Origin of the sequence: Lentzea sp. NPDC051208, assembly GCF_040682435.1 — a bacterium.
Lineage (GTDB): Bacteria > Actinomycetota > Actinomycetes > Mycobacteriales > Pseudonocardiaceae > Lentzea > Lentzea kristufekii.
The window spans coordinates 320,148-377,010 of the sequence record NZ_JBFBAW010000008.1; the positions used below are offsets into that span (position 1 = coordinate 320,148).

The 56,863-nt window shown below is 71.1% G+C and carries 51 protein-coding genes; 19 read left to right on the forward strand and 32 right to left on the reverse strand.

Annotation, left to right across the window (positions count from 1 at the left end; all coding sequences use genetic code 11):
- Both AB0M48_RS21975 and AB0M48_RS21980 read right to left on the reverse strand, forming a co-directional pair.
- The coding region (locus AB0M48_RS21975; RefSeq protein WP_363844908.1) for an amino acid adenylation domain-containing protein at nt 1–4,590 on the reverse strand (4,590 nt) is incomplete at its 3' end.
- Between the two features lie 47 nt (nt 4,591–4,637).
- Nucleotides 4,638–5,615 (reverse strand): TauD/TfdA family dioxygenase, encoded by a 978-nt coding sequence (locus AB0M48_RS21980; protein WP_363844911.1) that lies wholly within the window; start codon nt 5,613–5,615, stop codon nt 4,638–4,640.
- 148 nt (nt 5,616–5,763) lie between these two features.
- On the opposite strand from AB0M48_RS21980, the gene panD reads away from it, so the two are divergent.
- The 5 genes from panD (at nt 5,764) to AB0M48_RS22005 (ending at nt 9,211) form a co-directional block, all read left to right on the forward strand.
- The gene (gene panD / locus AB0M48_RS21985; protein ID WP_363844914.1) at nt 5,764–6,189 is read left to right on the forward strand and encodes an aspartate 1-decarboxylase; all 426 of its coding nucleotides are present in this window, start codon (nt 5,764–5,766) and stop codon (nt 6,187–6,189) included.
- A 28-nt stretch (nt 6,190–6,217) separates the two neighbouring features.
- Complete coding sequence (gene sbnA / locus AB0M48_RS21990; RefSeq protein WP_363844917.1) at nt 6,218–7,189, forward strand: 2,3-diaminopropionate biosynthesis protein SbnA; 972 nt, start codon at nt 6,218–6,220, stop codon at nt 7,187–7,189.
- Nucleotides 7,183–8,166, forward strand: a complete 984-nt coding sequence (sbnB, locus tag AB0M48_RS21995; RefSeq protein ID WP_363844920.1) for a 2,3-diaminopropionate biosynthesis protein SbnB — start codon at nt 7,183–7,185, stop codon at nt 8,164–8,166. Before sbnA ends, sbnB begins: the two co-directional genes overlap by 7 nt.
- A gap of 194 nt (nt 8,167–8,360) precedes the next feature.
- Nucleotides 8,361–8,609 carry a hypothetical protein gene (locus tag AB0M48_RS22000; protein WP_363844923.1) on the forward strand — a complete coding sequence of 83 codons (249 nt, stop codon included), beginning with the start codon at nt 8,361–8,363 and terminating at the stop codon, nt 8,607–8,609.
- 503 nt (nt 8,610–9,112) lie between these two features.
- Entirely contained in the window at nt 9,113–9,211 is a 99-nt protein-coding gene (locus AB0M48_RS22005) for an IS3 family transposase (protein ID WP_363845190.1), read from the forward strand.
- Nucleotides 9,212–9,279: 68 nt separating this feature from the next.
- On the opposite strand, the gene AB0M48_RS22010 is transcribed toward AB0M48_RS22005, so the two are convergent.
- The 9 genes from AB0M48_RS22010 to AB0M48_RS22050 are packed head-to-tail and all read right to left on the reverse strand — an operon-like array spanning nt 9,280 to nt 23,263.
- Nucleotides 9,280–11,550 carry a lantibiotic dehydratase gene (locus AB0M48_RS22010; protein ID WP_363844926.1) on the reverse strand — a complete coding sequence of 757 codons (2,271 nt, stop codon included), beginning with the start codon at nt 11,548–11,550 and terminating at the stop codon, nt 9,280–9,282.
- Nucleotides 11,551–11,559: 9 nt separating this feature from the next.
- Nucleotides 11,560–11,820, reverse strand: coding sequence for an acyl carrier protein (locus AB0M48_RS22015; RefSeq protein ID WP_363844929.1), 261 nt, complete (start codon nt 11,818–11,820; stop codon nt 11,560–11,562).
- A complete protein-coding gene (locus AB0M48_RS22020; RefSeq protein ID WP_363844932.1) occupies nt 11,817–12,782 on the reverse strand; it encodes a threonine/serine dehydratase in 966 nt (321 codons plus the stop codon). Before AB0M48_RS22020 ends, AB0M48_RS22015 begins: the two co-directional genes overlap by 4 nt.
- The gene (locus tag AB0M48_RS22025) at nt 12,779–14,254 is read right to left on the reverse strand and encodes an amino acid adenylation domain-containing protein (protein WP_363844935.1); all 1,476 of its coding nucleotides are present in this window, start codon (nt 14,252–14,254) and stop codon (nt 12,779–12,781) included. Before AB0M48_RS22025 ends, AB0M48_RS22020 begins: the two co-directional genes overlap by 4 nt.
- Complete coding sequence (locus AB0M48_RS22030) at nt 14,254–16,593, reverse strand: lantibiotic dehydratase (RefSeq protein ID WP_363844938.1); 2,340 nt, start codon at nt 16,591–16,593, stop codon at nt 14,254–14,256. Before AB0M48_RS22030 ends, AB0M48_RS22025 begins: the two co-directional genes overlap by 1 nt.
- 26 nt (nt 16,594–16,619) lie before the next feature.
- Nucleotides 16,620–17,837: an MFS transporter gene (locus tag AB0M48_RS22035; protein ID WP_363844941.1), complete on the reverse strand. Its 1,218-nt coding sequence runs from the start codon at nt 17,835–17,837 to the stop codon at nt 16,620–16,622.
- On the reverse strand, nt 17,834–18,760 hold the full coding sequence (locus AB0M48_RS22040) for an ornithine carbamoyltransferase (RefSeq protein WP_363844944.1): 927 nt from the start codon (nt 18,758–18,760) through the stop codon (nt 17,834–17,836). Before AB0M48_RS22040 ends, AB0M48_RS22035 begins: the two co-directional genes overlap by 4 nt.
- A 31-nt stretch (nt 18,761–18,791) precedes the next feature.
- Nucleotides 18,792–20,093: a diaminobutyrate--2-oxoglutarate transaminase gene (ectB, locus tag AB0M48_RS22045; protein WP_363844947.1), complete on the reverse strand. Its 1,302-nt coding sequence runs from the start codon at nt 20,091–20,093 to the stop codon at nt 18,792–18,794.
- A 17-nt stretch (nt 20,094–20,110) separates the two neighbouring features.
- Complete coding sequence (locus tag AB0M48_RS22050) at nt 20,111–23,263, reverse strand: amino acid adenylation domain-containing protein (RefSeq protein ID WP_363844950.1); 3,153 nt, start codon at nt 23,261–23,263, stop codon at nt 20,111–20,113.
- Between the two features lie 219 nt (nt 23,264–23,482).
- Here AB0M48_RS22050 and AB0M48_RS22055 point away from each other — a divergent pair, with 219 nt between their 5' ends.
- Nucleotides 23,483–23,686, forward strand: coding sequence for an MbtH family NRPS accessory protein (locus AB0M48_RS22055; RefSeq protein ID WP_363844952.1), 204 nt, complete (start codon nt 23,483–23,485; stop codon nt 23,684–23,686).
- Nucleotides 23,687–23,884: 198 nt separating this feature from the next.
- Here AB0M48_RS22055 and AB0M48_RS22060 read toward each other — a convergent pair whose 3' ends face one another.
- Nucleotides 23,885–24,478, reverse strand: coding sequence for a response regulator transcription factor (locus AB0M48_RS22060; RefSeq protein ID WP_363844955.1), 594 nt, complete (start codon nt 24,476–24,478; stop codon nt 23,885–23,887).
- Nucleotides 24,475–25,098, reverse strand: coding sequence for a LuxR C-terminal-related transcriptional regulator (locus AB0M48_RS22065; protein WP_363844958.1), 624 nt, complete (start codon nt 25,096–25,098; stop codon nt 24,475–24,477). The genes AB0M48_RS22060 and AB0M48_RS22065 overlap by 4 nt, the downstream gene beginning before the upstream one ends.
- Nucleotides 25,099–25,259: 161 nt before the next feature.
- On the opposite strand from AB0M48_RS22065, the gene AB0M48_RS22070 reads away from it, so the two are divergent.
- Nucleotides 25,260–25,661, forward strand: a complete 402-nt coding sequence (locus AB0M48_RS22070) for a hypothetical protein (RefSeq protein WP_363844961.1) — start codon at nt 25,260–25,262, stop codon at nt 25,659–25,661.
- Between the two features lie 558 nt (nt 25,662–26,219).
- Nucleotides 26,220–29,315, forward strand: coding sequence for a BTAD domain-containing putative transcriptional regulator (locus AB0M48_RS22075; RefSeq protein WP_363844964.1), 3,096 nt, complete (start codon nt 26,220–26,222; stop codon nt 29,313–29,315).
- Nucleotides 29,316–29,327: 12 nt separating this feature from the next.
- On the opposite strand, the gene AB0M48_RS22080 is transcribed toward AB0M48_RS22075, so the two are convergent.
- Nucleotides 29,328–29,513, reverse strand: coding sequence for a hypothetical protein (locus AB0M48_RS22080; RefSeq protein WP_363844967.1), 186 nt, complete (start codon nt 29,511–29,513; stop codon nt 29,328–29,330).
- Between the two features lie 180 nt (nt 29,514–29,693).
- Here AB0M48_RS22080 and AB0M48_RS22085 point away from each other — a divergent pair, with 180 nt between their 5' ends.
- Together AB0M48_RS22085 and AB0M48_RS22090 are read left to right on the forward strand one after the other, a co-directional pair.
- Nucleotides 29,694–30,380, forward strand: a complete 687-nt coding sequence (locus tag AB0M48_RS22085; RefSeq protein ID WP_363844970.1) for a hypothetical protein — start codon at nt 29,694–29,696, stop codon at nt 30,378–30,380.
- A gap of 525 nt (nt 30,381–30,905) precedes the next feature.
- Entirely contained in the window at nt 30,906–31,043 is a 138-nt protein-coding gene (locus AB0M48_RS22090; RefSeq protein WP_363844973.1) for a hypothetical protein, read from the forward strand.
- Here AB0M48_RS22090 and AB0M48_RS22095 read toward each other — a convergent pair.
- The 5 genes from AB0M48_RS22095 to AB0M48_RS22115 all read right to left on the reverse strand — a co-directional run bounded on the left by AB0M48_RS22095 (nt 31,037) and on the right by AB0M48_RS22115 (nt 35,431).
- Nucleotides 31,037–31,633, reverse strand: coding sequence for a TetR/AcrR family transcriptional regulator (locus AB0M48_RS22095; protein WP_363844976.1), 597 nt, complete (start codon nt 31,631–31,633; stop codon nt 31,037–31,039). The two genes, AB0M48_RS22090 and AB0M48_RS22095, sit on opposite strands and share 7 nt — an antisense overlap.
- 28 nt (nt 31,634–31,661) lie before the next feature.
- Nucleotides 31,662–32,708 (reverse strand): hypothetical protein, encoded by a 1,047-nt coding sequence (locus tag AB0M48_RS22100; protein ID WP_363844980.1) that lies wholly within the window; start codon nt 32,706–32,708, stop codon nt 31,662–31,664.
- Entirely contained in the window at nt 32,705–34,174 is a 1,470-nt protein-coding gene (locus tag AB0M48_RS22105) for an FAD-dependent monooxygenase (RefSeq protein ID WP_363844982.1), read from the reverse strand. Before AB0M48_RS22105 ends, AB0M48_RS22100 begins: the two co-directional genes overlap by 4 nt.
- Nucleotides 34,175–34,309: 135 nt before the next feature.
- Nucleotides 34,310–34,660, reverse strand: a complete 351-nt coding sequence (locus AB0M48_RS22110) for an immunity 22 family protein (RefSeq protein ID WP_363844985.1) — start codon at nt 34,658–34,660, stop codon at nt 34,310–34,312.
- Between the two features lie 105 nt (nt 34,661–34,765).
- On the reverse strand, nt 34,766–35,431 hold the full coding sequence (locus AB0M48_RS22115; RefSeq protein WP_363844988.1) for a TetR/AcrR family transcriptional regulator: 666 nt from the start codon (nt 35,429–35,431) through the stop codon (nt 34,766–34,768).
- Between the two features lie 88 nt (nt 35,432–35,519).
- Here AB0M48_RS22115 and AB0M48_RS22120 point away from each other — a divergent pair, with 88 nt between their 5' ends.
- Nucleotides 35,520–35,924, forward strand: a complete 405-nt coding sequence (locus AB0M48_RS22120; RefSeq protein ID WP_363844991.1) for a Dabb family protein — start codon at nt 35,520–35,522, stop codon at nt 35,922–35,924.
- Nucleotides 35,925–35,952: 28 nt separating this feature from the next.
- Nucleotides 35,953–36,855 carry an NAD-dependent epimerase/dehydratase family protein gene (locus AB0M48_RS22125; RefSeq protein ID WP_363844994.1) on the forward strand — a complete coding sequence of 301 codons (903 nt, stop codon included), beginning with the start codon at nt 35,953–35,955 and terminating at the stop codon, nt 36,853–36,855.
- Between the two features lie 116 nt (nt 36,856–36,971).
- Here AB0M48_RS22125 and AB0M48_RS22130 read toward each other — a convergent pair whose 3' ends face one another.
- Nucleotides 36,972–37,508, reverse strand: coding sequence for a DoxX family membrane protein (locus AB0M48_RS22130; RefSeq protein ID WP_363844997.1), 537 nt, complete (start codon nt 37,506–37,508; stop codon nt 36,972–36,974).
- 399 nt (nt 37,509–37,907) lie between these two features.
- Here AB0M48_RS22130 and AB0M48_RS22135 point away from each other — a divergent pair, with 399 nt between their 5' ends.
- Nucleotides 37,908–38,996, forward strand: coding sequence for a lytic polysaccharide monooxygenase (locus tag AB0M48_RS22135; protein WP_363845000.1), 1,089 nt, complete (start codon nt 37,908–37,910; stop codon nt 38,994–38,996).
- Nucleotides 38,997–39,098: 102 nt separating this feature from the next.
- Here the strand turns inward: AB0M48_RS22135 and AB0M48_RS22140 are convergent, their stop codons facing one another.
- The 4 genes from AB0M48_RS22140 to AB0M48_RS22155 form a co-directional block, all read right to left on the reverse strand.
- Complete coding sequence (locus tag AB0M48_RS22140) at nt 39,099–39,968, reverse strand: alpha/beta hydrolase (RefSeq protein ID WP_363845003.1); 870 nt, start codon at nt 39,966–39,968, stop codon at nt 39,099–39,101.
- A gap of 127 nt (nt 39,969–40,095) precedes the next feature.
- Nucleotides 40,096–41,406, reverse strand: coding sequence for an amidohydrolase family protein (locus AB0M48_RS22145; protein WP_363845006.1), 1,311 nt, complete (start codon nt 41,404–41,406; stop codon nt 40,096–40,098).
- Between the two features lie 167 nt (nt 41,407–41,573).
- Nucleotides 41,574–42,044, reverse strand: a complete 471-nt coding sequence (locus AB0M48_RS22150; protein ID WP_363845009.1) for a MarR family winged helix-turn-helix transcriptional regulator — start codon at nt 42,042–42,044, stop codon at nt 41,574–41,576.
- Between the two features lie 212 nt (nt 42,045–42,256).
- The gene (locus AB0M48_RS22155) at nt 42,257–43,330 is read right to left on the reverse strand and encodes a glycosyl hydrolase (RefSeq protein WP_363845011.1); all 1,074 of its coding nucleotides are present in this window, start codon (nt 43,328–43,330) and stop codon (nt 42,257–42,259) included.
- A 445-nt stretch (nt 43,331–43,775) separates the two neighbouring features.
- Between AB0M48_RS22155 and AB0M48_RS22160 the strand changes: the two genes are divergently transcribed.
- Together AB0M48_RS22160 and AB0M48_RS22165 are read left to right on the forward strand one after the other, a co-directional pair.
- Entirely contained in the window at nt 43,776–44,810 is a 1,035-nt protein-coding gene (locus AB0M48_RS22160) for a LacI family DNA-binding transcriptional regulator (protein ID WP_363845014.1), read from the forward strand.
- An 87-nt stretch (nt 44,811–44,897) separates the two neighbouring features.
- On the forward strand, nt 44,898–45,722 hold the full coding sequence (locus AB0M48_RS22165; protein ID WP_363845017.1) for a GAF domain-containing protein: 825 nt from the start codon (nt 44,898–44,900) through the stop codon (nt 45,720–45,722).
- A 64-nt stretch (nt 45,723–45,786) separates the two neighbouring features.
- Here AB0M48_RS22165 and AB0M48_RS22170 read toward each other — a convergent pair whose 3' ends face one another.
- Nucleotides 45,787–46,194, reverse strand: coding sequence for a PPOX class F420-dependent oxidoreductase (locus AB0M48_RS22170; RefSeq protein WP_363845020.1), 408 nt, complete (start codon nt 46,192–46,194; stop codon nt 45,787–45,789).
- Nucleotides 46,191–46,820, reverse strand: a complete 630-nt coding sequence (locus tag AB0M48_RS22175; protein ID WP_363845023.1) for a helix-turn-helix domain-containing protein — start codon at nt 46,818–46,820, stop codon at nt 46,191–46,193. The genes AB0M48_RS22170 and AB0M48_RS22175 overlap by 4 nt, the downstream gene beginning before the upstream one ends.
- Before the next feature lie 103 nt (nt 46,821–46,923).
- Here AB0M48_RS22175 and AB0M48_RS22180 point away from each other — a divergent pair, with 103 nt between their 5' ends.
- The gene (locus AB0M48_RS22180; RefSeq protein ID WP_363845026.1) at nt 46,924–48,096 is read left to right on the forward strand and encodes an epoxide hydrolase; all 1,173 of its coding nucleotides are present in this window, start codon (nt 46,924–46,926) and stop codon (nt 48,094–48,096) included.
- Between the two features lie 30 nt (nt 48,097–48,126).
- Here the strand turns inward: AB0M48_RS22180 and AB0M48_RS22185 are convergent, their stop codons facing one another.
- The gene (locus tag AB0M48_RS22185) at nt 48,127–49,140 is read right to left on the reverse strand and encodes a serine hydrolase domain-containing protein (RefSeq protein ID WP_363845029.1); all 1,014 of its coding nucleotides are present in this window, start codon (nt 49,138–49,140) and stop codon (nt 48,127–48,129) included.
- Between the two features lie 309 nt (nt 49,141–49,449).
- Between AB0M48_RS22185 and AB0M48_RS22190 the strand changes: the two genes are divergently transcribed.
- Together AB0M48_RS22190 and AB0M48_RS22195 are read left to right on the forward strand one after the other, a co-directional pair.
- On the forward strand, nt 49,450–50,565 hold the full coding sequence (locus tag AB0M48_RS22190; RefSeq protein WP_363845032.1) for a sensor histidine kinase: 1,116 nt from the start codon (nt 49,450–49,452) through the stop codon (nt 50,563–50,565).
- Between the two features lie 39 nt (nt 50,566–50,604).
- Entirely contained in the window at nt 50,605–51,279 is a 675-nt protein-coding gene (locus AB0M48_RS22195; protein ID WP_363845035.1) for a response regulator transcription factor, read from the forward strand.
- Between the two features lie 17 nt (nt 51,280–51,296).
- Here the strand turns inward: AB0M48_RS22195 and AB0M48_RS22200 are convergent, their stop codons facing one another.
- Genes AB0M48_RS22200 through AB0M48_RS22210 form a run of 3 tightly spaced genes read right to left on the reverse strand, consistent with a single transcriptional unit; the run spans nt 51,297 to nt 54,087 of the window.
- On the reverse strand, nt 51,297–52,412 hold the full coding sequence (locus AB0M48_RS22200) for an alkene reductase (protein ID WP_363845038.1): 1,116 nt from the start codon (nt 52,410–52,412) through the stop codon (nt 51,297–51,299).
- A 43-nt stretch (nt 52,413–52,455) separates the two neighbouring features.
- Nucleotides 52,456–53,058 (reverse strand): NADPH-dependent F420 reductase, encoded by a 603-nt coding sequence (locus AB0M48_RS22205; protein WP_363845041.1) that lies wholly within the window; start codon nt 53,056–53,058, stop codon nt 52,456–52,458.
- Between the two features lie 21 nt (nt 53,059–53,079).
- Nucleotides 53,080–54,087 carry a zinc-binding dehydrogenase gene (locus AB0M48_RS22210; RefSeq protein ID WP_363845044.1) on the reverse strand — a complete coding sequence of 336 codons (1,008 nt, stop codon included), beginning with the start codon at nt 54,085–54,087 and terminating at the stop codon, nt 53,080–53,082.
- A gap of 91 nt (nt 54,088–54,178) precedes the next feature.
- Between AB0M48_RS22210 and AB0M48_RS22215 the strand changes: the two genes are divergently transcribed.
- Nucleotides 54,179–54,787 carry a TetR family transcriptional regulator gene (locus tag AB0M48_RS22215; RefSeq protein ID WP_363845047.1) on the forward strand — a complete coding sequence of 203 codons (609 nt, stop codon included), beginning with the start codon at nt 54,179–54,181 and terminating at the stop codon, nt 54,785–54,787.
- An 18-nt stretch (nt 54,788–54,805) separates the two neighbouring features.
- Here the strand turns inward: AB0M48_RS22215 and AB0M48_RS22220 are convergent, their stop codons facing one another.
- Nucleotides 54,806–55,915: a Gfo/Idh/MocA family oxidoreductase gene (locus tag AB0M48_RS22220; protein WP_363845050.1), complete on the reverse strand. Its 1,110-nt coding sequence runs from the start codon at nt 55,913–55,915 to the stop codon at nt 54,806–54,808.
- Nucleotides 55,885–56,595, reverse strand: coding sequence for a ThuA domain-containing protein (locus AB0M48_RS22225; protein WP_363845053.1), 711 nt, complete (start codon nt 56,593–56,595; stop codon nt 55,885–55,887). Before AB0M48_RS22225 ends, AB0M48_RS22220 begins: the two co-directional genes overlap by 31 nt.
- Nucleotides 56,596–56,863: the final 268 nt, after the last annotated feature.

The window sequence follows — 56,863 nt, forward strand, 5'->3', positions numbered from 1 at the left end:
CTCTTTGTGTTCTACGCCCGCGGGGGGGGCGGGGCGGGGCGCCCCGCCGGGCCGCGGGCCCCCCGGCCTGGTCGCCCCCCGCTCGGGCCCCCCCGCCGCCCCCCCCCCCACGGCGACCTCGGGCAACCGGTCGGCCCAGGCGGCCAGCTCGGCGCGCTCGGCGACCGGGCTCAGCTCCAGTTCCGACAGCCGGGCTCCCGGCGCGGCGGTGATGCTCGCCAGCAGCGTCAGGTAGTGCTCGGCCATCCGCTCGATCGTGGCGCGGTCGAACAGGCCGGTGGCGTACTCCAGCCACACGCGCATGCTGCCGTCGCCGAGCTGCTTGACCGACAGCGTCAGGTCGAACTTGGCGACCGGCGCGCCGGTGGTGAACGGCTTCAGCTCCGCCTCGCCGAGCGTGGCGGGCACCTCGTCGAGGTGGGCCAGCTCGAACATGACCTGGAACAGCGGGTTGCGCGAGAGGTCGCGCTCGGTGCCGATCGCCTCGACCAGGTGCTCGAACGGAACGTCCTGGTTGGCGAACGCGGCCAGCGTGCTGCCCCGGACCTGGTCGAGCAAGTCGGTGAACAGCGGGTCGCCGCCGAGGTCGGCGCGCAGCACCAGGTTGTTGACGAAGAAGCCGAGGATCTCCTCGGTCTCCTCACGGGTGCGCCCGGCGACGGGGGTGCCGACGGCGACGTCCGTGCGGCCGGTGTAGCGGGCCAGCAGCACGTGGAAGGCGGTCAGCATCGTCATGAACGGGGTCGCGCCGTTGCGCGAGCCCAGCTCGGCGATCCCGGCGACCACCGCGTCCGGCACGTCGGCCATGACGGTGTCGCCGCGCGGGTCGCGCACGGCGGGCCGCGGCCGGTCGGTCGGCAGCTCCAGCGCGGTGAGCCCGCCGAGGCGGTCGCGCCAGTAGTCGAGCTGGTCGGTCAGGTCGAGTCCGCGCTGCCAGGCGCCGAAGTCGGCGTACTGGGCGGCGGGCGGGTCGGGCAGGGCGGCCGCGTCCCGGTAGGCGGTGCCGAGGTCGCGCAGGAAGATGCCCATGGACCAGGCGTCGAAGGCGATGTGGTGCAGGGTGACGGCGACGAGGTGGTCGGCGTGGCCGGCGCGGGCCACGGTCACCCGGATCGGGTGCTCGGTGGCCAGGTCGAACGGCACCGCGCTGGCCCGGTCGACCGCCGCGCGCGCCAGTTCCGGTGTGCCGGGGTCGACGAACTCGAAGGCGACTGGCCCGGCCGGGTCGATGATCTGCACGGGGTCGCTCTCGCCCACGTGGCGGGTGCGCAAGATCTCGTGCCGGGCGGCCACGAGGTCGACGGCCGTCTGGAAGCGGACCAGGTCGAACGGGCCGTGCAGGCGGAAGGCCAGCGGCACGATGTACTCGGCGCTGTCGGGCTCCAGCCGGTCGAGGAACCACATGCGCTCCTGTCCGAAGGACAGCCGCAGCGCGCCGTCGCGGTCGACGGTGGCGATCGGGATGTTCTTGGCGGCACCGGCCTGGTGGTCGATGAAGGCGGCCAGCTTCTCCACCGTCCGCTCGGCGAACAGCTCACCGACGCTCAGCTCCAGGTCGAACTCGCGGCGCAGCCTCAGCACCAGGCGGATCGCCAGCAGCGAGTGCCCGCCCAGGGCGAAGAAGTCATCGGAGACGCCGACCGACGCCACACCCAGCACTGCGCCCATGACGCGGGCGACGGCCTCCTCGGTCGGGGTGCGCGGTGTGATCAGGTCGCCGCCGGCCATCGGCTCCGGCCGGCCGGGCGGGGGCAGCGCGGCGCGGTCGACCTTGCCGCTGGCGCCCAGCGGCATCGCCTCCAGCGCGACGAAGAAGGCAGGGATCATCGGCGCGGGCAGCAGCTCGGCCAGGTGCGCGCGCAGCGCGTCGGCGCTCACGTCGGCGCCGGACACGGTGTAGGCGACCAGTTCCAGGTCGCCGGTGTCGGTGCGGTGGGCGGTGACGGTGGCGGCCTCGACCTCGGGGTGGGCGCGCAGCGCGGCCTCCACCTCGCCGGGCTCGACCCGCACGCCGCGGACCTTCACCTGGTGGTCGATGCGGCCCAGGAACTCCAGGTCGCCGTCGGCGCGGCGGCGGACGAGGTCGCCGGTGCGGTACCAGCGCCCGCCTGGGGTGGCCGAGTACGGGTTGGGGCCGAACCTGTCGGCGGTCAGGTCGCCGCGGCCGAGGTAGCCGCGGGCCACGCCGACGCCGGAGACGCACAGCTCGCCGGGCACGCCGATGGGGACGAGCCGGTCGTCGGCGTCCACGACGTAGGCGGCCAGGTTCGGCAGCGGCGCGCCGATCGGCGCGATCTCGGCGGACTCGGCGGCGGTGTGCGGCCAGAAGGTCGCGTCGATGGAGCACTCGGTGGGGCCGTAGGTGTTGACGATCTCCACCTGCACGGCGTCGAGCACCTTGGCGCACAGCGCGGTCGGCAGCGGCTCGCCCGCCGAGCAGAGCAGGCGCAGCGCGGTGCACTCGGCCAGCTTCGGCTCCTCGGCGACCATGCGCAGCACCGACGGCACCAGCTGCAGCACGGTGACCCCGTGCTCGGCGACCGCGGCGACCATGACGGCCGGGTCCTTGTGCGCGGTCGGCGGGGCCATCACGACCGCGCCGCCGGAGACCAGCGGCGCCGCGAACTCCCAGACGGAGGCGTCGAAGCCGATGGTCGTCTTCTGCAGCACGCGGTCGTCGGCGCCGAGGCCGTGCGCCTCCACGGCCCACAGCACGCGGTTGCGGATGCCCTCGTGCGTGATCACCACGCCCTTGGGCTTGCCGGTCGAGCCGGAGGTGTAGAGGACGTAGGCGGCGTTCGCACCCGAGAGCCCGGGGCGGTCCAGCGGAGCACCGGTGTCCCAGTTGCCGTCGACGGCGAGCACCGGGATGCCGGGGAGGAGGTCGCGCAGCGCCTCGTGGGTGAGCACGAGCGCGGGCAGCGCGTCGGCGGCGACGGCGGCGAGCCGCTCGGCCGGGTGGTCCGGCGGCAGCGGCACGTACACCCCGCCCGCGGTCCACACCGCCAGCAGGGCGGTGACGAGGTCCGCGCCGCGCTCCATGGCGACGCCCACCGGCACCTCCGGGCCCACGCCGCGCGAGCGCAGCGCCGCCGCCAGCCGCTCGACGCGGCCCATCAGCTCGGCGTAGGTGAGGCCGGCGCCCGCCTCGACGACGGCGACCGCGTCAGGGGTGGCGGCGGCCTGGGCGGCGACCAGCTCGGGGAGGGTGGCCGCCGGGCGCGGCGCCGCGGCGGTGTTCCAGGCGAGCAGCTGCTCGACCTCTGCCTCGGCCATGATCTCCAGCGCACCGATCGGGGTGGCCGGCGCGGCGGCCGCCTCGGCGAGCAACCGGGTGTAGTTGGCGGCCATGCGCTCGACGCGGGCGCGGTCGAACAGCGCGGCCGGGAAGTTCATCGTCCCGAACAGCGAGCCGTCGGGCCGCTCGGCGAAGTGCAGCGACAGGTCGAACGGCGAGGTCTGCCAGCTGCCCGGCCACCTCTCGACCTCGACGCCCGCAAGCGCCGGCATCGTGCGGCGCTGGTTGTGCAGGGCGAACGCCACCTGGAAGACCGGGTTGCGGGACAGATCGCGCTCGGGTGCCAGTGCGTTGACGACACGCTCGAACGGCACGTCCTGGTTGCCGAAGGCGTCGAGCGCGGTGTTGCGCACGCGGGCCAGCAGCTCACCGAAGGTGGGCTCGCCCGCCAGGTCGGTGCGCAGCACGACGGTGTTGAGGAACAGGCCGGCCAGCGACTCCAGCTCCACCTGCGCGCGCCCGGCGATGGAGACGCCGACCGCGACGTCCTCGGTGCGCGCGTAGCGGGAGAGCAGCAGCTGGTAGGCGGCCAGCAGCGTCATGAACAGGGTGGCGTCGTGGCGCCTGCCGACGGCGGTCACCGCGGCGGCCAGCTCGGTGGGCACGGTGAACTCGACGCTGTCGCCCGCGGGCTCCCACGTGGCCGGGCGCGGCCGGTCGGCGGGCAGCTCCAGCGGGGCCAGCCCGGCCAGCCGCTCCGACCAGTAGCGCTGCTGCCTGCGCAGCCCGCCGTCCGTTGACTCCCACCAGTCGCGCTGCCACTCGACGTAGTCGACGTACTGGATCTCCAGCTCCGGCAGCGGTGAGGGCTCGCCCGCGCGGAAGGCCGCGTACAGCGCGGACAGTTCGTCGGCCAGGACGCCGATGGACCAGCCGTCGAAGGCGATGTGGTGGACGGCGAACATCAGCACCGACTCGTCCGGTCCGCAGTGGGCGAGCGTGACCCGCCACGGCCAGGCTGCACGCAGGTCGATCGGGGTTGCCACGTCGGCGGCGCCCAGTTCGCGGACGCCCGCCTCGCCGTCGACCTCGACCACCACCAGCGGCGCGGGCCCCGGCGGGTCGACGAACTGCATCGGAACGCCGTCCACGGACTCGTAGCGCGTGCGCAGCACTTCGTGCCGCGCCCCGATCTCGGTGAGCGCGGACACCAGCGCGCCGGTGTCCACCGTTCCGCGCAGCCGGTACGCCCAGTGCATGAGGTACTCGGTGGCCCCCGACCTGAGCTGGTCGAGGAACCAGAGCTGCTCCTGCGCGAAGGACAGCGGGAACCCGCCACCACTGCTAGTCATTCGTGCCCTCCCAGGCCGGCTTTGCGCGTTGTGCTGTGGTCCGCGGCTCAGGACGCCGCGGGTTCGGCCGAGGACTCGGCCATCGCCACGGCGATGCGCCGCGGCCCGGTGAACGGCTCGCGCGCGTGGGCGGCGAGCATGTTGTCGACGATCAGGACGTCGTCGGTCTCCCAGTCGAAGCGCGTCCACGCCGCCCGGTAGCAGGAGCGCAGATGCGCCATCACTTCGTCGGGGATGACAGCACCGTCGCCGTAGTAGGTGTTGGTGGGCAGCTCGTCGTCGTCGAACATCTCGCGCAGCCCGGCGCACATGTCCTCACCCAGCGTGGTCACGTGCCAGAACGTCATGTGGTTGAACCAGACGCGCTCACCGGTCACCGGGTGGGTGTGCACGGCCTCGCGGCGGGCGCGGGTGCGCAGGCCGTCGCGGCCCACCCACTCGACCTGCACGCCCGCGCGCTCGCAGTAGGCAGCGACCTCGGCGCGGTCGGAGGAGCCGAACGCCTCCTGCCACGGCACCCCGAAACCGGGGGTGAAGTTGCGCACGACCATCCAGCCGCGGCGCTCGAACTCGGCGCGCACGGCGGGGTCGATGAGGTCGTAGACCTTGCGCACGTCGGCCAGCGGGGTCGCGCCCTGCGTCTCGGGCGCGATCATGCAGTGGAAGAACAGCACCAGCGGCCAGTGCTTCTGGTAGGAGTTCTCGTTGTGCAGGAAGATCTCCTCGCTCGGCGGGTAGTCCGTCGAGGTGTAGACCTGCCCTTTGATGGTGCTGCGCGGTGAGCTGCGCTCGGCGTAGGTCAGCGGCGCGCCGGACACCTCGCGCACGACGTCGGCGAAGCCGTCCACGCCGCCGATGTCGAAGCCGCGCAGCAGGACCGCGCCGTGCTCGCGCAGTCGCTGGCGCACGACGGGGCGCGCGTCGGAGAGGTAGGGGATCACGGGGGCGCCCGGCTCGTCGGCGGTGAGCACGAGGGGCAGCGTGCGGCCCGTGCTCCCCAGCGGGGCGGTGGTCGTCGCGGTCATGCGGTCAGCGTGGTCCGCCGCCGCCCCGCCGCACGAGAGAACAACCGGCACACCTGTGCTGCCGCCGTTGTTGCGTCTTCTTCTCTGCGGCCGGCGGCGGGCCGCGGGCAGGCTGACCCCGACCGCCGGAGCGACCAAGGAGGCACGGGTGTTTCGCACGATGCTCAAATCGAAGATCCACCGGGCGACGGTGACCCAGGCGGACCTGCACTACGTGGGCTCGCTCACCATCGACGAAGATCTCATGGAGGCTGCCGACCTGCTTCCCGGTGAGCAGATCGCCATCGTCGACATCGACAACGGCGCCCGCTTGGAGACCTACGTCATCCCCGGCCCCCGCGGCTCGGGTGTCATCGGGATCAACGGGGCCGCCGCCCGGCTCATCTCCCCCGGCGACCTGGTGATCATCATCAGCTACGTCGCGGTGGCCGAGGAGAGGGCGCACGACCTGGTGCCGTCGGTCGTGATGGTCGACCGCGACAACAAGCCGATCAAGCTGACCACCGACCCGGCGGAGCCGGTGCCGGGTACCAACGGTGTGCGCGGGGACCTCCTGGCGGCGGCTCGTGTCTAGCGAGAGGCCAGGCGGGGTGCTGGGCACCGTGGGCAGCACCCCCATCGTCGAGCTGGCCAAGCTGGACCCCGACGCCGGGTTCCGGGTGTACGCGAAGCTGGAGGCGCACAACCCGGGCGGCAGCATCAAGGACCGCTCGGCGCTGGAGATGCTGCTCGCGGCCATCCGCGACGGCGACGTGGTGCCCGGTCGCACGGTGGTCGTGGAGTCCAGCTCCGGCAACCTCGGCATCGGCATGGCGCAGGTGTGCGCATACCTGGGCGTGCGGTTCCGATGCGTGGTGGACCCGCGCACCAACGCCCAGAACATCGCGATCATGCGGGCGCTGGGTGCCGAGGTCGAGGTCGTCACCGAGACCGACGCGGCCACCGGCGAGTACCTGCCCGTGCGCAAGCGCCGGGTGCGCGAGCTGCTGACGATGCTGGACAGCGCCTACTGGCCCAACCAGTACGCCAACCCCGGCAACCCGCTGGCGCACCGCACCACGATGCGCGAGATCGCCGAAGCGGTGCCCGGCGGCGTGGACTACCTGTTCTGCGCCACCAGCTCGTGCGGCACCCTGCGCGGCTGCGCCGACTTCATCCGCGACCACCGCCTGCCCACGACCGTGGTCGCCGTGGACGCCGCGGGCAGCGCCATCTTCGCCCCGCCCACCGGCCCGCGCCTCATTCCCGGCCACGGCGCCGCCGAGCGGCCCGCGCTGCACCGCGACGGCATGGCCGACGCGGTGGTCATCGTCGACGACGTGGACTGCATCGCGGGCTGCCGCAGACTGGCCGCCCGCGAGGCGATCCTGGCGGGCGGCTCCTCCGGCGCCGTGGTCGCCGCCCTGGCGGCGATGCGCGAGCGCATTCCCGACTCCGCGTCGTGCGTGCTGATCCTGCCCGACCGCGGCGAGCGCTACCTGGACACGATCTACGACGACGAGTGGGTGGCCGAGCAGTTCGGCGACATCGCCCACCTGTGGAAGGAAACCGCCATGGAGGTGGCCCCATGCTGATCCTCGGCGCGGCCCAGGTCCGCCAGGTCCTCGACGGCGCGGAGCAGGACGTCCTCTCCGCGGTCCGCTCGGCCTACGTCCTGCACGCCGCTGGCCGGACCGTCGTGCCGCACTCGTCGTTCCTGCGCTTCCCCGACGACGACCGGAACCGGATCATCGCGCTGCCCGCGTACCTGGGCACCGAGTCGCCGGTCGCCGGGATCAAGTGGATCTCGTCGTTCCCGGGCAACGTGGCCAACGGGCTGGAGCGGGCCTCGGCGGCGTTGATCCTGAACTCGATGGAGACCGGGCACCCGACCGCCCTGCTGGAGTCGTCCACGATCTCGGCCCGCCGCACCGCGGCGAGCGCCGCCCTGGCGGCGGCGGCGCTGCCCGCCGGCGACACCGGCGTCGCGCTTGTGGGGTGCGGAGTCATCAATTTCGAGGTGCTGCGCTTCCTGCGGGAGACCGTCCCCTCGCTGGAGACCGTGACCCTGTTCGACCTCTCCCGCGAGCGTTCCGAGGCGTTCGGGAGGCGGGTGGAGGAGGAGCTGGGCGGGCTGAAGGTGGAGGTCGCCGGTTCCCTGAACGCCGCTCTGTCCTCCCACCGCCTCATCAGCTTCGCGACCGTCGCGGGTGTTCCGCACACGGCCGCCGAGGCGTGCGCCCCCGGAACGCTGATCCTGCACGTGTCGCTGCGGGACCTGACGGCCTCGGCGATCCTGCGGGCGGTCAACGTGGTGGATGACGCCGACCACGTGTGCCGGGCCTCGACGTCGCTGCACCTGGCGGAGCAGGAGGTGGGGCACCGAAACTTCATCGATGCGAGCATCGGGGAACTGCTGGGCGGCTCGGTGTCGTTGCAGCGGGCCGCCGACCGGCTGACGATCTTCTCGCCGTTCGGGCTCGGGGCGTTGGACCTGGCGGTGGCCGCGCTGGTGGCCGACCGCGCCCAGGCCATGGGCATCGGAACCTCGTTGCCGGACTTCCTGGGCTGAGTCGCGTGCGCTGTGGGCCGCCGGAACACTCCGGCGGCCCGTTCGCATGTGGACGGTGCGTTGGCGGAGCGGTTCCTCTCCCACCGAACTGCACCACGAAGTTCGTTGTCTGAGGGGCAGCGGGAGGCTGCTGTCGCGTTGTTCGTGGCCGGCCAGGCAAGCGGTCGTTCACATTCGAGTTCAAGCTCGAGATCGTGCGACGGCTGATCAGTGGTGCGGCGACCGCGCTCGAGCCGGCGCGCGAGCACGACCTGTCCTCACCGGAGCTGGTGAAGAACTGGGGCGGCCATTATCGGCGCGACGGCGAGGACGCGTTGTGGCCCAAGCCGAAAGACCGGCCGAGCCCGCCGACACATCCGGGCTCGGCGAGCTGGAACGGTTGCGGGCCGAGAACCTGGAGCTGTCCGCGAAGGTGGCGTTGCTGGAAGAACTACGGGCCTTGAAGGAGCAGGGGCGAGAGCGAAGACCAGTTCATCGCCACCCTCAAGGCCGACCATCCGCTGCCGGTGCTGCTCACAGGCCGCCGGGCTGGTCCGCTCGACGTTCTTCCACCACCAGGCCAGACTCACCCGGCCTGACCCGCACGCCGGGCTCAAGACCGCGATCACCGAGGCGTTCGAGGCCGCTCACGGCCGCTACGGGCACCGTCGGGATCCACCCGGTTCTGGCCCGTCAGGCCGGCAGGTGGCCAAGAAGACCGTGCAGTTCAGCGCCGACGCCCCGGACACACCGACGTGACCGAGCTCCGCATCGGCGATCGCAAGCTCCACCTGTCCCCGACCATCGACCTGTTCGACCGATCCGTGATCGCCTACGCCTGCGGCCCGTCCCCGATGCCGGAGCTGACCGACTCCTCACTGCTCGCCACGCTGCCCGCCGGGGCCGCACCGCTGAAGAACTGTTCCACCACACCAGGTTCCACACCATCGCCGAGTTCACCACGGCGCTGGACGACTACATCGACAGGTACGACACCACCCGCGTCTCGAACACGCTCAAAGGCCTGAGCCCGGTCCAATACCGAGCCCAGGCCCTCACGGCCTGACCTTCAGTCAGCCAGTCCAACTTCCGGGGACCAGTTTCAGCGCGGCAAACCCCTGGCTTGTCCCGGTTCTACGCCTCGTCGACCGCCACGAACCTCAGCTCCGCGGCGTAGGACTCCCCCGCGTCGTCGGTGAGCCAGGTCTGTTCCGGGGTCGGCAGCATCTCCGTCAGGGTGATGACGCCCTCGGGGTCCTTCTTCACCAGCCTGCGCAGGGCCTTCGCCAGGATGTTCACGTACACCGGGCTGTCGAAGTCCACGTAGAACGGGCGCGGTTCGGTCGGCAGGACCGCGAAGACGAAGCGCGGCATGGCGTGTTCGTCGCGCCAGGCTCGTCCGAGGACGAAGCGCTTCGCCTCGTCCTTCGCGTCGGCGAAGGACGCGCCCGCGGCTGGCAGGCGCCAGGTCTCCCGGGCGATGACCATCCGGTCCACCGTCACGCGCGGCGTGTGCGAGGCTTCCGGGAGGACTTCGAAGAGGTCCATCGCCAGGGTGGTCAGCACGTGGGAGAAGACGTCCACGGCGGCGAACTGCTCGCCGTCCGGCAGCAGGACCGCCAGGTCGCCGTCCACGTCGACCACCTCGACGTCCGCGCTGCGGACCGTGCGGGGCCGCGTCGGGTCGGCGGTGAAGTCGACCAGGGCGAGGTAGTAGTCCTCCTGGCGGACGAGGGTGTGCCGGATGCGGGCGGACAGGCGGGAGCGGTGTTCCTTCGGGAGCAGGGGCATCAGGCGGGCGGTGGGGTGGTCGCGGCTGGTCAGGTCCAGCAGCTCCGAGGGCCGGGGGTGCTGGTTGACGAACAGCGACGCGCCGATGGTGTTGCTGGCCAGGTGCAGTTCGCCGAGGACCAGCTCGAAGTTGCCCAGCGCCACCGCCTCCTGGCCGGCGGCGGCGATCATGACGTCCGGGCTGAGGTAGCGGGCCGTCGTCCACGCCTCGCCGGGTGGGCCGAAGTACGAGCGGACGCCGTCGGCGACGGCGGAGAGCGGGCGGTGGACGCGGTCGACGTCCGGTTCCGGCTGGAGGATGCGGTGCCAGCGGTCCTGGAACTCGCGGCGCAAGCCCGCGGCCTCCGCACCCGCGTGGCCGTGCAGGATCGGCATGCAGGCGAACCAGAACTCCGCCAGGTTCACCGGACCGCGCTCGGCCAGCGTGGCGAAGACGTCCCGGGCGCGGGCCATGACGGCGGCGGCCAGGCGGGAGACCAGCCAGCCCGCGCTGTCCAGCAGCGGCTCCAGCGGCGCCAGCGCGTCGAGCACGTCGTGGCCGAGCCGGGCGGTCGCCGCCCGGCGGGAGTCGGCGTAGACCAGCGCGCGGCACGGGGCGGTGCCCGAGGACTTCTCCCGGACGGCGGCTGTGTCGGTCAGCTCGACGAACCGCTGCTCCAGCGCGGTCAGCGCCCCGACGAGTTCGTCGGGGCCGCACGCGGCGGCCACGGCGTCGCGGCCGCGCTCCAGGTCGTCCAGGGCGGACAGGCCCCTGGCGCGCAGGTCGTCGTCGCCCACGGTCGAGAGCCAGGCGCGCAGTCCGCGCTCCGGGCGGGCGTCCGCGGGGACCTCCAGCCGCCAGACGACCCAGCGGCGCTTGACCAGCTCAGCCAGCGTGGCAGGGACGTCCAGCCCAGGCAGCGCGTCGGCGATGGCCCCCGCGGGGCGGACGCCGTCGCAGAGGTCCAGCACGGTCAGCTGTGCCGGGGTCGCCGGTTGCGGCGGCCTGCCGGGGACGATGACGGTGTCCCCGTCGCGGCGGATGAACGGCACGCGCCGGGGCGCGGTCCACGACGGGGCGGCCGGGTCGGCGGCGATGGTCGCGGCCAAGGTGTCGATCGCCCAGCTGGCGAAGTACACCTCGGTGCCCGCGAGCAGCCCCTCGCCCTGGTCGACGGCCAGCCCGTTCGACGACAGGTCCCAGCGGCCCCAGCCGACGGGGCCGAAGAAGCCGATCGTGTCGTTCTTCACGCAGAACCGCTGCCAGTAGTGCGCGACCAGCTCCTCGCGCTGGCGCGGCATGCTGCTGCGCCCCTTGTCCGGCGTCCAGGCGAGGAACGGCTTGATGCCGGAACTCAGCACGGGCCGGTTCTGCCAGGCGACCGCCTCGCGGAAGTCCGGCCGGGCGGCGATGCGCAGCAGCTCGTGCGCGGTGTCGGTGGCGGCCGCGGTGAACTGCGCGCTGAACTCGGCCCACTCGGGCGTCGAGGGCTCGTCCGGGTCGGCCTTGTCGGCCGCCTCGGCGAGACCGCCGGGCGCCAGCCGCAGCACCCCGGCGGCCGGGAACCCGGCGCCGCGCAGCGCGAACTGGTCCCACAGCCGCCAGCGCGTGCCCAGCTTCGGTGTCTGGTCCACGCCCGCTCCCTATGCTTGTGCGAAATCGGTGTCGACGACGTCCGCCAGGTCGGCGGGCGACGGGTAGGCGAAGACCAGCGCCACGGGCACCTCGACACCCAGCGCCTCCTCCAGCCGGGCGGTGATCTGGAAGGCGGTGAGCGAGTCGCCGCCCGCCTCGTAGAAGTCGCTGCCCGCGTCCAGGCCGGCGTCGCCGAGGGTCTCGCGGTAGATGTCGATCAGCAGGTCGACGGTGCTGATGTCCGTCGCGCGCTTCTCCGTGGTGGTCATGCGAACTCCTTCTCGGTGGGGACTCCGTGGACGGGCAGGTGGGTCCTGACCGCGACGGCCAGAGCCTCGGCTGTGTTGCCGCCGGAGACGATCGCCGCGGCGACGCCGCGCCAGCCGGTGCGCAGCGCGCCCGCCAGGGCGACCGCTCCGCTGGGCTCGGCGGCGATCCCGCGCCGGGCGAGCCGGTCCTGGGCGGCGACGATCTCGGCATCGGACACGGCGACGAGCTCGTCGACGCGGGCGCGGATGACGGGGTAGGTGAGCAGGCCGGGCTGCTGGCCACGCAGCCCGTCGGCGACGGTGAGGCTGGGTGGCAGGAGCACGGGACCGCCTTCGGCGAAGGACCGCGCGTACCGGTCGGCGTTCTCCGGTTCGACGCCGACGACGCGCACCGGCAGGTCGCGCACCGCGAGGCAGACGCCTGCCAGCAGACCGCCGCCGCCGGTCGGCACGAAGATCGTCGCGACGTCGGGGGCGTCGGCGAGGACTTCCCGGCCGACGGTGCCCTGACCGGCGATGATCAGCTCGTCGTCGGAGGACGGCACGAACACCGCGCCGGTCTCCTCGGCCAGCTTCCGCGCCGAGCGGTCGCGTTCGGCGACCCCGCCCGCGACGGTGATCGTGCGCCCGCCGAGGGCGTGGACGAGGTCGGACTTCGCCGTGCTGGCCCCGGCCGCCATGACGACGGTGACCGGCACGCCCAGCGGCGCGGCCATCGTGGCCAGCGCGATCCCGTGGTTGCCCGACGACCCGGTGACGATCGCGCGCGCCCCGAGCGCCAGCACGGCGTTGGCCGCGCCGCGCAGCTTGAACGAGCCGCCGAGCTGGCGGTGCTCACCCTTGAGCCACAGGCCGGGCAGGTCTGGGTCGGCGATCAGGGGTGTCCTGCGCACGTGGCCGGCGATGCGGTGCGCGGCGGCGCGCACGTCCGCGGGGCCCAGGCGGGTGATGGCGGCCGTCATGGTCCCTCGCTTCCGCTCAGGGCGCGGCGATCGGTCTTGCCGCTGCGTGTGCTGGGCAGTTCGGCGAGCCGGACGAACCGGCGTGGCATCAGGTGCGGGGGCAGCGACGCGGCCAGGTGGGCGCGCAACGCGCCGTCGGTGGCCCCGCCGAGGTCGCCCGCGACGTGCGCGACCAGGAACACCCGGCCCCGGTCGTCGTGCTCGGCGCTGACCACCGCCCCGAGCACGCCGGGGTGGGTGAGCAGCGCACCCTCCACCTCGGCCGGGTCGACCCGGTAGCCGCGGATCTTCACCTGGCGGTCGCCGCGTCCGAGGAAGTGCAGGCCGCCCGGCCCCCAGCGGGCGAGGTCGCCGGTGCGGTAGAGCCGCGCGCCCGGCGGACCGTGCGGGTCGGGGACGAACCGCTCCGCGGTGCGCCCCGGCAGCCCGTGGTATCCGCGGGCCACCCCGACCCCGCCGATGTAGACCTCGCCCACGTCCCCGTCGGGCACCGTTTCCAGGTCGTCGCCGAGCACCCGCACCACGACCCCGCCGACCGGTTCGCCGACGACATCGACCTCCGGTTCGGGGTCGGGCGGCACGCGGAAGCGCGTCGAGGTCATCGTGCACTCGGTGGGCCCGTACTGGTTGACCAGCTCACCGGGCACCAGCGCCCGCCCGCCGGAGGACAGGAACGGCCGCAGCGACTCGCCGCTGGAGACCACCAGCCGCATCCCGCCCAGCAGCGCGGCCGGATCGGGCTGCCCGGCCAGGAAGGACAGGAACGACGGCGTGGTGCTCAGGATCGTGTTCACCCCGTGCCGGGCGACGGCCGCGCCGAACTCGGCGGGCCGCAGCAGCGCAGACCGCGGCAGCAACACCAGGCGACCGCCTGCCAGCAGAGGCGCGAACGTGTCCCGGATCGAGGCGTCGTAGCCCATCGGCGCCATCTGCAGCGCCACCGTGTGCGGCCCGAGTCCGTAGTCGGCGGCGATGAACCGCAGGTAGGAGTCCAGACCGCGGTGCTCGACGAGCACGGGGCTCGGCTCGCCGGTCGACCCGGAGGTGTGGCTGACGTAGGCCAGGCCGTCCGGCCGCGGGGGCGCGAGGGCCCCTGGCCAGTCGCCGGTGTCGGTCACCAGCACCGGCGGTCCGGGCACGGGCAGGTCGATGTCCACGCCGTCGGCGGTGACGAGCAGGCTCGCTCCCCCACTGCGCACCAGCCCGGCCAGGCGGGCGGCGGGCTGGCTGGTGTCGAGGGTGAGGAAGGCTGCACCGGCCCTGGTGACCGCGGCGACCGCGACCACCGCGTCCACGCTGCGGTCGACGGCGACCGCGACCACCTTCTCCGGCCCGGCCCCGCGCGCGGCGAGCGCGCGGGCGAGGGTGTCGACGCGGGCGGCCAGCTCGCCGTAGCTGACCTCGCCGTCCGGTGTGGACAGCGCGATGGCGCCGGGTGGGTGCCCGGCGATGGTGTCGGCGTAGGTCCGCATCAGGACGCCTCCACCGGCGCGGATTCGACAGCGGTCTGGTCGACGGCGACGAACCTGAGCTCGCTGGTGTACTTCCGGCCCTCGTCGTCGGTCAGCCAGGCCTGCTCGGGGTTGGGCAGCATCTCCGAGAACGTGATCTTCGCGGCCGGGTCCTTGCGGGCCAGCCTGCGGACCGCCTTGGACAGGATGGTGACGTAGATCGGGTTGTCGAAGTCGACGTAGAACGGGCGCGGCTCGGCCGGCGAAACGGCGAAGACGTAGCGCGGCAGGTCCAGCGAGCGCTGCCAGTGCCGGGCCCGGACGAACCGCCTGGCCTCGGACTTCTCCTCGGTGAAGTCCAGTTCCGATGCGGTCACCCGCCAGGTCTCGCGCGCGACGACCATCCGGTCGATGGTGACGCGCGGCGAGTGCTCGGCGGCGGGCCGCAGCGTGAAGCGGTCCATCACCCGGTGGGTCATGGCGTTGGCGTAGGCGTCGAGGACGTCGAACTCCGCGCCGTCGGGCAGCACGGCGACCAGCTTCTCGCCGCGCTCGTGCACGGCCACGTCACCGCTGAGCACGGTGCGCGGGCGGTGCGGGTCGGTGGTGTGGTCGACCATCGCGACGTAGTAGTCCTCGGGGCGGTCCAGCGACGGCCTGCTGCGCGCCGACCACTTCAGCGGCAACTCCTTGGGCAGCATCGGCAGCAACCGCGGCGTCGGGAAGTCACGGGCGGTCTCCTCGGCGAGCAGGTGCCGCTCGGGGTGCTGGTGGACGAACAGCGAGGCGCCCATGGTGTTGAGCGCGCAGTGCATCTCGCCGAGCACCAGCTCGAACTCCCCGCGCGCCACGGCATCGGCGTCCTCCGCGAGGACCAGCAGGTCAGGGCTGAAGTACCGCGACAGCGACCAGCCCGCCCCCGGCTCGCCGAACTCCGCGCGCACCTGCTCGGCGATGTCGGCCGAGGAGATCCGCACCCGGGAGGGACCGGAGGGCACGTCCAGGATGCGGGCCCACTTCGCCCGCAGCTCGTCCTGGATGGCGTCCATGTCGGCGATGGAGGCGGCGTGCGGGGTGGGCAGGCACTCGAACCACAGCGACGCCAGGTCCACCGAGCCGTGCCGCGCCAGCACCTTGTCGTAGGCCTCGCGCACCCGCGCGCCGATGACCGCGCCGAAGCGGTTGGTCATCCAGCGGGCCGCGGTCAGGCACATCTGCAGCGGTGTCAGCTCGTCCAGCACGGCGCGGCCGAGGGTGGCGGTGGCCGCACGGGTGCAGTCGGAGTAAGCCAGAGCGCGGCAGGGCGCGGTGCGCTGGCCCTTGGCGCGCTGGGCCTCGGTGGCGGTGATGTCGGCGAACTCGTTCTCCAGCGCGGTGAGCGCGGCGATCAGCGCCGTGGCGTCCTGCCCGGCGGCGGCGACGGCGTCGCGGCCGCGTTCCAGCACGTCGAGCTTGGCCAGCGCGGCGGCCTTCACCGGCTCGTCGCCGACGCGCTCGACGATCGCCCGCAGCTCGCGCTCGGGGTAGGTGGCCGAGGGGACCTCCAGGCGCCAGTGCGCCCAGCGCTTCCGCACCAGGAACAGCACGATCTCGGTGACCTCGTCGACCCCGCGGCCGAGCGCAGCGGCGATGGCGGGCACCGGCCGGGTGCCGTCGCACAGCTCCAGCACGGCGCGCGCGTCGGCCGGGATGTCCTGGGCGGGCCTGCCGGGCACGGCGATCCGCTCGCCGTCGAAGCGGACGAAGGACACCCGGCGCGGCGGCACCCACGCCCGGAACGCCGGGTCGGCGTCGAGGACCTTGGCGAGCGCGTCGATGGCCCAGCTGGCGAAGTACACGTGCGAGCCGGACAGGAAGCCGGTCGAACCCGGGTCGATGGACAGCCCGTCCGCGGAGAGGTCCCAGCGGCCCCAGCCGACAGGGCCGAAGAAGCCGATCGTGTCGTTCTTCACGCAGAACCGCTGCCAGTAGTGCGCGACCAGCTCCTCGCGCTGGCGCGGCATGCTGCTGCGCGCCTTGTCCGGCGTCCACGCGAGGAAGGAGGCGATACCGGTGTCCAGGACGGCGCGGTTCTGCCAGGCGACGGCGGCCTGGAAGCGCGGCTGGGCCGCGATCCCCTGCAGCTGCACGGCGGTGCGCACGGCGGCGGCCTCGAACTCCTCGGCGAACTCGTCCCAGTCCGCGCCCGCGAGCGTGTCGTCCTCGCCGAACTTGTCGGCGGCCAGGGCGAGGCCGGGCGGGACGATGCGCAGCACGCCGTCGGCGGGGAAGCCGGGGCCGCGCAGGGCGAACTGCTCCCAGAGCCGCCACCCTCCGTCGGGCAGGAGCACGGGTTCCTTCTTCTCGGGTGTGTCAGGCATGGCGAGCACCTTCCGGATGCGGTGGGTCAGCCCGCGCGGGCGGCGACGGGAGCGGCGGGCGGCGGCGCCGCCTCGGGGGTGAGCAGGCGCAGGGCCAGCGCGACGTTGGCGGAGGCGAGGGTGGCCAGGGCGGCGATCAGCACGACGGTGGCGGTGATGCCGAGCCCGTCGGTGAGCAGACCGGCGGTCAGGAACCCGAGCGGGCCCGCGAGGCCGCTCAGCGTGATCACCGACTGCAGCACCTTCGGCCGGTAGTCGGCGGGCACGCGGGCGGTCAGGATCGCGAAGAACGGGGCGTTGGACACCGGCACGGCGGCCGAGGTGAGCGCGACGGCGGACATCAGCACCCACACGGGCACGTCCGGCACGAGCAGCCACAGCGGCAGGGCCATCACCGTCATCGCGACCAGCACGAGCTTTCTGGGCTCCACCTTGGTGGCCACCGCGACGGCCGTCAGCGAGCCGGCGAGCGCACCCGCGCCGGCCGCCGACAGCAGCAGCCCGCCGAGCCGGGCGTTCTCGTCGAAGCGCTCGAAGGCCAGCAGGGGCAGCGCGATCGCCAGCACTCGAAGGACGAACCCGTAGGTGATGGTGGAGAGCACGGCCTTGCGCAGGAACGCGTCGGCGGTGATGTGCTTGAGCCCGGCGAGCACCCCCGGCGGGCCGGAGCGGGACGCGGCGCCGTGCTTGCGCGGCACCAGCAGGAGCAGCAGCGCCGAGAACGCGAAGGTGCCCGTGTCCAGCCAGAGCACGGCGGGCGCCCCGAAGAAGGCGATCAGCGCGCCCGCGGTGGCGGGCCCGGCGAACGCGGCGACGTTGACCGCGCCCTCCAGGATGCTGTTGGCCCTGGCCATCCCACGCGGGTCGTCCCCGATCAGCTCGGTGGCGAGCACGCGCTGGGCGGCGTAGTAGGGCACCCCGAAAACGCCGAGCACCGCGACGATCGCCAGCAGCAGCGGGTAGCTGAGCAGGTCCATGCCGTGCAGCAGCGGCACCAGCGCGATCAGCGGGGCGCGCACGGCGTCGCTGACGAGCATCGTGCGATGTGCGCCGAAGCGCTGGATCACCTCGCCGCCGAGAAAGCCGAGCAGGGCGATCGGCAGCACCTGCACCGCGAACACCAGACCGGTCCTGGTGGCCGACCCCGAGGCCTCCAGCACCAGCCAGGGCAGGGCGAGCATCGTCATCTGCGTGCCGAACGCGGACACCGCGCCCGCGATCAGCAGCGCGCGCAACCCGGTCACCGCGGCCCTCCGGCGCACCACTCCAGCACCGCGCGGGCGGAGTGGTACTTGTTCTCGGCCTGCGCGAAGGCGGCGCTGGCCGGGCCGTCGAGGACCTCGGCGGTCACCTCCTCGCCGCGGTGGGCGGGCAGGTCGTGCAGGAACACCGCGCCGGGGCAGCGGTCCATCATCGCCTGGTCGACCTGGAACGGCGCGAACACCTCGCGCCAGTCCGGAGTGGGTTTGACGGTGCCGGTGGTCTGCCAGCGGGTCGTGTAGACGACGTCGACCTCCGGCAGGTCGTCCACGTCGTGGCGCTCCTCGACGGCGGAGTCGGCGCACTTGGCGTGGATCTGGGCGCGGTCCAGGTAGTCGGCCCGCAGGCCGTAGCCGGGGGGCGTGCGCAGGTGCAGCTCGGTGCCCGGAAAGCGGGTCAGGCCGAGCGCGAGCGCGGAGGCGGTGTTGTTGCCCTCTCCCACGTACAGCACGCGCAGGCCGTCGACCGAGCCGAAGATCCGGGTCAGCGTGGTGAGGTCGGTGAGCCCCTGCGTCGGATGCTCCTCGGCGCTCATCGCGTTGATGACGGCCATGCGCTCCTGGTTGGCGTAGGCGCGCAGCTCGGCCTCCGGCCCCGCGGTGCGGGCGACGAGCACGTCGAGCATCCCGGCCAGCACCTGCCCGGTGTCGTCCACGGTCTCGCCGGTGTTCTCCTGCAGGTCGCCGGGCCCGTAGGTGATGAGCTTGGCGCCCAGCCGCAGCGCGCCCGCCGAGAACGCGGTGCGGGTGCGGGTCGAGGTCTTGCGGAACAGGATGCCCACGACCAGTTCGTCCAGGGGGCGCACGTGGTCCAACCGACCCGCTGAGTAGTCCGCGCCGCGGTTGACGATCCAGCGCAGATCGTCGTCGCCCAGGTCGTCGAGCGAGATCAGGTGCCTGCGGTCCATCGCCGCCTCCTTGCGGTTCGCCGGGGGGTGCTCACGCCGACCGGAGGGCCGCGCGCAGGATGTCGATGCCGCGGTCGAGCCGGGCGATGTCGATGTTGACCGGGGGAAGAAGCTTGATGACCTCGTCGTCACGGCCGCACAGCTCCACGATCAGGCCGTGCTCGAAGGCGTGGCGCTGCACGCGGTCGGCGCGCTCGGCACCGCCCGCCGCGCCCAGGTCCAGGCCCAGCGCCATCCCGCGGCCGCGGGTCGTGATCTCCGGGTGGGTCTGGGCCAGCTCTGTGCCGAAGCGCTCCAGCCTGCGGACGGCCACGGCGAGGTCGGTGCGGAACTTGGTGCACTGCCAGAGCTCGATGGCCGCGGTGGCGGCGACGAACCCCAGCTGGTTGCCGCGGAAGGTGCCGGTGTGCTCACCGGGCTCCCACACGTCCAGGCCGCGCTTGAACAGCGTCAGCGATATCGGCAGGCCGATTCCGCCGAGGGACTTCGACAACGTCACGATGTCCGGGACGATCCCGGCGTGCTCGAAGCAGAAGAAGCGTCCGGTGCGCCCGCAGCCGGACTGGATCTCGTCCACGATCAGCAGCACGCCGTGCCTCTCGGTGACCTCGCGCAGCGAGCGCAGCCACTCCCGCGACGCCGGGTAGACCCCGCCCTCCATCTGCATCGGCTCGACGATCACCGCCGCGGGCTTCTCCACCCCGGACGACGGGTCGTTGAGGTAGCGCTCGATCAGGCCGACCGAGTCGAACGTGCCGGCGGGACCGTCCTCGAACGGGATGAAGGTGACCTCACCGGGGCCGACGCCGCCGGCGCGGCGGGCGCGCAGGCTGCCGGTGGCGGCCAGCGAGCCGCGCGACATGCCGTGGTAGGCGCCGGTGAAGGCGAAGATCCCGCGCCTGCCGGTGGCCTTGCGGGCCACCTTCAGCGCCGCCTCCACGGCGTCGGTGCCGGTCGGACCGCAGAACTGGACCTTGTAGTCGAGACCGCGCGGGCGTAGCACCACGTCGTTGAAGGTGTGCAGGAACTCCCGCTTGGCCGCGGTGTACATGTCCAGGCCGTGCATGATGCCGTCGGCGGCCAGGTACTCCTGCACCTTCGCCTTGATGGTGGCGTTGTTGTGGCCGTAGTTGAGACTGCCCGCCCCGCAGAAGAAGTCGATGTAGCGGCGGCCGTCCTCGGAGAACAGGTCGGCGCCGACCGCGCGGTGGAACACCGCGGGGAACTTGCGGCAGTAGCTGCGGACCTCGGACTCCAGGTCTTCGAAGACGGCGATGTCGATGGCGGACGCGCGGGGGATGACGGGCGCGACCGGGTCGGCGGCGAGGGTCATGATGGTCTCCTTGTGCCTCAGCGGGGGGTGGCGGCGGTCCGCCGCCTGCTGCGCAACACCGGCGCGGCGGTGGCCTCGGTGGTGCGGGGGAAGCTCGGCAGGGCGGCGGCGAGGGCGGCCACGCTGCTGTGGTCGAACAGGGCGCGCACCGGCACGTCCACCGAGAGCGCGGCACGCAGCCGCACCGCGACCCTGGTGGCCAGCAGGGAATGTCCGCCGACGTCGAAGAAGCTGTCGTGCACGCCGAACGCGTCGGTGTTCAGCACCTCGGCCCACACCCCGGCGACGACCTTCTCGTCGGGGGTGCTCGGCAGTGCCTTGACGACGGCGGCCGGGACCTGCGGCAGCGGCAGCGCGAGCCGGTCGACCTTGCCGTTGGCGGTCTTGGGCAGCTCGTCGAGGACGACGTAGGCGGCGGGGAGCATGTAGTCCGGCAGCGACGCCAGCAGGAACGGGCGCAGCTCCTCGCCGCCGGACGGGTCGCCCACCAGATAGGCGGTGAGCTGCAGGTCGCCGTCGGGGGCCGGGGTCGGGTGCACCACGGCCGCCCGCACGCCGGGGTGCTCCAGCAGCGCGGCCTCGATCTCGCCGGGCTCCATCCGGTGCCCGCGGATCTTCACCTGGTGGTCGGCGCGGCCCAGGATGGCCACCGCCGCGCCGGGGCCGCGCCTGCCGAGGTCGCCGGTGCGGTACATGCGCGCGCCGGGCTCGGGCGAGAACGGGTCGGGCAGGAACCGCTCGGCGGTGGCGCCCGGCCGGTTGTGGTAGCCGACGGCCGTGCCCGCGCCACCGAGGTAGATCTCCCCCACCTCGCCGTCGGCGACCGGTTCCAGGTCGGCGTCGAGGAGGAAGACGGTGGAGTTGTTCTTCGCCGCCCAGTCCAGCACGCGGCCCTCGGCGTCGACGCGGGCCGTGGTGGCCCAGACTGTGGTCTCGGTGGGGCCGTAGAGGTCCCACACCCGCGCGCCGTCGGCCGACAGCCTGCGCACCAGCTCCGGCGGCAGCTTCTCCCCGCCCGCCAGGACGGTCAGCGTGGAGGGCGGCGACCAGCCGGAGTCCAGCAGCATCCGCAGCGTGACCGGGGTGGCCTGCAGCAGGCGCGGGGTGTGCTCGGCGATGAGCGCGGCCAGCCGCTGCGGGTCGCGGGCCTGCTCGGCCGAGGCGATCACGACGTGCGCGCCGACCAGCAGCGGCAGGTACAGCTCCAGCACCGACGGGTCGAAGGAGGCGGTGGTCAGACCGACGACGGCGGTGCCCTGCTCCAGGCCGGGCCGGTCCACCATGGACACCAGGAACTCGGCGAGGCCGCGGTGGTCGATCATCACGCCCTTGGGCAGACCGGTCGACCCCGAGGTGTAGATGGTGTAGGCCAAGTCGTCAGGGGTGGGGCCGCCTTCCGGCGGGGTGGCCGGGTGCGCGGCGATGGCCTCGGCGTGGGCGTCGAGCAGCACGGGGACGGCCTCGCCGACCGAGAGCACGTCGGCCAGGGCGGTCTCGGTGACGAGAGCGGTCGCGCCGGTGTCGGCGAGGAAGAACTCCAGGCGGCGGGTCGGGTAGTCCGGGTCGAGCGGCACGTAGGCCGCACCCGCCTTCAGCACGCCGAGGAACGCGACCGGCAAGCGGTGGCCGCGGTCGAGGTGCACGCCGACCACCGAGCCCCTGCCGATGCCGAGACCGCGCAGGTGGTGGGCGAGCCGGTTGGCGGCGGCGTCGAGCTGGGCGTGGGTGAGCTCGCCGTCGTGCGAGCGCACGGCGGACAGGTCCGGGGTGCGGGCCGCCTGCTCAGCGATCAGCTCGACGACCGTGCCGGTGGGCGACGGCGCCGCGGTGTCGTTGCCACACGCCAGGAGCCGGGCGCGCTCACGGCCGGGCAGGGCCGGAATGACGGCGGTGTGGTCGGTCACCGGTGTGTCGGGCGCGGTGAGCAGGGCGCGCAGCAGGGCGGGGTAGTCCGCGCCGATGCGGTCGATGCTCTCGGCGTCGAACAGCGAGACGGCGTACTGCACGCGCCCGGCGAGTCCGCCGTCGACCGGGATCAGGTCCAGCACCAGGTCGAAGGGCAGGCCGGTGGGCGGCGACGGGCGCATCGTCACCTCCAGGCCGGGCAGGCCGACCTCGGCGACGCCGGCGGCCAGCAGCGAGAAGGTGACCTGGAACAGCGGGTTGCGGGAGAGGTCACGGGCCGGGGCCAGCTCGGTGACGACGCGGTCGAAGGGGATGTCGGCGTGCCGCAGGTCGGCGAGCACGCCCGCGCGCACCCGGCCGAGCAGCTCGGTGAAGCTCGGCTTGCCCGCGACGTCGGCCCGCAGCGCGATCGTGTTGACGAACAGGCCGATCAGTGCCTCGGTGGCGACCCGGTCACGGCCGGTCACCGGGGTGCCGACCGCGAAGTCGGTCTGGCCGCTGTAGCGGGCGAGCAGGGCCTGGAAGGCGGCCAGCAGCACCATGTAGCGGGTGGCCTTGTTGCGTCGGGCGAAGGCGTCGACCTCGGCGAGCAGATCGGCGGGGACCTGGAAGCGGCCGATGGCGCCCGCGCCGGTCCACTCGGCGGGACGCGGCTTGTCGGTGGGCAGGCGCAGCGGCGGCAGGTCCGCGAGCCTGCCGGTCCAGTGCGCCAGACCGGCGTCCATGCGCTCGCCTGCCAGGCGCTCGCCGTGCGAGCGGGCGTGCTCGGCGTAGCTGGTGGGCAGCGGAGCCAGGTCGGCCGGGCCGCGGCCGGTCAGCTCGCCGTAGTGGGCGGCCAGCTCGCGGGTGAGCACCGGCCAGGAGCCGAAGTCGAAGGCGATGTGGTGCACGACGACCACCAGCACGTGCTCGTCGTCGGCGATCTTGCCCAGCACGGCGCGAAGCGGGACGGCGGCGCCGACGTCGATGGGGCAGCTCGCCTCGGCGGCCACCCAGGCGTCTACTTCGGACTCCGTGCGGCCGGTCATGTCGACCACGTCGAACGGCACCGCCGACGCGGGCTCCAGCACGGCGACCGGGTCGCCGTCCTCGGCGGGGAACCGCGTGCGCAGCACCTCGTGCCGCCCGGCGACCGACCGCAGCGCCCCGGCCAGTGCCCCGACGTCCAGCGGGCCGCGCAGCCGCAGCGCCACGGGCAGCAGGTAGTCGGCCGATCCGGGGTGCAGCTGGTCGAGGAACCACAACCGTCGCTGGGCAAAGGACATCAAGCCACCGGGACCCACCGGACACCTCCTCCGAAACCGAGACCGGGCCACTGGGCGCCGGCTAGTGACACCACGCTGCCCGCCGGCGGGTGGGCGTCACCAGAGAAGGAGCGGCAGCCATCGACCGCGGCGGCTTCTGCCCTTTTCTCTCTGTGCCGGACCCTGGCCGGGGTCCACGATGGAGGATGTTCGCCCCACAGTTCAGGAGGAGCCGGATCGATGAGCGACGAGGGAACCTACCGCGTAGTCCGCAACGACGAGGAGCAGTACTCGATCTGGCGGGCAGGCCGCGAGCTGCCCCTGGGCTGGTACGCCGAGGGCACGACGGGAACCAGGCAGGAGTGCCTCGACCACATCGGTGCGGTGTGGACGGACATGCGCCCGTTGAGCCTGCGCAAGCAGATGGACGGCGCCGCGGTCTGACGTCGAAGACAGCTGTGCGGGGCGGCCACGAAGAGGACCGCCCCGCACAGTGCTGTGAGAGTGCTGTGGCACAGCCGCGCGACGAGCGGCGACGGTGCGGAACCGGGTGTGCGCCGACGCCGCGCAAGCCCTCGTCTGGGCAGGGACCTCCGCCGGACACCGCGGGTGGCGGTCGGGGCGTCCGGCGGGTCCGGGTGGTCAGATCAGACCGGTGCGGATGGCGGTGGCGACGGCGTGGGAGCGGTTGCGGGCTTGGAGCCTGCCCATCAGCTCGTAGATGACGTTCTTCACCGTGTGCTCCGAGCACCGCAGCATCCTGGCGATGTCGGCGTTGCCGTGGCCGTCGGCCATCAGCGCCAGGACGCTCGTCTGCCTGCGGGTCAGCACGGCCGGAGCGGGGTCGGCGGGCTCGGGGCCGTCCAGGAGGCGGACCAGGACCTCGTGCGGGACGCGGCCGTCGCCGGAGCGGGCGGCGTCGATGGCGGCGAGGAGGCGGGCCGGGGTGAGGTCGGCGGTGCGCAGCATCGCGCCCGCCCCCATCCGCAGGGCGCGGCGCACGCCGATCTGGCTGAATCGCTCGGCGACCACCAGGCCCGGCGTCGCGGTGCCGCAGGCGGCGATGGCGTCTTCCACCGTCTCCCCCACCGCCGCGACGACCGCGGCTCCTTCCGCGGGCCCGGACAACGGAACGCCAGCCAAGCGCAGAGCCGAGGTGACCTTGGCGCGTGTGCTCTCGTCTGCGGCGACGACCCGCACCGGTACCGCGGCGGGCGGGGCCAGCACGGCGGTCACAGCAGACCCGCCCTGAGCGCGTAGGCCACGGCGTGCGCGCGGTTGCGCAGCCGGAAGCGGCGGGTGATGTCGTGGACCACGGTGGTGACCGTGCGCGTCGAGTAGGACAGCGTCCTGGCGATCTCGCTGGTCTCGTGACCGTCGGCGACGAGGTTGAGCACAGCGCGCTCGCGGTCGCTGAGACCCGCCGCCGACCAGCCGCCCGCGGCGGCGAGGTCGCGGTCGCCGAGGAGACCGCCGTCGAGGAGGCGGTTGAGCATGTCCGGCGGCACGGTGCAGTCGCCGCCCGCGGCGGCGAGCACCGTGCGGGCGAGTCGGACCGGTGTCGCCTCCCTGCGACGCAGCAGCCCGCGCGCGCCCGCCGCGATGGCCCGTTGGGCGGCGCCGGGGTCGACGTCGGTGGCGACGATGACCACCTCGGGGCGGTGCGGCGCCGATCGGGTGGCGCGCACGGCCGCCAGCTCGTCAGCGCCGACGGAGTCCACCATCACCACGGTGACGACGGCGGGCTCGCCGGGCGTCACCACCGACAGGTCGGGGCAGGAGCGCAGAGCACTGGTCGCGCCCGCTTCCAGCATCGGGTCGTTCGCCACCACGGCGACGCACACGGGGTCCCCCATGTCGCCTCTCTTTCAGCAGTCGTCCGGTCTGCCGACACCGTCACCCGCGGCGCTTGGCAAGTGCTTTCGACGCGCTGTCGACGGCGCCTAAGCGCTCGGATAGTGGATTGGCAACGCCTAACTTCCAGGGTTCCAGTGCCTGATCAGGCCACGTTCGCCCGGTGAACGACCTTGTTTGGTCGAGGGTGTCGGTGTTGCGGTATCGCCAGGAGATGCCGCGGCGGATCATGCTCGCCCGCTCGGCGTGGCCGGTGCCGTCGAGAGTGACCTACCGCGACACCGTGAACCGGGCGTCGATCCGGTTCAACCGCGACGAGTTCGTTGGTGTGCAGGCGATCTCGACGTTGTCGGCCCCGGACCGCCCGCTCACCCACCCGCCGATCGCGCCTCGTGGTCAGGTGTGGACGCGGTTGTCGCAGCCGATCGCACCCCGTGCGGACGTGTGCGGGTCGTCCGCCGCCGGGGCCGCGGCACCCGAACGGGACCCTGGTGCCTGCCACCCCGCGTGCCTTCTTGTCCCAGTGGTCCGGGTCGCGGGGCCCTTCCGGTTCTCCCTCCGTTGAGACGACACACCTTCCGCACGCGGACACTCGTGACTGATGTCCTCGGCCACCCCCTCGGCGACGAGGAAGTCGGCCGGCTTGACCGGACTCCACGCCGGTCGGCTGCGGCCGTTCCCTCGAGACCACCACGCGCTCCACACTGGACCGGTTACGGCTGCTGCTCGTCGCATTCGCGGGCTTCCTCGGACGGGGCCTGCGTCTGGGCTGCACCCCCGCACCCGCACCCGGCGCAGCATCTGCTCCAACCCGTGCGGCAGTTCACGAGTGAGGCAACGGCACAGTGGAAGGCCGACTCGATCTCGAACTGCACGCGGCCGCGACATCGACGGCGTCGACCGCCGCGATCTGGCACAACCGCGCCACAGGCCGGCCCGTCACCGGATCCCTGATCGGCGCCGACCACTGACCAGTGAGGACTTGCCCCGGCCGGCCAGTGATTAATCAAAGATATGGACCGGCAGTTTGGCGGCACTTGTCCCTGCCCTCGCCTGCGTCACCTTCACGCTGTGGCCCGTTACGGCTGTTAGCCTCCGATCGCGCTGAAGCGGGGAGGTAGCAATGGAGTTGCGGCTGCTCGGCCCGACGGAGCTGGTGGTCGACGGGCGGACGATCGACCTGGGGGGACCTCGCCAGCGTCTCGTGCTGACCTTGTTGGCGCTCAACGCCAATCGGGTCACCTCCGTCGAGCACCTCCTGGACGCCGTCTGGGGCGACGCGCCTCCGTCGACCGCGCGCGGGCAGATCCAGATCTGCATCTCCGCGCTGCGCAAGCTCTTCGGCGAGTCCGGCTCGGCCACCATCCGCACCCAGCCGCCGGGCTACGTGCTCACGCTCGGTCCCGGCGAGCTGGACATCGATGTCTTCCACGCCCGTGTCGTTGTTGGGCACGAGCACGCGGCCGCCAACCAGCCCGCCGAGGCCGTCGCCGAGCTACGCGCCGCGCTCGCCCTGTGGCGCGGTCCCGCGCTGGCGGGCATCTCCGGCGCCGCTGCCCTGCGCGAGGCGACCCGGCTGCACGAGCGCCAGGCCGCTGTCCTCGAAGAGCGCATCCGCCTGGACCTCACCCTGGGCAGGCACCAGGAGTTGATCGGCGAACTGCGCGCGCTGGTCGCCGAGCAGCCTCTGCAGGAGCGGTTGCACGCTTTCCTCATGCTCGCCCTCTACCGCTGCGGGCGGCAGGCCGATGCGCTGGAGGCGGGCAGACGCGCCCGGACCCTGCTGGCCGAGGAGGTCGGGGTCGACCCCGGCCCCGAGCTGGCGCGCATGGAGCAGGCGATCCTCACCCGCGATCCGGCGCTCGACCTGCCCACCGACCGGGCGGCGGCGGACCGACCAGCCGAGACCCGCGCCGTGGCCCGGCCCGCGGAGGAGGCCGTCGCGGTGCCACGGCAGCTGCCGCCCAGCATCGCCGACTTCACCGGCCGCGGCGGTCAGCTGGCCGAGGTCAACGACGTCCTCTGCGGCGACCGCGACCCGTACGCCATGCCGATCGTGGCCGTCAGCGGGCCCGGCGGCGTCGGCAAGTCGAGCATGGTGATTCGCGCCGCCCACGAAATGGTCGGGGAGTACCCCGACGGCCAGCTCTACGCCGACCTGCGCACCAGCGACGTCGACGACGGCGCCTCCCGCCAGCTCGCCCGCTTCCTGCGGGCACTGGGCGTCCCCGGCACATCGGTGCCCGACGACCCGATCGAGCGCGCCGAGTTATATCGCAGCAAGCTCGCCAACCGGCGCGTGCTCGTCGTGCTGGACGACGTCTCCGACGAGGAGCAGGTGCTCCCGCTGCTGCCCGGCAGCCCGCACTGCGCTGTGATCACCACGAGCCGCACCCGGCTGACAGGCCTGCCCGGCGCGTACTGCATCGATGTGGAGACCCTCGACGCGGACCAGTCGATCGCGCTGCTCGGCCGGATCATCGGCGCGGACCGCGTCGCCGAGGAACCCGAGGCCGGCGACCGGCTGGTGCAGCTGTGCTCCGGTTTGCCGCTGGCGCTGCGGATCGCGGGCGCGCGGCTGGTGTCGCGGCCGCACTGGCGCATCGAGGACCTGGTGCGCAGGCTCGACGACGAGAACCACCGGCTGGACGAGTTCGTCCACAAAGGACTGGAGCTGCGCTCGACGATCGCGCTCACCTACCGCGGCCTACCCGAGCGCGCCCGGCGCCTGTTCCGGCTGTGCGCGGCGGTCGACGCCGCCGACTTCCCCGGCTGGGTCCCTGCCGCGCTGCTCGACACCAGCCTGCGCGCCGCGGAGGACGTGGTGGAGACCCTGGTCGACGCGCACGTGCTCGAAGTGCGGTCGGTGCCCGGCGAGCGCACCCGCCGCTACCGGTTTCACGACCTGGTCCGCGTGTTCGGCCAGGAGCGCCTCGCAGACGAGGAGCCGCAGGAGAGCCGCGACGCCGCGGTCGAGCGCTACCTCGGTGGCTGGCTCGCCCTCTCCGACGCCGCCCACCGCAAGGAGTACGGCGGCGACTTCACCGTCCTGCACGGCACCGCACCGCGCTGGCGGCCCCCCGACTCCGAACTGCCCGAGCCCATCGCCGAGCCGCTGGCGTGGTGGGAGCGCGAGCGCCGCGGCCTGGTCCCGGGGATCCGGCAGGCCGCGAACGCCGGGCTGGCCGACGTCTGCTGGGACCTGGCCCTCACCTCGGTGACCCTCTTCGAGACCCGCGGCTACTTCGACGACTGGGTGGAGACCGCGACCCTCGCCGCGCGGGTCACCAGCGGCGACCCGCGCGGACACGCCGCCGCGTGCTACAACCTCGGCACCCTCGCCCTCGCGCAGAAGCGGCTCGCCGAGGCCGACGAGCACTTCGCGGCCGCGCTCGCCGGGTTCATCGAATGTGGCGACGTGCACGGCCAAGCGCTCGTGCTGCGCAACTCCGCCTTCATCAGCCGGGTGCGCGGTGCATCGGGGACGGCCCGCGCGAAGTACTCCGACGCGCTGACCCGCATGCGCGAGGCCGGTGACCGCGCGGGCGAGGCACACGTGCTCTCAAGTCTGGCCAAGCTCAACATCGATGGCGGCGACACGGCGCGGGCGCGGGAGCTGCTGGACGAGGCGGTCGCGATCTGCCAGGACGCGGGCAGCCTCCGGGTGGAGGCCCAGGTCATCCACCGGCTCGCGGAGCTGCACCTCGGACTGGACGACATCGCCGCTGCGCGGCAGGCGCTGCACCGGACGCTGCGGATCGTGCGCGACCTGGGCGACAAGGTCGGGGAGGCTTACGCGCTGCACGCGCTGGGCACCGTCCGCCATCGCGAGGGCAGGCTGGACGCCGCGCACACCACGCTGTCGCACTCGCTGTCGCTGGCGATCGAGGTGGGCGACCAGTGGATCGAGGGGCAGGCGCTGTACGGCCTCGGCGAGGTCACCGTCGCCAGGGGCAACGACGAGGTCGGCGCCGAGCACCTGCAGGCCGCGGCCGCGTGCTTCGCCGAGCTGGGCTCGGTGCTGTGGCGGGCCAAGGCGCTGATCCTGCTGGCCGAGGCGCACCTTTCCGCCGAGCGCGATGCCGAGGCGGGAGCAGGCCTGGACATCGCGCTGGACCTGCTCGCCGGGATCGAGTCCGACGAGGCGGCCCGCTGGGCCGACCAGGCTGAGCGGGCTCGCGCCACCATCGTCACCGACCTCGACCTCGACCTCGTGTGAGCCACCGGCCCGTCAGCCCCAGTGCGAGTCGTTGAGGACGGTCACGGCCGGGGCGGAGCCCCAGTGCGAGTCGGCGAGCTTCGGAGCGCCCCAGTGGGCGTCATCGCCTGCCACGCCGATGAAGGCGACGCCCAAGGCCGCGAAGAGGGCGACAGCGGCGACGACGAGCTTGCTGACATGGGCGGCGGTCTTGGACATCTGGGCTCTCTCCCTGCTGTTCCTCCCGGCGTTCTTGCCGGAGTGGAGCCAGTTCACAGGCCCGTGCTCAACGCCGGACTTCGATACGGTTTGCCCGCGCGCTTAGCGCACCGATAGCGAACGCATGAGGGTCTCAGCCACGCTCCTGGGCGCACCACCACTGACTATGGGGGCACTACGATGCGAGGCGGCACCAGAACGCTCACCGACGACGACCTGTGGGCGCTCACCGAGCACGTCGACGTCTCCGTCGTGCTGCGCGCGGCGCTCGCCGAGCTACCCGCCCCCGGTACCGCCCAGGTCGCGGACAGGCACCCCGACGACGATTCCGTGCTGCTGTTGGCAGACCCGCTCACCGGCGGCAAGGCAGAACTGCCCGCCGCAGTGGTACGCGCGATCCGGCAGGCGGGCTGCGCCGCGGCCGCCGCCGCCGACCTGCTGCCGCCCGCGGTGATCACCGCCGGCGTGGTCGGCACGGCCCCGGACGTGTGGTGGCACGCCAGGGTGCTCTGTCAGGCGCTGCCCGCCATCACCCACATCGCCGTCACCGCGGCGAGCACGCCGCCCGCCCGCCTGGTCGACCACCTCGACCTCGCCGGCGTCGGGCTCGCCGTCGCCGCGGACGCACCGACGGCTGCCTTCGGCGCGAACCTGGTCGTGGCCGCAGGCCCGGCGGCGCTCACGACCAAGGGCATCACCGCGGGCGCGGTGCTGGTCGAGGCCGTCTCCGACGCCTACCCCCCGAGCTTGCGCACCCCGGTCGACGACCTCCAGCACCCCTTCCACCTGATCCCGCCCCCGGCGAGCTGCCACTCCCCCGGCCTGGACGCCATCCTCGGCGCCGCGCTGCTGGCCTCGCTGCCCTGACCCTGTGCGTGCCGAAACCTGCGTCCAAGCAGTCAAGCGGCATGGACACACTCGTGGATGACTCCTCCGAGCCGGTTTTGCCGGTCTACGGTGAGGCGTTCGATCTGATCGGGTTCGCAAGGGCGCTGCGGCGGCGAGCGATCGGTGCTCGTTGTGGCGCCGCTCGTATTCGCGCAGTGCGTGCCGTAGATGGGCGGTGGCGACACCGGACGACGCCGACGCGATCAACATGAAGGCCGACACCCCGCGGCCAGGATTCGTCGTGCGGCTGCCGATGGCCACGGCGTTCGCCGCGATCGGCGGGAAGTGAAAGCTCACCCTGCTCTACTGGCTCGCCCACGTGGAGTCCCACTTCGCCGGGCCGCGCCGGCGGGGCACCCCGATCACGCCCAAGGTGCTCGCCGAGCGATTACGCGTCGAAATCGTCCGGGTGTGGGGTGAGGCCCAGTTGCGACGAGTCCACGCCGAACGCGGCGATGGCCTGCTGCGGGCACGCCGAAACCATGACCGGCGAGTGGAAACGCCTTGCTCGACCGGCCGAAGCCGGAGGAATGGGTCGCGAAGGAGGACACGAACCTGCGCTGCCAGGTGCTCTCGCCGAGCACCCAAGGCGATCGCGAGGTGCGGGAGGCGCGGATCGCCCTCGAACGTGGCGGCTACTGAAGAGCGGGCCCGATCCACCGGCGGACCAGAGCCCGCAGCTGGTCGTCGGTGAGCGCCGGCGTCGAGGGATGCTGCAGGAACGACAGGAAGAGCCGCATCAGGATCTCGGCGAGCCCCTGGAGCTCGTCGTCGGTGGTGATCCCGGCACTGGCCCAGTCCACTGGCACGTCGCGGAGGATGCGCGCGCCGAGCGCGAAGGACTCAGGGGAGGTCACCGCGACGGTGAAGAAGTCGGATTCGCCTGCCTGCAGGAGCAGGCCCAGGTACGGCTCCCGCGGCACTTCCAGGACGCCGAACACCACGGACTCCACGGCCACCTCGGCCGGGCTGCTGAACGAGGCGAGGTGGCGTGCCATCCGCGCGGCGAAGTCCTCGACGCCTGCCAGCGCGACGGCGCTGAGGATGTCCGCGAGGCGTGGGAAGTAGCGGTAGACGGTCTGCCGCGTCACTCCCGCCTCGGCGGCGACCACGGACATGCTGGTCTTGGCGAGCCCGACGCGGTCCACGCAAGCCATCGCCGCCTTGACGATCCGGCGGCGTGCCTCGTCCTCGGTGCCGGGCGGGTTGCCCTGCCAGCCGTGGTACCCCATGCACACCATCATCCATGAGAGCGTTGGCTCAGACGGTGGAAGGTGCTTTCCGGTGCACGCGACGCAGTGCCACGAGCAACAGACCGGCTCCGATGAAGCAGGCGAGCGCGTAGAGCGCGCCTGTGATCGGTGGGCCGTCAGGAAGAGCGCTGATCCAGAACACCGCCATCCCGCCCAGGTAGACGGCCGGGTAGATCCGGACGAAGTCCGACAGCGGTTCGCCAGGCCCCGGCGACCTCAGCTGTGACACGACGATCCAGCCACCGGCCAGCCACACCAGGGCCAGTTCGACGCCGAGAACCCAGGCCTGGGCGGTGGCGTTGCCGCTGAAGAAGCTCGACGGAATGCCCGCGATCGCCATGGTCGGTGGAGTGAGGACGCCGGCGAGCAGAACGCGCGGCACCAACGACCGCCCGCGGTGCTCGCCGACCAGGCGCACGACCAGGTAAGTCATGGCCGCCAACGAAACGGACGCGAACAGCAGCATGCTCGTCATCGGCACCGCTGCCAGCGCGGGGTGGTTGACGATGCGGTTGTCCGGGTTCCAGGCCCACCACTTCAGCTGTGGTCCGATGTGGTCGAACACCTCGTAGAACACCTGGCAGGCGAAGGCGACGGCGACCGACCCCACGAGTGCGCCGCGGCGCCGGAAGATGCCGAGCGACCGCACCAGCTCGTAGGCGAGCTGACTGATCACCGGGTAGAACGCGATGATGTAGAGCGGCAACCTGTCCCACATGAACTGCACGGTGAACTGGTTGTGGGCGAAGATGAAACCGTAGATCTCGTTGAGTCCGAACCACTCCGGGAAGTACAGCGGTGGTTCGATCACCGCGAGGTACACCAGCGACGTCCACCACAGCGCCAGGTTGATCGGATCGCCGTGGCGGTAGCGGCGCAACGCGTGCACCAGAGCGAAAACGGCGCCGCCGATGATGAGCAGCTCGAGCAGCGGCATCGTCCAGTGCGCGAGATCCCACGGGAACCGCAGCGAGACCACGGGTGACACGTCGTGGCAGTCGAAGCCGAGGCCGCGGGCAACGGCTTCCGCCTCCGGCCCGCACACGGCGCTCATCGCGCGGCAACCGTTGCCGCGGCACCGTCCGGCGAGTAGTCCGTGGCCGGCGGCTCCGCCTGGGGATCGAACCCGAAGGGGATCCGCTGCCGTCCCAGCGCTGTCCGGATCCGGTAGCGCACGAGCGCCGCGAGCACCCTCGGGTTCCGCATCATCTCGCCCAGCGACTCGTCCATGTTGAACACCTTCGCGAAGTGCTCGTCGACCACCTCGTACTCACGCGCCGCACCGACGATGAGGCTGAAAGCCGGGCCGGACATGGCCGCGAGAACGCGACGCCACCACTCCGGCACCTTCTCGGTGCCCACCGCGCACTCGTAGCCCTGGTCCCTCGCCATGGCCAGCGACCAGGGCACGGAGAGCGATTTGCGTTGCGCCACGAGGAACTCGGCGTAGAACTCCGCGTCGAGGCGTTGCGCGCGAGACAGGTGCTCGCGCAGCAACAGTGCGGACATCGCCGCAGAACTGATTCCCTGTGCGTAGAAAGGGTTGAAAGCGCAGATCGAGTCGCCGACGAACACCAGACCAGGTGTGCTCAAGCGGTCGTAGCGCCGCCACTTGTTGCCCGTCGACCGGGTCAGGTGCACCTCCGAGGTGGGTGAACACCGGTCCATCGCGGCTGCGAACAACGGCGTGCGCACCCGGCGCGCCGACTCGACGAACGCCTCGGTGGTGCGGGGCATGTCGATGCCCCACGAGCCCATGCAGGCGATGACGCGGTTCCCCTCGATGGGAAAGAAGTTCACCAGGAACTCGTGCTCCGCGGGGTGCTCCCCCTTGTCCGGGGTGGGCATGATCACCAGGTGCTGCCACCACCACGACGCCGGTCGTTCGGCCGGTGAGGGCAGCTCGTACCAGCGCGAGGTGTAGGTGACCTTGGCGTCGAGCGTGCGCACCTCGGGCTCGGGCCATCCGGCGGCCACGAGCCAGCCGCTGACCGAAGACCCGCGCCCCATCGCGTCCACCACGAGGTCGGCTTCGAGGTGCTCCTCGCCGGCGGACGTGGACAGGCCGACCCCGGTGACCGCCCCGTCCCGCGTGGTGAGGCCGTGCACCGAGACACCCTCGCGAATGGTCGTGTTGGGCAGAGCTCGAACCGCGTCGCGCAACACGCGTTCGATCAGGATCCGCGACCCGTAGATCATCGTCATCGCCCCGCGCTTGCGCGCCGACCAGCCCTCCCCGTCGAGGTAGGCGGCGTCCAGAGACGGCATCAGGTGCAACCCGCCCGCGGCGATGAGCTCGTCCTCGAATCCGGGGAACAGCGCCCCGATCGCGCGCCGTCCCGAGTTCAGCAGGAAGTGCGGGTGCTTGCTCTGCGGCACGCCACGCCGGTGCTCCGCGGCGGCCGGGAGCTCGTCCCGTTCCAGCACCACCACCTGGTCGAAGTAGGGGGCGAGCGCCCCGGCGGCGCACAGACCAGCGGTGCTGCCACCCAGTACGACGGCGGTTCTGCCCAGCGTCACGCGGACCACCCCTCGCCATTCATACAATCAGGACTAGAATGTATGAATGACGGGGGGTGGCGTCAATCCGGCTTACGGGCTACGGCTCGTCCGCGACCTTGACCCCGGCGGTTCGCGACCCGCCGGGCGTACCACTCACAGCCGATAGCGGTATGCACCGAGGAAACCGAGCGGCGACGGTCCCGGCACCGGCACCGGCATCAGGTCCGCGTCGAGGTCGTACACCAGGTACACGCTGTTCGCGTCTGGGAATCGTGCGAAGAGCTCCGCGGACGCGGCCTGCGCGAAGGACTCGGCGTAGCTGTGCTCGGCGAGTGAGCACGGGCCCGCGGCGAACCACGCCGCCTCGGCCAGGTCGTCGTCGAACCAGTCGAGACCGTGATCACGAGTGAACGGACTCCAACCCGGTCCATCCGGCGGACAGCGGAAGCACACGTAGTCGTCGAGCGCGTCCTCATCGGACAGACGCCCTGCCCAGATCGACACGACACCCGGGGTACGTCGCATCACGTCAGCGCCCGGCCTCGAACCGACGTCCCGAAATCCGGCGCCACCAGGCGGTGATCATCGGGTTTCGACCACGGACTGGCGTCATCCCTGCATCTTCTCTCGCTGATCCTGGTCATTCGCCAATGCCTCGGTGCGCCAGCCGAGAAGAATCGCGTGCAGGGCCTGTTCGGCCAGGCGTCGGGCGCGATCGTTGCCGACGGTGCTGAGGTGGCCGAGAGAGGCGATGCCGTACAGCGTGCCCCAGAGCGTCTCGCAGGCCTCGTCGAGATCGGCCAGGACCACTTCGTGCCTGGCGGACCAGCTGCTGAGCAGCTCCTTGAGGGCGTCGATGGCCGGCTGTGCGACGCGCCGGCGCTCGTCCGCATCGATCGCCGGGGCGTTCATGACCTGGTAGAGGTGAGGGTGCTCGCCGGCGAACCGCACGTACTCCGACGCGATGCGCCTCATGCGCAGGTCCACATCGGCCTCCGGGGAGGCGTGGAGGACCTCGGCCAGCATCAGGCGGTGGCCGTACGCGACCAGCTCCAGGACGAGCGCTTCCTTGTTGGCGAAGTGCTGGTAGACGACGGGTGCGGAGTATTCGACATCGCCGGCGATGCGCCGGATGGTCAGAGCCGCAGGGCCTTCGGTCTCGAGCACGTGCAGCGCCGCCTCGATGATCCGCTCGTGGGTGTTCGCCCGCTCGCGGGCCCGCCTCGTGCTGATTGACATGGTCCGTCGCTTCGCCTCGATGGTGTCCTCGAACACTAGCCACCGCCCTTGACCACGCTGATCGGGTGCATCATGGTTAACAACGTTAGGAAATCTAACGTCGTTAGCAAGCGAGAGGTTGATCATGATTCATCACATCTGCCGCGTCACGATGAATGCCACCGCGACGCCGGACCAGGTCGAGGCGGCATTGGAGGGCTGGCGCAACCAGGGCAGGTCGAACCCCGCCATCAAGTCGTTCATCGTCGGACGCGACCACGGTGGCGACTACACCTACAGCGCGGTGTTCGTCGTGGAGGACCTCGACGGCCTCTTCGCCTACCTGACGCACCCGACCACCTACCGGACCGACCACCTGGGGCTGAACCTGGTGGACCGGATGGAGATCTTCGACGTCAGCGACGACGAGGACCCGGACCTCAACAGCAAGATCCAGGAGCTGCATCGGCGCCGCAACGAGCTCAACCCGCAGATCGCCGACATGCTCGCCGACGTGCCCAGCTACACCGGCTCCGGCGTGGATCACTGACCGAGACCCTGGAACGGAGAGAACCCTCATGGTCGAACACGTCGTCATCGGCGCCGGTTCCATCGGCAGCAACGTCGCTCGTCTGCTCGTCGAGCGCGGCCACAACGTCCGGATCATCACCCGCAGCGGTTCGGGCCCCGAGCACCCGTTGATCGACCGGGTCGCCGCGGACGCGTCCGATCCATCCGCCCTGACCGAACTCTCCCGCGGCGCCGGGGCGATCTACCACTGCGCCAACCCGCCCTCCTACACGGAGTGGGAACGCCTGCTGCCGCCCCTGCAGACAGCAGCCATCGCCGCCGCCAAGGCGAACGACGCCGTCCTCGCCCTGACCGGCAGCATGTACGCCTACGGCCCGCAGCCCGGTGGCCTGATGACCGAACGCACCCCGATGACCGCGGCCGGGCACAAAGGCAGGCTGCGCAAGCGAATGTGGGAACAGGCCCTCGCCGCGGGCATCCGCACGGTGGAGGTTCGCGGCTCCGATTACGTCGGCAAGGGCGCCAACGGCATCTACTCCCTGCTCATCGAGCCGGCCCTGGCGAAGGGCAAGGCGGCCTGGATCACCGGCCACCTGGACATGCCGCACACCTTCACGGTCAACACCGACATGGCACGGGCACTGGTCACGCTCGCGTCGGAGGAACGGGCGTGGGGCAGGGCCTGGCACGTGCCGTCCCCGCCTGCCATCACGATCCGCGAGCTCGCCGGTCGCTACGCCACCGCGGCGGGCCGATCACCGATCAAACTGATCCAGCTACCGCGCTTCGCAATGCGCGCGGCCGGACTGGTCGTGCCGATCGCCCGCGAGATGGCGGAGATGGACTACCAGTGGTACGCGCCGTTCCGCGTGGACGCGACGGAGACGGCCGACGCCTTCGGCCTGATGCCTACCGACCTCGACACCGCCGTCCGCGACGAGGTCAGCTGAAACTTCTTTCGCCACAACGGTTATGGCGCCGCGACGCTCGCTTCTGCTCGATGGGATGAACAACGAAGCCGCGCTGGTGGTGCTGCGGGACCGGTCGGGCCCCGCAGCACCTGGAATCACCGCTGGTCGGCGTCCGCCGCCGACACCCGTTGCCGCACGGGCACCTCGGCTGACATGACCACCAGGGCTGCGGTGATCAGGACCAGGTTCTTGACCACGAACTCACCGGTCATGGTCAACAGCAGTGGATTCCCCGTCTGGAACGCGACGGCCGGCTGCATGAGCAGCGTCAAGAACGTGCCGAACAGGTGGAATGCGACCAGCAGCGCCACCCAGCGCAACCGACGACCCACCACCAGGGCTGTTCCCAACACCACCTCGACTGCCCCCAGCCCGAGCACGACCGCACCTCCGTCGAGCCAGGGGACGGTCCGGGCGACCAACTCGGCCACCGGCGTCGTGCCGGTCAGCTTGAGGGCGCCGAACCACACGAACACCAAGCCGAGCGACCCCCTGAGGAGGGGAATGCTCAACGGCCGCAACGCATTCGCACGCGCATCCAGACGGGACGAAATCTCGGTCATCCACATCACTTCCTTCGCGAGCGGGTCTTCGCTGACCCGCGTCGGGAGTTCCATCCCCTCGCGGCCCACACCGGCCGGAGGGAACTGGGAGCGCTCCCAGAACTTTAACGTTAAGGACACGCGATGTGAAGGACCGTTTCCGCCCCGCTACGCCTGGGAGCCGTTCGAAGCGCCGCCCAGGCCCGTCGGCAGGCCGAACGGAAGTCGTCCAGCGCCGTCCGCGTCGGCATCAAGCACGGGAGCAACGGCCACGCGAGGCCCGAACAGCCTTATCTGCAGCGTCCGATCCGCTCCGCGCACTCGGTCCACACGGCCGCTTTATCTTCGCTTTCCCGCCCCATGACCCGAACGGCGGATGCCGACCAGGTGGCACGACCTGACACTGACACCACTCTGGGAGCGCTCCCAGAATCAGGGAGGCACCCGCAGGAATCCACGTCGTCGATCAACGAAGATTTGGCGGTACACATGCTTCGCTTCTTTGCAGACGTCCCCGACCGGCACCGCCGGGCACCGGGAACCCCGGCGAAGGTCGGGCCGGCCCGCGGCAAGGCCGCCGTGTGGCGGGCGTTCGCGATCCTCGGCACCTGCCTGACCCTGCTGGCGACCATGCTGGTCACCTTCGGCGCGAGAGACGCCTCCGCGCACGGCGCGGTCAGCGACCCACCGTCGCGCCACTACGGTTGCTACAACCGCTGGCCCAACGGCCCGTCGCAGCAGATGGCCACCGAAGACCCCATGTGCTACCAGGCGTGGCAGGCCGACCCGTCCGCGATGTACAACTGGAACGGCCTGTTCCGCGAAGGCGTCGCCGGCAACCACCAGGGAGCCATCCCCGACGGGCAGCTGTGCAGCGGCGGACTGACCTTCAACGGCCGCTACGCCGCGATGGACAAGCCCGGCGCGTGGGTCGCCCCGAACCGGCCCAGCCGGTTCACCCTCAACCTGAACGACACGTCCTCGCACGGCGCCGACTACATCCGCGTCTACGCCACCAAACAGGGCTTCGACCCCAAGACCCAGGCCCTGAAGTGGAGCGACCTGGAGCTCGTCGGCCAGACCGGCAGAATCCCCACGGGCGCCCGGACGCCCGTCGAGATCAACGCCCCCGGCCGCACCGGCCACCACGTCCTCTACACGGTGTGGCAGGCCAGCCACCTCGACCAGAGCTACTACGCGTGCAGCGACGTGAACTTCACCGACGGTGGCACCACGACCACCACCACGACGACCACGACCACCACCACGACCGGCAACCCCCCGGCAGGCTGCTCGGCCACCTTCCAGGTGACCTCGCAGTGGCCCGGTGGCTTCCAGGTCGAGGGGCGCGTGACCGCCGGCGCGACGGCGATCTCCGGCTGGGCGGTGAGCTGGACGTTCACCAACGGTGAGCGGATCAACTCCTCGTGGAACGCGGCCCTGACCACGAGCGGATCCGCGATCACCGCCCGCAACGCCGCTCACAACGGCGCCGTGGGTGCGGGCGCCGCCACCACGTTCGGTTTCGTCGCCTCCGGAACCGCGGGCACCCCGGCCCTCACCTGCACCGCGTCCTGATCCGCGTCGGTCCGCCCGCTGCCTCGACAGCGGCGGGCGGACCGGTTCAGGAGCCCGCTGGGCCGTTCACGCTGCTGAACAGCGCGAACGGCCGCCGGACGATCAGGAGTGCGGGCAGGTGTCGCGGTACTCGGAGATCGCCGTCCCCCGCGGCGCGGGGCACAGGAACTGCTCGTACCGGACGTCGTTGTCGACGAACCGCTTGAGCCACGCGATGCTGTACTTCGCGATCGTGGTGTTGGAGCTGTTCGGCGCGAAGTGGCTCGCGTTCGCCAGCTCCAGGTACGCCTTGTCCAACGTGGACGGCAGGCCGGTGTAGAACCGCTCGGAGTGCGACGAGACCGGAGCGGTCGAGTCGTCCTCGGCGCCGATGATCAGGGTCGGCGTCTGCACGGTCGACCACGTCTTCGTGGTGTTCCAGGCCGTCAGAGGGACGGAGGCCTGCAGGCTCGGCCGGTCCTTGGTGGCCTCCAGCGCGCCACCGCCACCCATCGAGTGGCCCATCACGCCCAGGCGCGAGGAGTCGATGCGGGCCCGCACGGAACTGCTGGTGGTGAGGTAGTCCAGCGCGGCCAGCAGCTGGTCGCCGCGCGAAGCGGGCTGGTCGTACCGGGAGTTGGTGTCGATGATGAAGATGACGAAGCCCTGCGAGGCCAGGCGCGGGCCGAGCCACGAGAGGCTGGACTGGCTGGCCGTGTAGCCGGGCGAGACCGCGATCGCGCCGAACGTGCCCTCGGCGGTGCTGGTCGGGTAGTAGATCGTGCCGCCGCCGAAGCCGCGCACACTCGCCGCCGAGACCGTGGCCTGGCTGGTGGCGAACGGGCCGCGGGTGGCCTCGATGCTCGCGGTGGTCGGCGCCGGGCCGCGTTCGTAGGGGTTCTCGGCGGCCTCGGCGACCGAGCCGGACGTGGTGAGGGCGACTACCGCGGCGAAGACCGCGGCGCGACGGGACAGGGGTGACCTCAGGGACATGGTGTGCTCTTCCCAGGGTGGCAAGGACTTGGCAGAGAGAGTCCTCTGTGGACCATGCTTACAGCGGCAGATTGTGGACCACTACCTACTCACGGGTCAAGTAAGCGCCCCGAAAGGGGGGCCACCGTCACACCCCCGTGCGGCGACTGCCGTTGCGCCACACCTCCTTGATGGACAGGGAGTCGCTGATGTTCTTCGTCGGGTCGCCGTCCACCAGCAGAAGATCTGCGCGTGCCCCGGCAGCGATGCGGCCGCGGTCGGAAAGGCCGAACCGGCGCGCGGGTACCGACGTCGCCGCCTTGAGCGCCGCGACGGGAGTCAAGCCCGCCCGCACCAGCAACTGCATCTCGTGGTGCACGCTGGCACCGTGCGCCATGCCGCCGAGTTCTGGCCACGGAACGGAGACGTCGGTTCCCACCAGGATGTCCACACCGGCCTCGTGGAGTGCTTTGGCGGTTGCCAGCACCGCGGGGAAGTCACCTTGCGGAAACTTGTTGAGACTTCCGTTGAGCGTGGCGAGCCACTCGGCGCTCAGCTTGGGTCCGACCCTCGGGTCCGCTGCCAGCTCGGCACCCGTTCTGCCCATGATCGAGGCGTTGAGACACAGGCAAGGGGTGACGAACATGCCCGAGCGGGCGATCTTCTCGACGATCTCGGGCGTGTGAGGACGGTCCATGAAGAGGTGGCTGAGTCCGTTCATGCCCGCTCCGAGAGCTTGCTCGGTAGCTTCGACCGTCAGCGCGTGCGCCACCGCGAGCTTGCCGAGCCGCTGAGCTTCGCTCACCGCCGCTTTGACCGTCGCATCGCTCATCACGGGAAGGTTCGGAGCTCCGAGAACGCGGCCGTCCTCGATCATGATCTTGATGTAGTCGGAGCCCCCGTCGACGCGCTTGCGGACCGCGGCGACGGCCTGCTCCGGCGTGGTGACCTCCGACTCGGCCGGGTTCGCTCCGGAGTTGAGCTCCGGCGGCTCCCCCGCCCCGTCCTGCGGCGGGCCGTCGGGAACGAGTTCGCTGGGGTGGCCACCCGGCGCGGTCAGACCGAATCCGGCCGACCGGACGTCAGCCAGGTCGTCGCGACCGGCGATGGCCTTGCGGCCCACCGCGGTGAAGTCTCCTTGCATCTCGAGCTCGGTCGTCACACCGAAGAGCAGCGCATCACGCAGTGCGTCCACGGAGGTGTGCACGTGGGCGTCGATCAGCCCCGGCAGCAGGGTCGCCCCCGCGGCGTCGACCACGTGCGCGTGGGATGGAGGCGCACCGGTGAGCCCCAGGATCGAGGAGCCCTCGATCAGGACGGTGTGCTGGTCGAGCACGCGCTCACCGTCGAAGATCTTCGCGTTGATGATGGCCGTGAGGCCGGACGAACCACGTTCAGGCCCGGTGGCCGAGCAGCCGGCGAGTGCCGCCGAACCCGCGACGACTCCTGCCAGGCCCATTGACTTCAAGATCGCACGACGATCGATAGGACACATCGCGAGCACTCCCCTCAAGACGCTACGCAGCGTCACATGCATGCAGCAGACATATGCAACTTACATACATTTGCGGACGGTCTGCGCCCATCCTGAGAGTGTTCTCAGCTCGCAGTCCCCACCTGAGGACGTCAGCTCTCGGTCGCCCTGGCCGCCGCGTCGGCGTACTTGATGATCAAGCGTGCGAGTTCCCGGCGTTCGGCCACCGGCCAGTCCTGGGTGATGTACTCGAAGGCCTGACGCTGCTGAGACCGGAACCGATCGCGAAGTGCGAGCCCGGCTTCCGTCAGCTGAAGCACCGCTTTGCGGCCGTCGAACTGCGAAGGGGCCCGCAGCAGGTAGCCGTGGGCGATGCAGTCGGCGACCATCCGGCTGGCCACGGAGGGGTCGATCCCCAGAGCATCGGCCACCCCACCGACACTCACCTCGCCGTCGATCTCGTCGATGACGTTCAGCACGAGGTTGCGGTTGATGTCCTTGCGATCGACCGGCGGTTCGACCGGAACCTGCGGCGTGCGCCTGCGCAACCGCGCGAACGCGGGACCTACCGCCTCGAACAGCACAGCATCCGAGTCGCTCAGCGATCGACCGTCCTCCGTCACGCGTCCAGGATAGTCAAGTGCAAGTTGCAAGCACATGCATGAACTCACACACATGATGGCGCTGGCGTCTCACGCTTCGCGCCAAGGCACTCCGCAAGCCCCACCTTCGTGAACGGTGAGGCCGAGACCGCCGGCAAGACCCCAGTGGATGCGCTGCCCGAACAGACCTGTCCGAGTGAGTCCATTGTGGAAGTTCTGCAGGATGACGATGGTCACGCCTTGCGGGTCAAGGCATTTCCGCGAGGCGCGAACGGTGCTGCGCCGGGCATGCTGAACTCGCCCTGGTTCAGCGTGCGCGGGTGGAAGTAGCCCGCCTGGACCTCCGCCGGGGTGTTGTTGCCGCGCAGCTGTTCCGACCACACCATGAAGTAGGTCCAGCGGGTCTGGTTGTTCAGGAACGCGGCGTTGGGCACCTTGCCGGTCTCGGCGAGCGCGATGGGCTTGCCGCTGGCGATGTTCTGGATCTGCTGGTAGTCGCCGGAACTGGGGAGTCCCTTGTACCAGACGTCCAGTGAGACCACGTCGACGTACTGCGCGCCCGGGTAGTACGACGCCCAGTTGGCCGTCGGGTTGTCCTGGACGTTCCACACCCAGATCAGGTTGTCGAGTCCCTTGGACACCAGGTGGTCGCGGGTGATGCGGTAGAGCTTCGCGCCGCCTTCCGGTCCCGGCCGGTTGCCCCACCAGTTCCAGGCTTCGTTCATCTCGTGCAGCGGACGGAACAGCACCGGCACGCCCGCGTCCTTGAGCTGTTGCAGGTACGGCACCACCTCGTCCAGGCGGCGCTTCCACGCGTTGTTGAGCGCGGTGCCGTTGGTGACCACCTGGGTGAACTGGGCCTGACTGATCTGCGTCTTCACGCCGCCCTCGAACTCGCAGGTGCTGCCGCCGGTCGGCGTGCACACGTGCCAGGTCAGCGCGACCAGCGAGCCGTTGGCCCACTCGGTCTTGGCCTGGTCGATCACGCGCTGCCGGTTCGCCACGTCCTCGGGCCTGAACATCAGGTCACCGCCCCACAGACCGGGGTACTGGCCGGTGATGTCCTTGACCTGCTGGGTGTACTGGCCGGGGTTGCTCGCTGGTTCCTTGTTGTGCTGGCCGGACACGACGTACCTGCCGGTGATCGAGTTCAGGTAGTTGATCACGTTCTGCCGCGACGACCTGGGGAACGCCTGCGCCTGCGGTGACACCGCGACGACGACGGCCAGGAAGGTCAGTACAGCGGCCAGTACCGCGCCGAACCGCTGTGCCACGCGCCGTTGAAGCGCGGTGGTGGTGTGTTGCACTGGCTCCTCCTCGTGAAACCCACTCTTCGTTGAGTGGGACTACGTGGCGGCTGCGGCGGCGAGCCGGTGACTAAGTAACTAAAACGCTTAAGGTGTGCTGTCATCTCAACATAGACGCGTCACGTGGAGGGGTCCATAGAGCGTTTTAGTAGCCGGATCGGAACCGGTTCAGCGGCGAGGCGGCGCAGTCGACGACCGCGGGACCAGCCTGAGGGGAGGCACGCGGCCGTTCGGATCGCGCTGCGGCCCAACTTCATCGGGCCGCTCACCCGCGCGATGCGCCGATGCCCGAGTGCGGTCAGGTGAGCTTGTCGGCAGCGCTCCCAGAACCAGTTCCGGACCGCAGTTGGTTAAACGCTTCAGTTGTTGTGGCGCAACGGCCTGTCCCCAGCCGCTTGATCATGTGCGCTGCTATGTTGGGGCCTTCGAGCCGAGGAGGGTTCGCGTGAAGCGGCCGACGATCTCCGATGTCGCGCAACGCGCGGGAGTGTCGATCAGCGCCGCGTCGTTCGCCCTCAACGGACGGCCAGGTGTCTCCGATCGGACCCGGCAACGCATCCTCAAGGCCGCCGACGAGATCGGATGGCACCGCAACAGCGCGGCGCGCGTGCTGTCCGGTGGCATGACCAACGTAATCGGCATGGCGATTCCCCGGCCCGCCACGACCCTCGGCGTGGAACCGTTCTTCATGGAGCTGGTCAGCGGCATCGAGTCGGTGCTGGCGGTACCGGGGTACGCGCTGATGATGCAGGTGGTCGCGGACGTGGACGCCGAGCTGAAGGTCTACCGGTCCTGGTGGGGCGAACGCCGGGTCGACGGGATCATCGTGGTCGACCTGCGCGGCGACGACCCCCGGATCGCCCTGCTGCAGGAACTCGCGCTGCCCGCCGTCGTGGTCGGCGGCCCCGCCGATGTGGGATCACTCCCGCACGTCTGGGCGGACGACGCCGCGGCGGCCGCCGAGACCGTCGGCTACCTGGCCGCGCTGGGCCACCGCAGGATCGGACGGATCGCCGGTCTGCCCGACCTGCAGCACACGCGGCGCCGCGACGAGGCCTTCAGGAAGGCGCGCACCACCTACGAGCTCGACTCGATCGACATCGTGCACACCGACTACACCGGACTCGAAGGCGCACAGGCCACGCGCAGACTGCTCAGCTCACCCGAACGCCCGACGGCGATCCTCTACGACAACAGCATCATGGCCGTCGCGGGGATGTCGGTCGCCGACGAGATGCGGCTCTCGGTACCCGAGGACCTGTCGATCGTCGCCTGGGACGACTCACAGCTGTGCCAGGTGATCCGGCCGGCGATCACCGCGCTCGCGCGTGACGTCACCGCCTACGGTGCCCGCGTCGCGCAACTGCTGCTCGACGTGGTCACGAAGAACGGCGACGTCGAGCAGCGCGGTGTGGAGGTACCGGCTCCACGGCTCGTCCCACGTTCGAGCACGGCACCTCCGCGAACGCGAACGCCCTGAGGTTGCGGACGCCCGATGTGGCACCCAGCACGGTGAAGGAACCGTCCACGGCACGGGACTGCGGTGGTCCGTGACTATCCTGCTCGCGTGCTGACCCATACCGATGCAGAGCGTCTCTCGGCGGTCCGCCGCTACCACATCCTGGACGCGCCGGCCGACGGCAGTTTCGACAACGTCGCCCGTGTGGCCGCGCAGGTCTTCGACACACCGATCGCGACCGTGACGATCGTCGACGTCGACCGCGTGTGGTTCGCGGCCTGCCACGGTTTGGAGGGCGTTACCCAGATCGGTACCGAGCCCGGTCTGTGTGCGTCGGCCGTGTTGCAGGACGGGGTGTACGTGGTGAACGACGGTGCGGTCGATCCCCGCACCCTCGACCATCCGCTGGTACGCGGAGACCTGGGTCTGCGCTTCTACGCCGCCGCACCGATCACCACCGGCGACGGCCACCGGCTGGGAACGGTCAACGTGATCGACCGCGAGCCCCGCGAGGTCACCGACGCCCAGGTCGCGACGCTCACCGCGCTGGCCGGGATCGTCGCCGACCAGTTGGAGCTGCGCTTGGCGGCCATTCAAGCGGTGCGCGCGGAACGCGGCCTGGATCAGATCCCCGGCCCGCGCTCCACCGCGTCGGCCAAGCTGACGGGCCAGCTGCGGCACCTCGCGGCCAACCACCTCGACGGCGAGCACCCCCAGGTGTGCGGACTCGGCTTGTCGGGCCCGTGCGACCAGCCCGTGGAGGTCAAGATCGCCGACCCGTGGGGCGACTCGGCATGGGCGTGCATCCGGCACGCCGAGGACATCATCATCAACGAGCGGTCCACGTTCATCGCCGACCAGAACCACAACGGGCTGGAGCGCTACCTGCGGCGCGTGGAGCGCCGCAGCACCGGACCGGCAGGCACGTCCTGACACATCGCCCCGCCTTCAGCCGACCCGACCGGAACGGACGGTTGCCGGTGTCCGCGCTGCCGGGTCAGGGCGTGTGCACCCGGTCGACCTCGACGGTGAGCAGGACGCGCTGCTCCTGACCGGCACCGAAACCGGGGTACGGCCGGCCGAGGTACTTCTGCGACAGCTCATCGATGTGCGCACGGGCGCCGTCGGTCGTGATGGTCACGACGCTGCCGCGCAGAGCCCAGTACCGCGACGGCGCGGCCGGGTCGGCGATGCCGACGGCGATGCGCGGGTCGCGCCGGAGGTTGCGGGTCTTCTGGTGGGTGTCCACGGTGTTGATGAGCACGTGTTCGCCGTCCGTGCCCACCCAGGTCTGGGAGATCTGCGGCGACCCGTCGGGCATCAGCGTGGTCACGAAGCAGATGGACTTGGCGTTGAGGACCGCGATCAGATCGTCGGGCAGAACCGTCATGTGCTTGGCCTTCATGTCTGGTCGTTGTAGAGGTGGTCGATGACCACCTCATCCGGCTGGTCGCGGGAGAGGTCAGCGTGGCGCACGCCCGCCAGCGCGATCCGCAGAGCGCGGCGCCACAGCCGTGGAGCGTGAGCACGGGAGGCGTCCATGACGCTGCCCACCATCACGTGCACCGCGGCGAAGTCTGCGGGGGTCGCGCCGTCCGGCAACTGACCCGCGCGGACGGCCCGGTCGACGAGGTCGGCCACCAGCGGGGTCATCCGCTCGTGCGCGCGCTGCACCAGCGCGGTGGCCTGGTTGCGGCTTCGCAGCAACTCCCCCAGCCCCCGGCTCTGCGCCTCGATCTCCAGTTGCTGCTCGAGGAACCAGGTGAGCCCCGCCCAGGCGTCGTCGTAGCGCGAGGCCTGCTCCGCCAAGCCGATCACCGTGTCGATGTGCTCGCTGAACAGGGCGTCCAGCAGGTCCTGCCGTTGCGGGAAGCGCCGGTAGATCGTGCCCATCCCGGTGCCGGCGGCTCGCGCGATGTCCTCGTACGAGACGTCCAGCCCTTGTGAGGCCATGAGGTCGTAGGCCGTGCGCAACAACAACTGGCGATTGCGCTCGGCGTCACGACGCAGAGGAGGAGCCGCTTCGGTCACCGGCCGAGCGTAGACAAGTGGAAGAGAAATTCCAAGTTGAAGATTTCTTCCACTTCTGGGCTACGCTCGCACCGTTCCCCTCCGCCGACCCCAGGAGCCACCGGTGACATCCCCTTCCGCCAACGACGCGGTCGAGCCGTTCACGATCGCCGTCCCCGATGCCGAGCTGCTGGACCTGCGCAGCCGCCTGGCCGCCACCCGGTGGCCGGACCGCGAGACGGTCCAGGACGGGAGCCAGGGCCCGCAACTGGACCGCGTGCGCGCTCTGTGCGACCACTGGGCCACCGGCTACGACTGGCGGCGCACCGAGAAGGTCATCAACGACCTCGGCTCGTCCCGCACCGTCATCGACGGGATCGACGTCCACTTCCTGCACGTCCGGTCGGCCGAGCCGGACGCCGTCCCGCTGCTGCTGTGCCACGGCTGGCCCGGCTCGGTCCTGGAGTTCCGGCACCTGGTGGGCCCGCTGACCGATCCGGTGGCCCACGGCGGCGACGCCCGCGACGCGTTCCACGTGGTGATCCCCTCCATGCCGGGCTTCGGGTTCTCCGGCAAGCCCACGACGACCGGCTGGAACACCTCCCGCGTCGCCGACGCGTGGATCACTCTCATGCGGCGCCTGGGCCACGACACCTGGTTCGCCCAGGGCGGCGACTGGGGTTCGGCCGTCGTCGAGCAGATCACCCGCAAGGCACCCGAGCGGTGCCTGGGCGTGCACTTCAACCTGCCACTGGTGTTCCCCACCGAGCAGGAGGTGGGCGCCGCGACCGCGGAGGAACAACGGATGATCGCGCGCGCTCAGCGCTACCAGGACGAACTGAGCGCGTACGCGCGGGAGCAGGCCACCCGGCCGCAGACGATCGGCTACTCGCTCTCGGACTCACCCGCCGGACTCGCCGCCTGGATCTACACGCTCTTCCAGGACGTCACCGACAGCGGCGGCAACCCCGAAGAGGTCATCGACCGCGACGAGATCCTCGACGACGTCATGCTCTACTGGCTGCCCAACGCCGCGGCGTCCTCCGCCCGCCTGTACTGGGAGGAAGGCCGGGCCGGCACCGCGCCTGGGACCGCGGGGCCGAACCCCGTCCCCGCCGGGTTCAGCATCTTCCCCGGCGAGGCCGTGCAGGCCTCCCGGCGCTGGGTCGAGCGGCGCTACGAGACGGTGGTGCACTACGACCAGCTCGCGCGAGGAGGCCACTTCGCCGCCCTGGAGCAGCCGGACGTCCTCACAGACCAGATCCGGACGACCTTTCGAGGGCTGCGGGCGTCGTGACCGCATGATTTCGGAGAGGCGCCGGAGTCACTACCCGCGATCGCAAAGCGCGTTCTTGACCAGGCCGAAAGACGGGTCCTCGAGCGGCGTCGGCGGGGTGGACGACTCCTTCGGGATCACCGAGTCGGTGTTCATCGAGACGATGACACTCCGCTTGCCGTCGGGCGTGATCCCGTTGCGGGTCTGGAAGCCCTGGATGTCGCCCGCGTGTGACCAGAACCCGCCGCACTCGGTGGGAATCCAGGCGATGCCGAGTCCGTAGCGCGCTTCCGGCCACACCGACTGCAGGCTCGGCGCCGGCACCGTCTTCTGCATCTCGGCCAGCTCCGCGGGAGCGAGGAGTTCGCCCGAGATCAAGGCTCGGAGGAAGACCAGCGCGTCGTCGGTGGTGCTGACCAGTTCTCCTGCCGCTTCGGCGTAGGACGGGTTCAGCTCGGTGACGTCGACGGGCTTTCCGAAGCGCAACGGGTCCGCTGTGACGTCTTCCGGGAAGCGCTCGTACGCGGTCGCGTGGGGACGCGGCAGCGCGGTCGAGCGTCCGGGGGCCGAGGTGTTCCGCAGGCCCAGGCGCTTGATGATCCGCTCGTCGACGGCGGCGCGCCAGTCCTGGCCGGTCACCTCGCCGATGATCATTCCGGCCAGCACGTAGTTGGTGTTGGAGTAGCTCCAGCCGGCGCCGGGCGCGAAGGTGGGCGTCCGACGCATCGCGAGGGCGACGAGGTCTGCCGGGGAGTGCTGGTCGAACCGGTGCTGCCGGAAGTCGTTCTCGGTGAACACCGGCACGCCGGCGATGTACTCGGGAATGCCGCTGGTGTGCTGGAGAAGCTGACGAACGGTGATCTTGCCGCCGTCGTTCCCGTTGCCGGTCACGACTCCGGGAAGCCACTTCTCGACGGTGTCGTCGAGCGACAGGCGGTGTTCACCGACGAGCTGGAGCAGCGTGGTCGCCACGAAGGTCTTGCTGAAGCTCGCGATGCGGAAGTGGGCGTCCCACGGAACCGGCGTCTTCGCGTCGGTGTCGCCTTCTCCACTGCGGACCTTCACGGCACCGTTGGGCGTGCGCAACTCGGTGAGAACGCCGGGGGCCTTTCGACACCAGCGCGTCGGCGTCCTTCTGCAAAGCGACCCGCGTCACGTCGTTTCCGTCGTGCTCGGCGCCGGCCGATGAACATCCGGTGACGAACAAGGTAGCGGTCAGCACCACCAGTGCGCTTGTTTTCGGCCTCATGGTCATCACCGTAAGAACGCACCGGTGCGATGTCGTCATCCTTGTTGGTCGTCCGCCCTACCCTTCTGGTGGTATGCCGGATCTCTTCTGATTCCGGGCAATAGTCCCCTGCTAGGGTCCCGCCGGTGCGCAAGCTTCCCCGACCGGCGTGGGCGGACCTTCTTCTCGCCCTGGTGGCCACGGTCCTGACTCTGGCCAATCAAGTGGGATATTTCGGCGCCGAACTCACGTTCGTGGATTTGTCGCTCGCCGCGCTCACGGTCGCGCCGATGGCGATTCGTCATGTCGTGCCGGTGACGTCGTTGTCCTTGATTCTCGGTTCCACGGTCGCCTACGCGTTTCTCGGTCATGGCGCCGTGGGCAACAGGGGGCTCGGTGTGCTCATCGGCGTGTTCACAGTCGCCAACGTGCGCAGCTCACGGATCGCCGCGATCATGGCGGCGGCGTCCGCGCTCTGTCTGCTGGCACCCGAATACGTCGGAGAGGCGACGCTGAAATGGCCGGAGGCCGTGCAGACCGTCCTGATCGTGTTCATCGCCTGGATGCTCGGCGAGAGCTCCAAGAAATGGGCCAGGCGTGCTGAGGAAGCAGCCGAGCGAGCAGGTCGCGCGGCCGCCGACGAACGAGTGCGGATCGCACGGGAGTTGCACGACATCGTCGCGCACCACATGTCCGTGATCTCCCTGCAGGCCGGGGTGGCCGAATACACCATCGCGTCCGATCCCACTACCGCGCGTACCGCGATTTCCACCGTCTCCGAGTCCTGCCGGCAAGGCCTCACCGAGATGCGCAGGCTGCTCGACGTGCTGCGAGTGGAGAACGAGAACGAATTCCCGGACGTGCAACTCGCGAGCCCGGGCCTCGACGCTCTCCCCGGTTTGGTGAACCGCACGCGCGACGCCGGCCTCACCGTCGAACTCGTGGTCCGGGGAACACCACGCGCCTTGCCTCCCGGGCAGGACCTCTGCGCCTATCGCGTCGCGCAGGAGTCCCTGACCAACGTTCTCAAGCACGCAGGTCCCGCAGCCGTGGAGGTGGTGCTCGACTACCGCGCACACGACCTCACGTTGACCATCACCGATGACGGCGCGCCAAGACCTTCCGGCGCCAAGGCGAAATCCCATGGCATCAGGGGGATGCGTGAGCGCGCCGAACTCTACGGTGGCATCCTCAACGCCGGACACCGCTCCCCCCGAGGGTTCCAGGTCGTGTTGCGCCTGCCGATTCCGGACGAGCCCTGATCTCGACCACCGAACGAATGCACGTGCTGGAGAGATGTGATGGCAGTCCGCGTTCTGGTGGTCGACGATCAGCACCTCGTTCGCCACGCCCTCATGGCGTTGCTCAACGCCGCACCCGGCATCGATCCCGTCGGCGAGGCGTCCGACGGTGAGCGAGCTGTGGCGCTGGTCGCCGACCTGGAGCCCGACGTGGTTCTCATGGACATCAAGATGCCGGTCATGGACGGGCTCAGCGCCACCCGGCGCATCCTCGCGATGCGTCCGGAAACCCAGGTCGTCGTGCTGACGACCTTCGACATCCCCGAGTACGTCTACACGGCGCTGACCGACGGAGCCGCCGGGTTCATCATGAAGGACACACCTCCCGATCGGATCATCGCGGCGGTGCGCACAGTCGCGATGGGAGAGATGCTGATCTCGCCGGCCATCACCCTGCGACTGATCCAGACCTACGCACAACGTCACCGCGTCGAGCTCCAGGCGAACAGCCGGCTGCCGGACCTGACGCCACGGGAAACCGAGATCCTGCGGCTGCTCGGCACCGGATCGACCAACGAGGAGATCGCGAACCGGCTCGCCATCAGCGAAGCAACGGTGAAGACACACGTGAAGCACACGATGCGGAAGTTGAACCTGACCACCCGCGCTCAGGCCGTCGTCGCGGCCTACGAAAGCGGACTGGTCGTTCCTGGCTCCGCAGCACACAGCGGCTGAGTCCTGCCCCCCCGCGTTCAGGAGCGGTCGGCGGGAGTGAAGGCGGGGTAGTCCGTGTAGCCCTCGGCGTGACCGCCGTAGTAGGTGGCGCGGTCGCTCTCGGCCAGCGGGTGCCCGTTGGCGAATCGTTCGACCAGGTCGGGGTTGGCGATGAAGGGGGCACCGAAGGAGACGGCGTCGGCGATCTCCTGGTCCAGGACCTCGTTGGCCAGGGTCTGGGTGAAGCCGAGGTTGGCGATCACGTTGCCCCGGTAGTGGGCGCGGAAGCGGGCGAACTGGCTGATGCGTTCCTCTGTCGTGCCGGGTGAGCCCACGAGGTGGAGGTAGGCGAGGTCGTTGTCGTTGAGCCTGGTGAGCAGCCGGTCGTAGTCGGCGAGCGTGTCCTCGTCCCCGGTGAACGCGGTTCCGCTGGTCCAGTGCGGAGAGAGCTTCACGCCGACGCGGTCGCTGCCCCACACGTCGCTCACGGCGTCCAGGACGTCCAGCAGGAACCGTGCTCGCTTTTCGCTGCTGCCGCCGTAGGCGTCGGTGCGGTGGTTGAGGCGGGGGTTGAGGAACTGGGGAATCAGGTGCGCGCCCTGGGCGTGGATTTCGAGGCCGTCGAAGCCGGCGCGACGGGCGTTCTCGGCGGCCTGGCGGTAGGCGCTGATGGTGGCGGCGATCTCGGCGGCGGTGAACGCTCGCGGGGTCACGGTGTCCTTCGGTCCGTCCGGGGTGAAGGACTGCTCGCCGGGGTTGATCGCGGACGGGCCCGCGGGCAGGCGGCCGCCGAGGTGGTCGGGGTGGGACATCGCGCCGAGGTGGCCGAGCTGGGAGATGATCCGCCCGCCCGCTCGGTGGACGGCGTCGGTCACCTTCCTCCAGCCGGCGGTCTGTTCCTCGCTGTAGATGCCGGGGACGTCGATGAAGCCGATCGCGTCGGTGTTGACCCAGGTGCCCTCGGTGATGATCACGCCGGCACCCGCGCGCTGCGCGTAGTAGGTGGCGTGCAGGTCGGTGGGGGCCAGGTCGGCGTTCTGGGCGCGGGCCCTGGTCATCGGGGCCATGATCACGCGGTTGGGCAGTTCGAGCGCGCCGAGGCGGACCGGCCTCAGCAGGGGCTGGGCGGTGGAGGTGCGCAGCTGGCTGGTCATCAGGATCTTCCTTGTCGGGAACGACGGTGGGCGTGAGCGCTGTTCAGTCCTGCTTGAGGACGTGGAGGCCCGAGAGCGGGCCGCCGAGCTGCATGAGGCGTCCGCCTTCGCGCAGCGGGCCGAGGTCGACGGGCGCGAACCCGAAACTCGTGGTCAGGTCGATGACAGTGGTCTTGGCGTCGGCGTCGTCGCCGGCCAGGAACAGCACCTGGCGTCCGGCGTCATGCCGCGGATCGGCGTCGATGTACTGGCCGTGGAGGCTGTTGAACGCCTTCACCACACGGGCACCCGGCAGCAGTGAGGCGACGTACTCGCTGCCGGTCAGCGGGCCCAGGTCGGCGACCTCGGCACGCGGAGGCGGGGAGGCGAACTGGTTGGTGGTGTCGATGACGATTCGCCCGTCGAACGGCGGCAGTCCGGCCACCGCGTCCGGCACCCGGGGCCAGCCCACCGCGAGCACGACGAGCTCCGCCGAGGCCGCTTCCTCGCGCGTACCGGCGGTGACGTGCGGTCCGAGGCGGTCGGCGAGTGCGGTCAGCGAGGCGGGGCCGCGGCTGTTGCTCAGCACGACCTGGTGGCCCTGGCCCGCCGCGTGCCGGGCGATGGCCTGGGCGACGTTTCCTGCGCCGATGGAACCGATCTTCATGGGTGATGTCCTTCGTCGGGTTCAGGAGGCGGGACTGGTGAGCAGGACGGTTCCGCTCTTGCCGGGGCGGCGGACGTGGCCGACGGCCTCTGCGAAGTCGGCGAGGTCGTAGCGGCCGGCGACCTCGAACAGTTCCGGGGAGGTCTCGGTCAGGCTGATGGCGAAGGCGACGTCCTCGGCCCGCTCCGCGGGTGTGCGGGTCAGCCATCGGCCCACCGACACGCCTCGCACCGTCAGTTCTCGCGGGGTCAGCGCCAGCGACTCCAGCGGGGTGCTCCCGGAACCGAGGGCGCCGTAGGAGATCAGCGTGCCGCCGTCGGCCAGCAGCGCGGCCAGTTCGCCGGTGAGTGATCCGCCCACGGCGTCGAGGACGACTCGTGCGCCTTGGCCTCCGACCGCGTCCCTTGCCTGAGCGCGCCAGTCCGGGTCGCTGGTCGAGATCGTCGGCAGTCCGGGAAAGCGTTGCCGCATCTCCCCCGCTCCTGCGGCGCTGCGGACCAGGTTGACCAGCGGGAAGCCGTGCCGCAGTGCGGCAGCGCTGACGAGCTTTCCGATCGACGAACCGGCGGCCGTCTGGAGGACCGGTCCCGGCCGGCCTTTCTGAGCGTCCTCGACCGCCCGCAGCAAGGTGAGCAGCGTGATCGGGTTGACCAGCAGCACTGCCGCGGTCTCCGCACTGACCGCCTCGGGAACGGGCACGACCAGTTCGGCGGGCACCGTGACGAGTTCGCTCCAGGCGCCCGGAACCGGGAAGAACGCCACGCGCTGACCGGTTCCCAGTCCCGGCACGCCCTCGCCCACCACCTCGACTACTCCCGTCCCCTCCAGACCGGGTACCTGCGGCGTGGCGAACCGCTTCCGCGGCAGACCCGGAAAGCCCTCCACGCCGGCCAGGTCACCCAGGTGGATCGGCCGGGCCAGCACCCGCACCAGCGCCTGCCCGGCAGCGGGTGCCGCCGGTGCCGGCCGCTCCTGCAGACGCAGCACTTGCGCGGCGTGTCCCTGCTGTTCGTAGGTGATTGTGCGCATGGGCCCTCCCCAGTAATGATGACGCTCATCATCGTAAGCCCTGTTATGATGAGAGCCATCATCGAAATAGTCAAGCGCTGGGGAGCCGGCCATGCCGCGGATCACCAAGGAAGACAAAGTCCGCAACCGGCAGAACATCGTCGACGCCGCAGGCCGGATGTTCCGCTCACAGGGCATCGACGCGGTCGGCATCGCGGAGCTCATGAAGGAAGCGGGCCTGACCCACGGCGGCTTCTACAACCACTTCGCGTCCAAGAACGACCTGGCCGTGGAGGTGTGCGGTACGTCGTTCGCCGCGTCACTCGGGGTACTGGCGCAGGAGATCGAGGACGGTCATGACGAGGCCGGCTCCCCGCTGGAGCGGGTCGTCGCCCGCTATCTCTCCGCCGCCCACCGGGATGCCGAGGACGGCGGCTGTCCCTCCAGCGCCCTGGTCACCGATGCCGGGCGGCAGAGCGAAGCGGTGCAACGCGCGTACGCCGGGGGCGTCGAGGGCTACTTGGCCGGCTTCACCGCCGAGTTCCTGCGCGAAGCCGAGGCGAAGGGGCAGACGCCCGACCCGGACCAGGCCCGCCGCAGGGCCATCCGCCTGCTCGGCGAGCTGGTCGGGACGATGATGCTCGCCCGCGCGGTGCGCCACGTCGAGCCATCGCTGTCCGACGAGATCTTGCAGGCCGGCCGCGACCACGCCCTCGACTGAGGTGACGTGACAGCGTCGTCAACGGCTGAGGGACCACTCGTCCACGGCTGTGAGCGGCACCGGAAGTGGCCGCTCCACCGTGGTCGTCAGCTCGATCCGCCGCCCCTCGTCCGCCGCTCGGAGCAGGGCGGTCATCGTCTCGAGCACGTGCAGCGCGAGGTCACCACCGGCGCGCGGCGCCCGCCGCTGCCCGCCGGAGGTGACGAGGTCGATGAGGCCGATTCCCCGCCCTGCGCCCGTGTAGCCCGCGCTGGGAGGAAGGGTTCGCCATCCGGTGCCGCCGAGCGGGAAGAGACGGGTCTCGCCGTCGAAGTGGTTCGGGTCCGGAACCGCGAGCGTGCCGATCTCGCCGTGCACCTCGATCGGCGCGGCGGTGGTGGCCACCCCGTCGAAACTGGTCGTGATGGTGGAGAGCGCGCCGTTGGCGTGTTCGAACACGCCGGAGACGTGGCTGTCGACCTCGACCGGGATTCGGTGGCCCATCCGCGCGCCGGAGCCGATGACGCGCTCGGTGCGCAGGCGACTGGCCGCGCCGAGCACCGTGCGCACCGGGCCGAGCAGGTGGATCAGAGCGGTGATGTAGTACGGCCCCATGTCCAGCAGTGGACCGCCGCCGGCGGTGTAGTAGAAGTCGGGGTCGGGGTGCCAGCGTTCGTGCCCCGGCGTGACCATCACGGCCGATGCGGACAGCGGGCGTCCGATGAGCCCGCCGTCGATCGCCGCTCGCGCGGTCTGCGTCCCCGTGCCGAGAACGGTGTCCGGTGCGCACCCGACCAGGACACCGGCCGCGGCCGCCCGGTCGATGATCGCTCGGCCGTCCGGGAACGTGACGGCGAGCGGTTTCTCGCCGAAGACGTTCTTGCCCGCGTCGATCGCGCGGAACGCGATGTCGGCGTGGGCCGCGGGAACGGTGAGGTTGAGCACCGTGTCGACGTCCTCAGCACCGAGCAGGCGCTCGACGCTGACCGCCTCGGTGTCCGGGAGTTCGCCGGCTACCGCTGCCGAGCGGGCGGGGTCGAGGTCGGCGACCGCGGTGACGCGCACCGCGGGGTGGGTGCCGAGCGTGTCCAGATATGTGCGGGAGATGTACCCGAGACCTACGATGCCGACGCGGTGCGGGTCGCCCACAACATCCCCCTCGTGATGACGGCGCGGACGCTGGGGTGCTCCAGCACGTCCAGGCTGTGCCCCGGCGTCGTCACCACGATCCTCCCGGCGCCCCACCGGCGGGTCCAGATCGCCGGGCAGGTGACCGGCCGGTGCCACGGATGCCACGGCCGGACCGGGTGGGTCGTGGTGGCCAGCACGTCGATCAGATCGTCGTGCAGCACCCAGTACTGCTCGGTGACCAGTTCGAAGTCCTCGATGCCCGCGGTGATCGGATGCTCCCGGCCGAGCGCGGTGATGTTCACCGCGTGCGGCAGGTAGTTGTCCTCCTGCACGCCCTGGCGCTCGCACGGTTCCTTGCCGGGATGCGTGACGAACTGGCCGCCCACCAGGTGCGGGTAGTCCGACGACGCGCGGAACGAGTCCGCGATGCCACCGTGCCAGCCGGTGAAACCGGTGCCGGCCTCGACCGCCGCGCGCAGCCCTGCCAGCTGCCCGGTGGTGATCTGCGACATCGACACGCACTGCACGACCAGGTCGGTGCGCGCCATCTCGGCGGCGTCGGCGTACACCTCGGGCGACTCCTCGACCCGCACGGCATAACCGCTGTGCTCCAGGAACGGGATGAACAACTCGGTGGCCTCCACCGGCTGGTGGCCTTCCCACCCACCGCGGACCACCAGAGCCTTCGGCTGCGCCACGCTCACCCCCTGGGAACCGCTCACCGCACGTCTCGGAACAGCTCGATCGGCGCTCCGGACTGCACATTGCCGCGCACGCCACCGCTGGTCAAGATCAGGCTCGCGCTCACCGGGGTCCCAGTCGATTCATTCGACGCTCGGGGCCCGCCCCGTTCGACAGCGGGTCGGACCGGCCGTGGAGGAGCTCAAGGCGTTGGGGCCCTTGGAACTCCTCCCGGCCGCTCGTCGAGTTCTACCGGCGGCACACCGTGATCGAGCTGTGGGTGCC

Excerpts from the sequence above, each read along its gene's own strand:
- AB0M48_RS22125 (WP_363844994.1), top strand. The coding sequence starts at position 35,953 with ATGGTCGAACACGTCGTCATCGGCGCCGGTTCCATCGGCAGCAACGTC.
- AB0M48_RS22210 (WP_363845044.1), bottom strand. The coding sequence starts at position 54,087 with ATGCGCACAATCACCTACGAACAGCAGGGACACGCCGCGCAAGTGCTG.
- AB0M48_RS22100 (WP_363844980.1), bottom strand. The coding sequence starts at position 32,708 with ATGAGCGCCGTGTGCGGGCCGGAGGCGGAAGCCGTTGCCCGCGGCCTC.
- AB0M48_RS22095 (WP_363844976.1), bottom strand. The coding sequence starts at position 31,633 with ATGGGGTACCACGGCTGGCAGGGCAACCCGCCCGGCACCGAGGACGAG.
- AB0M48_RS22145 (WP_363845006.1), bottom strand. The coding sequence starts at position 41,406 with ATGGGCCTGGCAGGAGTCGTCGCGGGTTCGGCGGCACTCGCCGGCTGC.
- AB0M48_RS22020 (WP_363844932.1), bottom strand. The coding sequence starts at position 12,782 with ATGACGGCCGCCATCACCCGCCTGGGCCCCGCGGACGTGCGCGCCGCC.
- AB0M48_RS22025 (WP_363844935.1), bottom strand. The coding sequence starts at position 14,254 with ATGCGGACCTACGCCGACACCATCGCCGGGCACCCACCCGGCGCCATC.
- AB0M48_RS22050 (WP_363844950.1), bottom strand. The coding sequence starts at position 23,263 with ATGTCCTTTGCCCAGCGACGGTTGTGGTTCCTCGACCAGCTGCACCCC.
- AB0M48_RS22015 (WP_363844929.1), bottom strand. The coding sequence starts at position 11,820 with ATGACCACCACGGAGAAGCGCGCGACGGACATCAGCACCGTCGACCTG.
- sbnB (WP_363844920.1), top strand. The coding sequence starts at position 7,183 with ATGCTGATCCTCGGCGCGGCCCAGGTCCGCCAGGTCCTCGACGGCGCG.
- AB0M48_RS22215 (WP_363845047.1), top strand. The coding sequence starts at position 54,179 with ATGCCGCGGATCACCAAGGAAGACAAAGTCCGCAACCGGCAGAACATC.
- AB0M48_RS21980 (WP_363844911.1), bottom strand. The coding sequence starts at position 5,615 with ATGACCGCGACGACCACCGCCCCGCTGGGGAGCACGGGCCGCACGCTG.
- AB0M48_RS22030 (WP_363844938.1), bottom strand. The coding sequence starts at position 16,593 with ATGCCTGACACACCCGAGAAGAAGGAACCCGTGCTCCTGCCCGACGGA.
- AB0M48_RS22075 (WP_363844964.1), top strand. The coding sequence starts at position 26,220 with ATGGAGTTGCGGCTGCTCGGCCCGACGGAGCTGGTGGTCGACGGGCGG.
- AB0M48_RS22055 (WP_363844952.1), top strand. The coding sequence starts at position 23,483 with ATGAGCGACGAGGGAACCTACCGCGTAGTCCGCAACGACGAGGAGCAG.
- ectB (WP_363844947.1), bottom strand. The coding sequence starts at position 20,093 with ATGACCCTCGCCGCCGACCCGGTCGCGCCCGTCATCCCCCGCGCGTCC.
- AB0M48_RS22170 (WP_363845020.1), bottom strand. The coding sequence starts at position 46,194 with ATGAAGGCCAAGCACATGACGGTTCTGCCCGACGATCTGATCGCGGTC.
- AB0M48_RS22205 (WP_363845041.1), bottom strand. The coding sequence starts at position 53,058 with ATGAAGATCGGTTCCATCGGCGCAGGAAACGTCGCCCAGGCCATCGCC.
- AB0M48_RS22080 (WP_363844967.1), bottom strand. The coding sequence starts at position 29,513 with ATGTCCAAGACCGCCGCCCATGTCAGCAAGCTCGTCGTCGCCGCTGTC.
- AB0M48_RS22120 (WP_363844991.1), top strand. The coding sequence starts at position 35,520 with ATGATTCATCACATCTGCCGCGTCACGATGAATGCCACCGCGACGCCG.
- AB0M48_RS22200 (WP_363845038.1), bottom strand. The coding sequence starts at position 52,412 with ATGACCAGCCAGCTGCGCACCTCCACCGCCCAGCCCCTGCTGAGGCCG.
- AB0M48_RS22140 (WP_363845003.1), bottom strand. The coding sequence starts at position 39,968 with ATGTCCCTGAGGTCACCCCTGTCCCGTCGCGCCGCGGTCTTCGCCGCG.
- AB0M48_RS22195 (WP_363845035.1), top strand. The coding sequence starts at position 50,605 with ATGGCAGTCCGCGTTCTGGTGGTCGACGATCAGCACCTCGTTCGCCAC.
- AB0M48_RS22135 (WP_363845000.1), top strand. The coding sequence starts at position 37,908 with ATGCTTCGCTTCTTTGCAGACGTCCCCGACCGGCACCGCCGGGCACCG.
- AB0M48_RS22065 (WP_363844958.1), bottom strand. The coding sequence starts at position 25,098 with ATGGGGGACCCCGTGTGCGTCGCCGTGGTGGCGAACGACCCGATGCTG.
- AB0M48_RS22040 (WP_363844944.1), bottom strand. The coding sequence starts at position 18,760 with ATGGACCGCAGGCACCTGATCTCGCTCGACGACCTGGGCGACGACGAT.
- AB0M48_RS22085 (WP_363844970.1), top strand. The coding sequence starts at position 29,694 with ATGCGAGGCGGCACCAGAACGCTCACCGACGACGACCTGTGGGCGCTC.